At 60.1% G+C, this 57,671-nt stretch carries 52 protein-coding genes (2 of these 52 cut by a window edge); 37 read left to right on the top strand and 15 right to left on the bottom strand.

The window, feature by feature from the left end:
• Nucleotides 1–205, bottom strand: the 5' portion of a protein-coding gene (locus JOE29_RS12115; RefSeq protein WP_010433972.1) for a LysR substrate-binding domain-containing protein. Its footprint begins 701 nt before the window's first position; 205 of the gene's 906 nt are visible here — the first part of the coding sequence; it begins with the start codon at nt 203–205; its stop codon lies off the left edge, out of view.
• A 150-nt stretch (nt 206–355) separates the two neighbouring features.
• Here JOE29_RS12115 and JOE29_RS12110 point away from each other — a divergent pair, with 150 nt between their 5' ends.
• Complete coding sequence (locus tag JOE29_RS12110) at nt 356–3,403, top strand: FAD-binding and (Fe-S)-binding domain-containing protein (RefSeq protein WP_210079549.1); 3,048 nt, start codon at nt 356–358, stop codon at nt 3,401–3,403.
• Between the two features lie 128 nt (nt 3,404–3,531).
• Here the strand turns inward: JOE29_RS12110 and yghX are convergent, their stop codons facing one another.
• The gene (yghX, locus tag JOE29_RS12105; RefSeq protein ID WP_210079548.1) at nt 3,532–4,419 is read right to left on the bottom strand and encodes a YghX family hydrolase; all 888 of its coding nucleotides are present in this window, start codon (nt 4,417–4,419) and stop codon (nt 3,532–3,534) included.
• Nucleotides 4,420–4,822: 403 nt separating this feature from the next.
• Here yghX and JOE29_RS12100 point away from each other — a divergent pair, with 403 nt between their 5' ends.
• From JOE29_RS12100 to JOE29_RS12050, 11 genes are all read left to right on the top strand, one after another.
• A complete protein-coding gene (locus JOE29_RS12100) occupies nt 4,823–5,878 on the top strand; it encodes a GGDEF domain-containing protein (protein ID WP_170963798.1) in 1,056 nt (351 codons plus the stop codon).
• Between the two features lie 107 nt (nt 5,879–5,985).
• Nucleotides 5,986–6,936 (top strand): LysR family transcriptional regulator, encoded by a 951-nt coding sequence (locus JOE29_RS12095; protein ID WP_096125316.1) that lies wholly within the window; start codon nt 5,986–5,988, stop codon nt 6,934–6,936.
• 318 nt (nt 6,937–7,254) lie between these two features.
• On the top strand, nt 7,255–8,715 hold the full coding sequence (locus JOE29_RS12090; protein WP_024648395.1) for an NAD(P)/FAD-dependent oxidoreductase: 1,461 nt from the start codon (nt 7,255–7,257) through the stop codon (nt 8,713–8,715).
• Nucleotides 8,712–9,686 carry an ABC transporter permease gene (locus JOE29_RS12085; protein WP_210079547.1) on the top strand — a complete coding sequence of 325 codons (975 nt, stop codon included), beginning with the start codon at nt 8,712–8,714 and terminating at the stop codon, nt 9,684–9,686. Before JOE29_RS12090 ends, JOE29_RS12085 begins: the two co-directional genes overlap by 4 nt.
• Nucleotides 9,683–10,603, top strand: coding sequence for an ABC transporter permease (locus tag JOE29_RS12080; protein ID WP_003395516.1), 921 nt, complete (start codon nt 9,683–9,685; stop codon nt 10,601–10,603). The genes JOE29_RS12085 and JOE29_RS12080 overlap by 4 nt, the downstream gene beginning before the upstream one ends.
• Nucleotides 10,600–11,613, top strand: a complete 1,014-nt coding sequence (locus JOE29_RS12075) for an ABC transporter ATP-binding protein (RefSeq protein ID WP_044312836.1) — start codon at nt 10,600–10,602, stop codon at nt 11,611–11,613. The genes JOE29_RS12080 and JOE29_RS12075 overlap by 4 nt, the downstream gene beginning before the upstream one ends.
• The gene (locus tag JOE29_RS12070) at nt 11,603–12,616 is read left to right on the top strand and encodes an ABC transporter ATP-binding protein (RefSeq protein ID WP_122255242.1); all 1,014 of its coding nucleotides are present in this window, start codon (nt 11,603–11,605) and stop codon (nt 12,614–12,616) included. Before JOE29_RS12075 ends, JOE29_RS12070 begins: the two co-directional genes overlap by 11 nt.
• Nucleotides 12,617–12,667: 51 nt before the next feature.
• Nucleotides 12,668–14,233, top strand: coding sequence for an ABC transporter substrate-binding protein (locus JOE29_RS12065; RefSeq protein ID WP_103362376.1), 1,566 nt, complete (start codon nt 12,668–12,670; stop codon nt 14,231–14,233).
• Between the two features lie 70 nt (nt 14,234–14,303).
• On the top strand, nt 14,304–14,831 hold the full coding sequence (locus JOE29_RS12060; RefSeq protein ID WP_103362375.1) for a CMD domain protein: 528 nt from the start codon (nt 14,304–14,306) through the stop codon (nt 14,829–14,831).
• Nucleotides 14,831–15,418, top strand: coding sequence for a peroxidase-related enzyme (locus JOE29_RS12055; RefSeq protein WP_103362374.1), 588 nt, complete (start codon nt 14,831–14,833; stop codon nt 15,416–15,418). Before JOE29_RS12060 ends, JOE29_RS12055 begins: the two co-directional genes overlap by 1 nt.
• A 104-nt stretch (nt 15,419–15,522) precedes the next feature.
• The gene (locus JOE29_RS12050) at nt 15,523–16,320 is read left to right on the top strand and encodes a phosphodiesterase (protein ID WP_058446137.1); all 798 of its coding nucleotides are present in this window, start codon (nt 15,523–15,525) and stop codon (nt 16,318–16,320) included.
• Nucleotides 16,321–16,348: 28 nt separating this feature from the next.
• Here JOE29_RS12050 and JOE29_RS12045 read toward each other — a convergent pair whose 3' ends face one another.
• Both JOE29_RS12045 and JOE29_RS12040 read right to left on the bottom strand, forming a co-directional pair.
• On the bottom strand, nt 16,349–16,684 hold the full coding sequence (locus JOE29_RS12045; RefSeq protein WP_016568118.1) for a multidrug efflux SMR transporter: 336 nt from the start codon (nt 16,682–16,684) through the stop codon (nt 16,349–16,351).
• 24 nt (nt 16,685–16,708) lie between these two features.
• Nucleotides 16,709–17,824 carry a type III PLP-dependent enzyme gene (locus tag JOE29_RS12040; protein ID WP_058446139.1) on the bottom strand — a complete coding sequence of 372 codons (1,116 nt, stop codon included), beginning with the start codon at nt 17,822–17,824 and terminating at the stop codon, nt 16,709–16,711.
• Nucleotides 17,825–18,375: 551 nt separating this feature from the next.
• Between JOE29_RS12040 and JOE29_RS12035 the strand changes: the two genes are divergently transcribed.
• Genes JOE29_RS12035 through JOE29_RS11960 form a run of 16 tightly spaced genes read left to right on the top strand, consistent with a single transcriptional unit; the run spans nt 18,376 to nt 34,128 of the window.
• A complete protein-coding gene (locus JOE29_RS12035; protein ID WP_016568120.1) occupies nt 18,376–19,446 on the top strand; it encodes a DUF6001 family protein in 1,071 nt (356 codons plus the stop codon).
• Complete coding sequence (locus JOE29_RS12030) at nt 19,443–19,994, top strand: DUF6031 family protein (RefSeq protein ID WP_057406191.1); 552 nt, start codon at nt 19,443–19,445, stop codon at nt 19,992–19,994. Before JOE29_RS12035 ends, JOE29_RS12030 begins: the two co-directional genes overlap by 4 nt.
• A complete protein-coding gene (locus JOE29_RS12025; protein WP_057406190.1) occupies nt 19,991–21,247 on the top strand; it encodes an aminotransferase class III-fold pyridoxal phosphate-dependent enzyme in 1,257 nt (418 codons plus the stop codon). Before JOE29_RS12030 ends, JOE29_RS12025 begins: the two co-directional genes overlap by 4 nt.
• A gap of 12 nt (nt 21,248–21,259) precedes the next feature.
• Complete coding sequence (locus JOE29_RS12020) at nt 21,260–21,727, top strand: SRPBCC family protein (RefSeq protein WP_003410412.1); 468 nt, start codon at nt 21,260–21,262, stop codon at nt 21,725–21,727.
• A gap of 1 nt (nt 21,728) precedes the next feature.
• Nucleotides 21,729–22,838 (top strand): SDR family oxidoreductase, encoded by a 1,110-nt coding sequence (locus tag JOE29_RS12015; protein WP_074954320.1) that lies wholly within the window; start codon nt 21,729–21,731, stop codon nt 22,836–22,838.
• 34 nt (nt 22,839–22,872) lie between these two features.
• Complete coding sequence (locus tag JOE29_RS12010) at nt 22,873–23,889, top strand: fatty acid desaturase family protein (RefSeq protein ID WP_137983523.1); 1,017 nt, start codon at nt 22,873–22,875, stop codon at nt 23,887–23,889.
• A 4-nt stretch (nt 23,890–23,893) separates the two neighbouring features.
• Nucleotides 23,894–24,406: a deoxycytidine triphosphate deaminase gene (locus tag JOE29_RS12005; protein WP_003410416.1), complete on the top strand. Its 513-nt coding sequence runs from the start codon at nt 23,894–23,896 to the stop codon at nt 24,404–24,406.
• A 2-nt stretch (nt 24,407–24,408) separates the two neighbouring features.
• The gene (gene dcd / locus JOE29_RS12000; protein WP_046270106.1) at nt 24,409–25,083 is read left to right on the top strand and encodes a dCTP deaminase; all 675 of its coding nucleotides are present in this window, start codon (nt 24,409–24,411) and stop codon (nt 25,081–25,083) included.
• The gene (locus tag JOE29_RS11995; RefSeq protein ID WP_210079546.1) at nt 25,073–26,968 is read left to right on the top strand and encodes a PEP/pyruvate-binding domain-containing protein; all 1,896 of its coding nucleotides are present in this window, start codon (nt 25,073–25,075) and stop codon (nt 26,966–26,968) included. The genes dcd and JOE29_RS11995 overlap by 11 nt, the downstream gene beginning before the upstream one ends.
• Nucleotides 26,965–28,143 (top strand): hypothetical protein, encoded by a 1,179-nt coding sequence (locus tag JOE29_RS11990; RefSeq protein WP_057406187.1) that lies wholly within the window; start codon nt 26,965–26,967, stop codon nt 28,141–28,143. The genes JOE29_RS11995 and JOE29_RS11990 overlap by 4 nt, the downstream gene beginning before the upstream one ends.
• Before the next feature lie 23 nt (nt 28,144–28,166).
• Nucleotides 28,167–29,303 (top strand): hypothetical protein, encoded by a 1,137-nt coding sequence (locus JOE29_RS11985; RefSeq protein ID WP_103364735.1) that lies wholly within the window; start codon nt 28,167–28,169, stop codon nt 29,301–29,303.
• A complete protein-coding gene (locus JOE29_RS11980; protein ID WP_044312822.1) occupies nt 29,300–30,346 on the top strand; it encodes a hypothetical protein in 1,047 nt (348 codons plus the stop codon). The genes JOE29_RS11985 and JOE29_RS11980 overlap by 4 nt, the downstream gene beginning before the upstream one ends.
• A 12-nt stretch (nt 30,347–30,358) precedes the next feature.
• A complete protein-coding gene (locus JOE29_RS11975) occupies nt 30,359–30,946 on the top strand; it encodes a dephospho-CoA kinase (RefSeq protein ID WP_016568130.1) in 588 nt (195 codons plus the stop codon).
• A complete protein-coding gene (locus tag JOE29_RS11970) occupies nt 30,943–32,526 on the top strand; it encodes an alkaline phosphatase family protein (protein ID WP_137983525.1) in 1,584 nt (527 codons plus the stop codon). The genes JOE29_RS11975 and JOE29_RS11970 overlap by 4 nt, the downstream gene beginning before the upstream one ends.
• Before the next feature lie 38 nt (nt 32,527–32,564).
• Nucleotides 32,565–33,362: a TIGR01458 family HAD-type hydrolase gene (locus JOE29_RS11965; RefSeq protein ID WP_137983526.1), complete on the top strand. Its 798-nt coding sequence runs from the start codon at nt 32,565–32,567 to the stop codon at nt 33,360–33,362.
• Nucleotides 33,363–33,390: 28 nt separating this feature from the next.
• Complete coding sequence (locus JOE29_RS11960; protein WP_016568133.1) at nt 33,391–34,128, top strand: GntR family transcriptional regulator; 738 nt, start codon at nt 33,391–33,393, stop codon at nt 34,126–34,128.
• 139 nt (nt 34,129–34,267) lie between these two features.
• Here JOE29_RS11960 and JOE29_RS11955 read toward each other — a convergent pair whose 3' ends face one another.
• A complete protein-coding gene (locus JOE29_RS11955; RefSeq protein WP_044312818.1) occupies nt 34,268–35,716 on the bottom strand; it encodes a fatty acid desaturase in 1,449 nt (482 codons plus the stop codon).
• A 232-nt stretch (nt 35,717–35,948) separates the two neighbouring features.
• On the opposite strand from JOE29_RS11955, the gene JOE29_RS11950 reads away from it, so the two are divergent.
• Complete coding sequence (locus JOE29_RS11950; RefSeq protein WP_170963846.1) at nt 35,949–36,614, top strand: hypothetical protein; 666 nt, start codon at nt 35,949–35,951, stop codon at nt 36,612–36,614.
• Entirely contained in the window at nt 36,608–37,723 is a 1,116-nt protein-coding gene (locus JOE29_RS11945) for a hypothetical protein (protein ID WP_137983529.1), read from the top strand. Before JOE29_RS11950 ends, JOE29_RS11945 begins: the two co-directional genes overlap by 7 nt.
• Here the strand turns inward: JOE29_RS11945 and JOE29_RS11940 are convergent.
• Nucleotides 37,671–38,618, bottom strand: a complete 948-nt coding sequence (locus JOE29_RS11940; RefSeq protein ID WP_003317683.1) for a hypothetical protein — start codon at nt 38,616–38,618, stop codon at nt 37,671–37,673. The two genes, JOE29_RS11945 and JOE29_RS11940, sit on opposite strands and share 53 nt — an antisense overlap.
• Before the next feature lie 24 nt (nt 38,619–38,642).
• Nucleotides 38,643–39,509, bottom strand: coding sequence for a metal-dependent hydrolase (locus JOE29_RS11935; RefSeq protein WP_170963847.1), 867 nt, complete (start codon nt 39,507–39,509; stop codon nt 38,643–38,645).
• 137 nt (nt 39,510–39,646) lie between these two features.
• Here JOE29_RS11935 and JOE29_RS11930 point away from each other — a divergent pair, with 137 nt between their 5' ends.
• Genes JOE29_RS11930 through JOE29_RS11920 form a run of 3 tightly spaced genes read left to right on the top strand, consistent with a single transcriptional unit; the run spans nt 39,647 to nt 43,250 of the window.
• Nucleotides 39,647–40,564: a fatty acid desaturase gene (locus tag JOE29_RS11930; protein ID WP_137983530.1), complete on the top strand. Its 918-nt coding sequence runs from the start codon at nt 39,647–39,649 to the stop codon at nt 40,562–40,564.
• Entirely contained in the window at nt 40,564–42,180 is a 1,617-nt protein-coding gene (locus tag JOE29_RS11925; protein ID WP_170963848.1) for a GH3 auxin-responsive promoter family protein, read from the top strand. The genes JOE29_RS11930 and JOE29_RS11925 overlap by 1 nt, the downstream gene beginning before the upstream one ends.
• Nucleotides 42,165–43,250, top strand: a complete 1,086-nt coding sequence (locus JOE29_RS11920; RefSeq protein ID WP_003395486.1) for an aromatic ring-hydroxylating dioxygenase subunit alpha — start codon at nt 42,165–42,167, stop codon at nt 43,248–43,250. The genes JOE29_RS11925 and JOE29_RS11920 overlap by 16 nt, the downstream gene beginning before the upstream one ends.
• Nucleotides 43,251–43,262: 12 nt before the next feature.
• On the opposite strand, the gene dhaL is transcribed toward JOE29_RS11920, so the two are convergent.
• The 7 genes from dhaL to JOE29_RS11885 all read right to left on the bottom strand — a co-directional run bounded on the left by dhaL (nt 43,263) and on the right by JOE29_RS11885 (nt 50,527).
• Nucleotides 43,263–43,913, bottom strand: coding sequence for a dihydroxyacetone kinase subunit DhaL (gene dhaL, locus JOE29_RS11915; RefSeq protein WP_046270114.1), 651 nt, complete (start codon nt 43,911–43,913; stop codon nt 43,263–43,265).
• A gap of 4 nt (nt 43,914–43,917) precedes the next feature.
• Nucleotides 43,918–44,919: a dihydroxyacetone kinase subunit DhaK gene (locus JOE29_RS11910; RefSeq protein WP_210079545.1), complete on the bottom strand. Its 1,002-nt coding sequence runs from the start codon at nt 44,917–44,919 to the stop codon at nt 43,918–43,920.
• A 55-nt stretch (nt 44,920–44,974) separates the two neighbouring features.
• The gene (locus JOE29_RS11905) at nt 44,975–46,090 is read right to left on the bottom strand and encodes an erythritol/L-threitol dehydrogenase (RefSeq protein WP_004417774.1); all 1,116 of its coding nucleotides are present in this window, start codon (nt 46,088–46,090) and stop codon (nt 44,975–44,977) included.
• A gap of 29 nt (nt 46,091–46,119) precedes the next feature.
• Entirely contained in the window at nt 46,120–46,875 is a 756-nt protein-coding gene (locus JOE29_RS11900) for an SDR family oxidoreductase (protein WP_057406174.1), read from the bottom strand.
• 136 nt (nt 46,876–47,011) lie between these two features.
• Nucleotides 47,012–48,022 (bottom strand): substrate-binding domain-containing protein, encoded by a 1,011-nt coding sequence (locus JOE29_RS11895; RefSeq protein ID WP_003395474.1) that lies wholly within the window; start codon nt 48,020–48,022, stop codon nt 47,012–47,014.
• A gap of 43 nt (nt 48,023–48,065) precedes the next feature.
• The gene (locus JOE29_RS11890; RefSeq protein ID WP_003410438.1) at nt 48,066–49,043 is read right to left on the bottom strand and encodes an ABC transporter permease; all 978 of its coding nucleotides are present in this window, start codon (nt 49,041–49,043) and stop codon (nt 48,066–48,068) included.
• A complete protein-coding gene (locus tag JOE29_RS11885; protein ID WP_058446174.1) occupies nt 49,040–50,527 on the bottom strand; it encodes a sugar ABC transporter ATP-binding protein in 1,488 nt (495 codons plus the stop codon). Before JOE29_RS11885 ends, JOE29_RS11890 begins: the two co-directional genes overlap by 4 nt.
• A 278-nt stretch (nt 50,528–50,805) precedes the next feature.
• On the opposite strand from JOE29_RS11885, the gene rpiB reads away from it, so the two are divergent.
• The 3 genes from rpiB (at nt 50,806) to JOE29_RS11870 (ending at nt 54,760) form a co-directional block, all read left to right on the top strand.
• Nucleotides 50,806–51,267 carry a ribose 5-phosphate isomerase B gene (gene rpiB, locus JOE29_RS11880; RefSeq protein ID WP_003395470.1) on the top strand — a complete coding sequence of 154 codons (462 nt, stop codon included), beginning with the start codon at nt 50,806–50,808 and terminating at the stop codon, nt 51,265–51,267.
• Between the two features lie 67 nt (nt 51,268–51,334).
• Entirely contained in the window at nt 51,335–52,315 is a 981-nt protein-coding gene (locus tag JOE29_RS11875; RefSeq protein WP_003346768.1) for a sugar-binding transcriptional regulator, read from the top strand.
• Nucleotides 52,316–52,384: 69 nt separating this feature from the next.
• Nucleotides 52,385–54,760, top strand: coding sequence for a glucose/quinate/shikimate family membrane-bound PQQ-dependent dehydrogenase (locus tag JOE29_RS11870; RefSeq protein WP_137983926.1), 2,376 nt, complete (start codon nt 52,385–52,387; stop codon nt 54,758–54,760).
• Nucleotides 54,761–54,847: 87 nt separating this feature from the next.
• Here the strand turns inward: JOE29_RS11870 and JOE29_RS11865 are convergent, their stop codons facing one another.
• Nucleotides 54,848–55,621 carry a LuxR C-terminal-related transcriptional regulator gene (locus JOE29_RS11865; protein ID WP_017279728.1) on the bottom strand — a complete coding sequence of 258 codons (774 nt, stop codon included), beginning with the start codon at nt 55,619–55,621 and terminating at the stop codon, nt 54,848–54,850.
• A 290-nt stretch (nt 55,622–55,911) separates the two neighbouring features.
• Here JOE29_RS11865 and JOE29_RS11860 point away from each other — a divergent pair, with 290 nt between their 5' ends.
• Nucleotides 55,912–57,671: the start of a non-ribosomal peptide synthetase gene (locus JOE29_RS11860; RefSeq protein WP_210079544.1), read on the top strand. 7,738 nt of this gene lie beyond the right edge of the window; only the first 1,760 of its 9,498 coding nucleotides appear in the window; the start codon lies at nt 55,912–55,914; its stop codon lies off the right edge, out of view.

Below are 57,671 nucleotides of genomic sequence, written 5' to 3'. Positions count from 1 at the left end.
CGCCTGCGGTGGTCAGCTCGATGCGTCTGCCATCACGCTTGAACAGTTCGACTTCCAGTTGCGCCTCCAGCGCCTGCACCTGCCGGCTGACGGCGCTCTGGGTCAGGGCCAGTTCGTCTGCGGCCTTGGTGAAGCTGCCATGCCGCGCAGCCGCCTCGAAGGCGAGCAGCAGCGACATGGAGGGCGTCAGTCTTCGGGTGTTCATTCATAAAACTCATGGAAAAACGGCAGGTTTTACGTTTGCACTGAAGCATGACACGCCGGAGAATCACGCTAACCGTTGATAACACCATGCATTCGAGCGTTTCAAAGCATACGTGCTTTGCATATAAAACGCCTAGCGAGGAAGACCACCATGATTGCGCTGTTGAAACCGACCTCCGAGCAGATCGGTCACTATGACCGTTTCCTCAATGCCCTGGCGGAGGCCGGCTTTCGTGGCGAAATAGCCCGTGACCTCGGTTCGCGCACAGTGCTGGCCACTGACAACTCCATCTACCAGCGCCTGCCACAGGCTGCCGTGTTCCCGATGGACAGCCATGACGTCGCAATCGTCGCCCGTCTGGCGGCGCGGCCCGAGCACCAACAGGTGGTGTTGACCCCGCGTGGCGGCGGCACCGGGACCAACGGACAGTCGCTGACCGACGGTGTGGTGGTCGACCTGTCGCGGCACATGAACGCTATTCTCGAGATCAACGTCGAGGAACGTTGGGTGCGCGTGCAGACCGGTGTGGTCAAGGACCAGCTCAATGCCGCGCTCAAGCCGCACGGGCTGTTTTTCGCACCGGAACTGTCGACCTCCAACCGCGCCACGATTGGCGGCATGATCAACACCGATGCCAGCGGGCAGGGCAGTTGCACCTACGGCAAGACCCGTGACCACGTCCTTGAACTGTCCACGGTGTTGCTGGGCGGTTCGTACGTCAACAGCCATGCATTGGCTGCCGAGCAACTGGCCAGCGAACAGGCACGTATCGACCGCGCAGGTGACGTTTATCGCTGCGCGCAGCAGATTGCCGATACGCAGGCCCAATTGATCAAGGATGTCTTTCCACCGCTTAACCGCTGCCTGACTGGCTACGATCTGGCGCACCTGCGCGAGGAAGACGGGCGTTTCAACCTCAACAGCGTACTCTGCGGTTCTGAAGGCTCGCTGGGTTTTATCGTCGAGGCCCGACTCAACGTCCTGCCGATCCCCAAACATTCGATTCTGGTCAACGTTCGCTATGCCGGTTTCATGGACGCCCTGCGGGACGCCAAGGCCTTGATGGCGCACAAGCCGCTGTCCATCGAGACCGTGGACTCCAAGGTGCTGATGCTGGCCATGCAGGATATCGTCTGGCATGGCGTCGCCGAGTATTTCCCCCAGGACCCTGCAACGCCGACGCTGGGCATCAACCTGATCGAGTTCAGCGGCGATGAGTTGAGTGAGGTGGAACAGCGCGTTCATGCGTTCGTTGCGCACTTGCAGACCGACACGTCGGTGGTGCGCCTGGGCCATACGCTGGCGGCTGGCAGCGCAGCGGTGAACCGCGTCTACACCATGCGCAAGCGCTCGGTGGGGCTGCTTGGCAACGTCAAGGGTGAAGCCAGGCCGCAGCCGTTTGTCGAAGACACTGCCGTGCCTCCGGAAAATCTCGCCGACTACATTCAGGAGTTCCGTGCGCTGCTGGACAGCTACGGGCTGCAATACGGCATGTTTGGTCATGTGGATGCCGGCGTGCTGCACGTGCGACCGATTCTGGACATGAAGGACCCCGCGCAGGCGGCGCTGATTCGGCCAATCTCCGACGCCGTCGCCGCGCTGACAAAGCGCTACGGCGGGCTGCTGTGGGGCGAGCATGGCAAGGGCTTGCGTTCGCAATACGTGCCTGAATATTTCGGCGAGTTGTATCCCGCATTGCAGGCCCTCAAGGCCGCCTGCGACCCGTTCAACCAGCTGAACCCCGGCAAGATCGCCACGCCTGCGACGGTGCCGGAATCACGCTTGACGCTGGTGGATGAAGTGACGTTGCGTGGCGATCTGGATCGCACGATCGATGAACGCGTCTGGCAAAGCTACGACAGCGCGCTGCACTGCAATGGCAACGGCGCCTGTTACAACTATGACACCGACGACGCCATGTGCCCGTCGTGGAAAGCCACCCGTGACCGCATTCACTCACCCAAGGGCCGCGCTTCGCTGGTCAGGGAATGGCTGCGCCTGCAAGGCGAGCAGGACGTCAACGTGCTCACCGCCAGCGCCAGGGCGCGCAGTGCCAATGTGCTGAAAAGCCTTGCCGAGCGAACCGTCAACAGCGTCGCCAGGGTGGCGGGGCAGAAGGACTTCTCCCATGAGGTCTACGACGCCATGGCCGGTTGCCTGGCCTGCAAGTCGTGCGCGGGACAGTGCCCGGTGAAGGTCAACGTGCCCGAATTCCGTTCGCGCTTTCTCGAGCTGTACCACAGCCGCTACCTGCGCCCGATCAAGGATTACCTGATTGGCTCGCTGGAGTTCAGCATCCCGCATCTAGCGCGCTTTCCGAAGCTGTATAACGCGATCATGGGCGCAAGGCCAGTTCGTTACCTGCTTGAACATGTGGCGGGCATGGTCGACAGCCCGTTATTGAGCCTGACCGACTTCCGTGCGGCCTGCGCTCGCTGGAATGTGGGCATCGCCACGCCGCAGCGTCTGGCCGCATTGAGCGAGCAGGAGCGCAAGCGCACGGTGGTGCTGGTTCAGGATGCATTCACCCGATACTTCGAAACCCCGCTGGCGGCAGACTGGCTGGAGCTGATTTCGCGCCTCGGTTATCAGGTCTACCTCGCACCGTTTGCGCCCAATGGCAAGCCGCTGCAGGTGCAGGGTTTTCTGCAGGCGTTCGAGAAGGCGGCGGGTTTCAACAGTCAGTCGCTGGGCAAGCTGGCCGGGTACAGCATTCCGCTGATCGGTCTGGACCCGGCCATGACCCTGGTTTACCGCCAGGAGTACAGCAAGACGCTGGGCAGCGAGAACGTGCCCGAAGTCATGTTGCCGCAGGAATGGCTGGCGTCTACGGTCGAGGAAGGTCGTGGCGCTGCATCGGAAGATACGTACTACTTCCTGCCGCATTGCACTGAGAAGACCAACGAGCCCGCCAGTGTCGGCCTCTGGCAGAAAGCCTTCGCCCGCGCCGGGCTCAAGCTGGAGGTGCTGGCCAGCGGTTGCTGCGGCATGTCCGGCACCTATGGGCATGAAACCCGAAACGCGAAAACCAGCTATACCATCTACCGTCAGTCCTGGCAGCCGCTGGTGGCCAGGCATGGCGCTGAAGGTCGACTGGTCGCCGATGGCTACTCATGCCGCAGCCAGGTCAAACGCCAGGATGGCAAAGTGGTGAAGCATCCCTTGCAAGTACTGCTGGAGCGGGTGAGGGCGCTATAGAGAGGACGCGGAGCGTCCAGAACGGCATGACGACGCGGAGCGTCGCACGATAGTGGTATTTTCCAGCGTGGGAATGCCTTGCGTGACGCTGCGCGTCACAGATCTGTGCCGCGCCGCTCAATCAGAACTTAAACCAGGTACTTGTTGAACCACCCCAATGTACGGTCCCAGGCCAGTTTGGCCGCTGCTTCGTCGTAACGTGGCGTGGAGTCGTTGTGGAAACCGTGATTGGCGCCCGGATAAATGTACGTTTCGTACGTCTTGCCCGCCGCTTTCAAGGCTTTTTCATAGGCTGGCCAGCCTTCGTTGATACGAGTATCCAGTTCGCCGTAGTGAATCATCACCGGCGCCTTGATCTTCACCACGTCTTCGGCATTGGGTTGACGCCCGTAGAAGGACACCGCAGCGCCCAGCTCCGGATACGCGACCGCCGCGGCATTGGCCACACCGCCCCCATAGCAGAAACCGGTGATGCCGACCTTGCCGGTGGTTGCGTCATGCTTCATCAGCCACTCGATGGCGGCAAAGAAGTCGTTCATGAGCTTTTCCGGATTGACCGTCTGCTGCAGTTCACGACCCTTGTCATCGTTGCCCGGATAGCCGCCGACCGAGGACAGCCCGTCAGGCGCCAGCGCAATGAAACCGGCTTTGGCAACGCGGCGCGCCACGTCTTCGATGTACGGGTTCAAGCCGCGATTCTCATGTGCGACAACCACTGCCGGTACTTTCCCGGCTGCTTTGGCCGGACGTACCAGATAGCCGCGAACCTGACCATGCCCCTTGGGCGAAGGGTAGGAAACATACTCGGCAATAATGTCCGGGTCGGTAAATTCCACCTGTTCGTCCAGCGCGTAGTTGGGGCTCAACGAGGCAAGCAGCGCGCTGGCGGTGAGGCCGCCAAAGGTGAACAGCGCTGCACGATCGAGAAACTCGCGCCGGTTGATCCTGCCGTGTGCGTAGTAGTCATAAAGCTCAAGCAGTTCAGGCGCAAAGTCTTTTGCAGTAAGACGTTCCATCGGTATGCTTCCTTCCGAATCATTCAGGGCGGCCTGCATCTTGGCGGGCTGACGAGCAATACATGATCAATACAATATCCGCTCCCGATAGTATTTCCGGTGAATCAGGATCGCTACTGTAAAACGACGAAAAACCGCCATCCGTTGCCAGTGGCTGCAAACGCACAACAGGTTGTCGGTCGCTGCCTGCGGTCAGCGGTATGCGAAAAAGTCAGGCTTCGGATTGCACTACCGGTGCTCGATGAGGTCCATGCTCACTCCTGCAGCATGTCACGGGGTTCGGGCGCTGCAGACCAACATATTATCCAGTCGCTGTATAACGCGGCGTCGGTTCAGCCCCACAATACATCATGATCTCACCTACGCTGATGGTCATATTCCACCTGCATTTCGAGATGACGTGATGATGAGCCTTCCGGCGGAAGACCGCACCCAGCTGTTCAAGGACACGGCTACCCAGTTCTGGAAACACATCACCCCGATCGTTTATGTCGCTCTGGGCATTCACTGTGTGTTGCTGACGGTGTTCCTGGGGCTGGGCATGAAGATCATGTGGATCGCGAACATCGTCAGCACGCTGGTTTACGTCAGCTGCATCTACCTGATCCGCAGGGGGCGGCATCGCCAAGCCGGACAACTGATGTCCCTGGAGATCATTGGCCATGCCGTGCTCGCGACGTGGCAACTGGGCTGGGAAAGCAACTTCAGCTTTTACATATTCTGCGTGATTCCCGTCATTGCCTTCACCTTTCAACTGAGCGTCGTCAGACGAATTGTCTACAGCGTTGCGATCTTGATGTCGCTAGTGGGCTGCTTCGCCTTTCGTCGATACACGGGGCAGGGGACCGGTCTGAGCCAGAACGTGCTCGATGCGTTCGGTATCGTCAACGTACTCACAGCGACCACTCTGTCGATTTACGCCACTGCATTGTCGGTGCGTTTCACCTCGTCGATGCAACTGAGCCTGTTTCATATCGCCAACCGCGACAGCCTGACCAATCTCTACACGCGCAGACGAGTACTGCATCGGATACGCGAACTGGAAGCCAGGCGGCAGGGGCTGTCGGCTTCGTTGATCCTGCTGGACATCGATCATTTCAAACAGATCAATGATATCCACGGGCATGAAACCGGCGATGTGGTTCTGCAACGGGTCGCCGAGATCATCGGTTCAAGCGTGCGCAGCAGCGATATGGCGGCGCGCTGGGGCGGCGAGGAGTTTCTGGTGCTCATGCCGGACACCACGCCCGAAGATGCGCTGCGCGCGGCCGAACGTATCTGGCGGCGCATCGCCGAAGAGGCCGGGCGGATCAATGAGCGCATCATTGCCGTCAGCGCCACGGTTGCTGTGGCGACCATCGGCACAGGCGAGGCGTTCCAGCTGGCCCTCAATCGCGCCGACACGTCGCTGTACATGGGCAAACAGCAGGGCCGGAACCGGGTAATGATCGCCGGATGAGGTGCTTGCTCACGCCAGACGCTACCAGCGTGTAGACTTTCGCGCTTTGAACCGGGGAGCACAGCGTCGTGCTTCCTCATCGGCGATGTATCGATCAAGGCATGCTTATGGATTTGCGTCAGCTCGAAGCCTTCGCGGCGGTCATGTCGGCAGGCAGTGTCACGGCGGCAGGGAAAATGCTCGGCCGGTCTCAGCCCTCGGTCACCCGGGCCATCCAGGAACTCGAGCAGGAACTGGGCTTTGCGTTGTTCGAACGTAGCGGGCCGAAGGTCACGCCTACCCACAAGGCGTTCATGATGTATGGCGAAGTGGAAAGCGCGCTGCTGGGGGTGCGCAACATCCGCCAGCGTGCGCAGCACATTGCCCAGGAGGAGAACCACCAGATCAAGCTGGTGGCGATCTCGGCCCTGGCAGCCGGTCTGCTGCCTGCGGCCTTGTCGCGCCTGCCCGAGCATCTGCGTCCGCAACAGATTCAGCTGCAGAGCATGTCTCCGGAGAACGTGGTTCAGGCTGTCCTGTCGAAAACCATGGACCTGGGAGCGGTCAGCCTGCCCCTGGAGCATCGCGGTCTGGAAATCCACTGGATCGGCGAGGCGCCTTGTGTGGCGGTATTGCCCGCCGATTCGGCGCTGGCCGCTCATGAGGTGCTGTCGATGGAGCTGCTGCGTCAGCAAACGCTGATCACCATGGCCAACCCGTATCGCTTTCGTCGGCGCATCGACAAGGCGTTTCAGGAGGCGGGTGGTCAGCCGCCGCGCATGCTGGACACCAATACGTCGCTGATTGCCATGCAGATGGCCAGGGTCGGGCTGGGCATTGCGCTGGTCGATCCGTTCACAGCAATGGGCGTGCCGGTGCAAGGCGTGGTCGTCAGACCGATCGCCTGCAACATTCCGTTTTTCTTCGGACTGATTTCCGCCTTCGCCAGCCCGTTGTCGGATGTGGCGCGCGCGCTGATCGATGAGATTGCCGACAGCGCAAAAATTCTCTTGCCGGAAATGATCATGCACGAAGCCAGCGCGCACGATGCCCTGTTACAGAGCATTTATGCCGAGTGAGTGGGCCATCCAGACAGCCTTCAGGCCCGAGTGCTGGTAGCGCTTTTCATCGTGCGCAAGACTGAAGATCGGACTCAGCGCATCCATGAATACCTTGGGTAACGCTTTGTTTTACAGCGCGCAAAGCCCACTAATATTCTATTCGGGAATATAAATATGCTTTTTTGCGCGTTGCGAGAATAAAAATCGGCTTCTACTATTCGAATTAAGCATTCAAAGCCTTCAAGAATTCATTTATCACACTATTGGAATGATTCTTGAAGTGCTTTGAATCAAGGCTCGGGCTTGTGGCCCGATCATTTTTTCGAGTACCGATCAATGTCCGATGTGAATGCACCCGCTGGCCTGGCTGCTCTGGAAGCTCGTTTGCAGCAGGATCTGGCCTGGCTGGATCTGCCCGCCAAACCCTGGGTCAAGCCAAGGATCAGCGCAGGGCAGGCCGTGCTCGACGTGGCGATCATCGGCGGAGGCATGGCCGGTCTTGCCCTGTCCGCAGAGCTGCGCAATCTCGGCGTAGCGGCGGTCATTTTCGATCAGTCACCAGCGGGTTTCGAAGGCCCTTGGGCCACTACGGCGCGTATGCAAACCCTGCGCTCGCCAAAGCAGTTGACCGGGCCGGCGCTGGGCTTGCCGGCGCTGACGTTTCGCGCTTGGTACGAAGCGCAATTTGGTGTCGATGGCTGGGCGTTGCTGGACAAGATTCCACGTTTGCAATGGGCCGAGTACCTGCGCTGGTATCGCAAGGTGCTGGCACTGGACGTACGCAATGAGCACCGCATTAGCCGGGTAGCGCCCAGAGCGGACGGTCTGATTGAACTGGACGTCGTCACGCCGGTACAGACGCGATTTCTGCTGGCCCGCCATGTGGTGCTCGCTACGGGGCGTGACGGTCTGGGCGGTCCTTGGGTGCCGGATTTTGCCCGACAGTTGCCGGAGCACTTGTGGACGCATTCGGCGGCGGGTTTGCAGGACAGCTGGTTCGCCGGCAAACGCGTTGCGGTCATTGGCGGTGGCGCATCGGCGATGGATAGCGCCGCCACGGCGCTGGAGGCTGGTGCAACGCGGGTCGATCTGCTGATCCGGCGCGCCGAGCTGCCGCGTATCAACAAAGGCAAGGGCGTCGGTAATCCCGGCATGGTGCATGGCTACTGGCGCCTGCCGGACATCTGGAAATGGCGCATTCGCCATTACCTCAATACCCAGCAAGTGCCACCACCGCGCGGCAGTACGCTGAGAGTGTCCGCTTCCGGCAAGGCGCGGTTCATGCTCGACAGCCCGGTGCTTTCCGTCGAAGAGAGCGCTGCCGGAGGCGTCTGGCTGCATACGCCGAAGGCACGTATCGAGGCAGATTTCGTGGTATTTGCCACCGGGTTTCGCACCGACTTCCGGCAGCGCCCGGAGTTTGCACCATTCTCTGCGCAGATCCGTGTCTGGCAGGATCGCTTCGAAGCACCAAGCGGCGAAACCGATGCTGAGCTGGCTGTGCTGCCGGATCTGGGCAACTGCTTTGAATTTCAGGAAAAGACCCCAGGCGCCTGCCCGGGGCTGAACCACATTCACTGCTTCAGTTATCCGGCCGCGTTGAGCTATGGCGCGGTGTCCGGGGACATTCCTGCCATCAGCGAGGGTTCCAAACGTCTGGCGCATGCCCTGGTCGGGCAGTTGTTCAACGAGGACATCGACCTGCATTTCGACACCATGCTCGATTACGCGGAGCCGGAGCTGCTGGGCGATGAGTGGGTGGTCAGCCAGCCAAGCGCTGCAGAGCTGCGCCAATGATCGGCTGGGCGCTGCGTCGGCTGACTCAATCGTTGCTGGTCGTTCTGTTGATGACGCTGGTGGTGTTCGTTGGCCTCAATGCCATCGGCAACCCGATGGACATTCTGGTCGGTGAAGACCTCAATCAGGCCGAGCGTCTGCAGGCCATCGCGCATTTGGGACTGGACCAGCCGCTGTGGCAGCAGTACCTGATTTTTCTCAAGGGCGCGGTTCACGGCAATCTGGGGCAAAGCTTCGTGTATCACGAGGATGCCATGCGCCTGATTCTGCAGCGCTTGCCCGCAACCTTCGAGCTGGCGTTCAGTGCTCTGTTTCTGGCGGTGGTCATCGGTGTGCCGCTGGGCATGTTTGCCGGTATGTACCCCGAGCATCCGCTGTCCCGGCTGATGATGGCCGCCAGCATTGTCGGCTTCTCGCTGCCAGCCTTCTGGGTGGCCTTGATGATGATCATGCTGTTCTCCATCACTCTCGGCTGGCTGCCGGCCAGCGGCCGCGGCGAAACCCGTGAGTGGCTGGGTGTGCAATGGTCATGGCTGACGCTGGACGGTTTGCAGCACCTGTTATTACCAGCGCTGAACCTGGCGTTGTTCAAGATTTCCCTGGTGCTGCGCCTGACCCGTGCAGGCGTGCGCGAAGTGCTGCCCCAGGAATTCGTCAAATTCGCCCGGGCCAAGGGGCTGTCACCGATGCGTGTGATGTGCATGCACGTCATGCGCAACACCATGATTCCGGTGGTGACGGTGCTGGCCATGGAACTGGGGTCGACCATCGCCTATGCCGTCGTGACTGAAAGCATTTTCGCCTGGCCGGGTGCTGGGAAGCTGATTCTCGACAGCATCAACATACTTGATCGCCCGGTGGTGGTCGCTTACCTGATGGTGGTCGTAGTGATTTTCGTGGTGCTCAACCTGATCGTCGACGGCTTGTATTACTTGCTGGACCCACGCGTGCGCATCGAGGCATCCCGATGAATGTCATTGAAAAAGCCCCGATCGGCAGCACGCTGCTGCAGGCCCAGTCGCCCTGGCGACGAGTGCTGACCGAGTTCTTCAGCTCGCCCACGGCGGTGACGGGCCTGGTGGTCCTGCTGCTCATTGTGCTGGTTGCAGCTCTGGCGCCATGGATTGTGGTGCAGAACCCCTACGACCTGATGCAGCTCAACGTCATGGACGCGCGCATGCCGCCTGGCAGCCTCAATGGCGACAGCGGTTACACCTATTGGCTGGGCACTGACGGGCAGGGCCGCGATCTGGTCTCGGCGATTATCTATGGCCTGCGCATCAGCCTGTGGGTCGGCATTGGCTCGGCGTTGATTGCGGCAGTGCTCGGTACGCTGCTCGGGCTGGTGTCTGCGTATGTAGGCGGCTGGCTCGATGCCTTGCTGATGCGTCTGGTCGACCTGCTGCTGTCGTTTCCGGTGATTCTCATGGCGCTGATGATTCTTGCCTGGCTGGGCAAGGGTGTCGGCAACGTGATGCTGACTCTGATCTTGCTCGAATGGGCCTATTACGCGCGCACCGCACGCGGTCAGGCGCTGACCGAAAGCCGCCGTGAATACGTCGATGCGGCGCGCGGGCAGGGCGTGGGGCCGCTGCGTATTGTGGTGGGTCACATTCTGCCTAACTGCCTGCCACCGCTGATCGTGATCGGCGCCTTGCAGATCGCCCGCGCTATCACACTGGAAGCAACCTTGTCGTTTCTCGGCCTGGGCGTGCCGGTCACCGAGCCGTCGCTGGGGCTGCTGATTGCCAACGGCTTTCAATACATGCTCAGCAATGAATACTGGATCAGCCTGTTCCCAGGCTTGGCGCTGTTGATCACGATCGTTGCGATCAATCTGGTCGGTGACCGTTTGCGCGATGTCCTGAACCCGAGGTTACAGCGATGAGCCTGCCTGAAATGTCGTCTGTGCCTGACGCAGTCCAACAGCCGACCCTGGATGTGCGCAACCTGTGCACTTCGTTTCATACCCGCGCCGGGGTGCTGCCGGCGGTGCGCGATGTGTCACTGCGCGTAGAGCCGGGACGCATTCTGGGTCTGGTCGGTGAGTCCGGTTCGGGCAAGTCGGTCACCGGCTTTTCGATCCTCGGCCTTGTCGATGAGCCTGGGCGCATCAGCGGTGGCCAGGTGCTGTTCAAGGGCAGCGATCTGACCAGACTGTCCGCCTCGCAACTGCGTAGCATTCAGGGCAACCGGGTAGCGATGATCTTTCAGGACCCGATGATGACCCTCAACCCGGTGCTGCGGGTCGATACGCAAATGATCGAGGCCGTACGAGCCCACAGCCCGCTGCGCAAGCGCGAGGCCCGCGAACATGCCAGCCGCACGTTGGCGCTGATGGGCATCGCCAGCCCGGAAGAACGTTTGCGCGCCTATCCGCATCAGTTGTCCGGCGGCATGCGCCAGCGGGTGGCAATTGCCATTGCACTGCTGCATGCACCGGACCTGATCATCGCTGATGAGCCGACCACCGCGCTGGACGTGACCATTCAGGCGCAGATTCTCAGTGAAGTGCAGAAGCTGGTGCGCGAGCAGGGCACTTCACTGATCTGGATCACCCATGATCTTTCCGTGATCGCAGGGCTGGCTGACGATGTGGCGGTGATGTACGCCGGACGCATCGTCGAGCAGGGGCCGGTCGCCGATGTCCTGGATCGTCCGCAGCATCCCTATACACAGGGGCTGATCGACAGCCTGCCAAGTCGCAATCAGCGCGGCCAGCGCCTGCGGCAGATCCCGGGCATGGCACCCGACCTGCTGTCGATGCCGGTCGGTTGTGCTTTCGCGGCGCGCTGCCCCAGAGCCTCGCAGATTTGTGCACAGGAGCCTCAACCCCACGAGGCGCGACCGGGCCAGACGGTTCGCTGTTTTCATCCAGGAGCGGCCGATGCCCAGTGATCAGATTCCCCTCATCGAGCTGCATCAGGTCAGCAAGACCTTCGGCAAGCCCGTGGATGAGCGCTCCGCTCAGGGGCTCCTGCAACGGCTGCACCTTACCCGTGCAAAACCGGTGACCCATGCCGTGGATCGTGTCGATCTGCGCATTGCGCGCGGTGAAGTGGTCGGGCTGGTGGGCGAGTCAGGCTGTGGCAAATCGACCCTGGGGCGCATGGTTGCCGGTCTGCTGCCGGTCTCTTCAGGCACTACACTGGTGGACGGCAAACCGCTGGAGAGCCTGACCCCGCAGGAGCGCAAGGCGCTGCGCCTGAAAGTGCAGATGATTTTTCAGGACCCATCATCGAGTTTGAATCCGCGCCTGCGGGTCGACCGGATCGTCGGCGAAGGTGCACTGTTGCACGGCCTGACCGACCGCAAGGGCGCAGATGATTACGTCAGTGCGCAATTGCAGCGTGCCGGGCTCAGCCCGCAATTGCGCCAGCGCTATCCGCATCAGTTCAGCGGTGGCCAGCGCCAGCGCATCGGGATTGCCCGTGCGCTGGCGGTGCAACCGGAACTGCTGGTGTGCGACGAGTCGGTGGCGGCGCTGGACGTGTCGATTCAGGCGCAGATCCTCAACCTGTTCATGGACCTGCGCGACGAGCTGGGCCTGACCTATCTGTTTATCAGCCATGACCTGGGCGTCGTCGAGCACCTCTGCGACCGGGTCATCGTGATGTACCTGGGCCGTGTGGTCGAGACCGCTTCGGTCGATGACCTGTTCGCGCGGGCCAATCACCCGTACACCCAGGCTTTGCTGGCGCAGATCCCGCGCTTCGATATTCGCAGTACCCGTTATGACGCGATCCAAGGGGAAATCCCCAGCCCGCTTGACCCGCCTGCAGGGTGTCATTTCCACCCTCGCTGCCCGCACGCCATGGCGCGCTGTCGCGAGGAAGCTCCAGCGCTGCGGGAGGTTTCGCCGAATCACCAGAGCGCCTGTCACCTGAATGACCAACGCTGAACGGGCAGCTCAAGCCCGTCACCCTCTGCCATTGCGTACAAGGAATTACCCATGAAACCACTCGTTCGTTCGTTGCTGGCGTCGGCCCTCTTGCTGGCCGCCGGCAGTGTCACTGCACAGGACTTGCGCATCGGTTACGCCGACCCGGTCTCGTCCCTCGATCCACAGCTCAATAACTATGCCGGAGACCGCTCGGTAGCCTTGCATGCCTTCGAGTCGCTGGTCAGCCGCCGTGATGACAAGACCTTGCCAGGTCTGGCCAAGAGCTGGAAGGTCGTGGACGACACCACCTGGGAGTTCGCCCTGCGTGATGACGTCAAATGGCAGGATGGCACGCCGCTGACGGCTGATGACATGGTCTTCTCCTTCGAGCGCGCGCGCAGCGTACCTGGCAGCGTGGCTTCTTACGCAGGTGCCATGCGTACCGTTGAATCGATCAAGTCCAAGGACGATCACACGCTGATCATCAAGACCCGTTCGCCCAATGCCAATCTGCTGCCGGACATCGACTCGATCTATATCGTCAGTCGCCACGCCGGTGCGGCAGCCAGCAGCGCCGATTACAACTCGGGCAAGGCGATGATCGGCACCGGGCCTTACCGGTTTGTCTCGTTCGTGCCGGGCGATCGCACGATATTCGCTCGCAATGAAAATTACTGGGGTGGCAGATCGACCTGGGACAAGGTTGATTTTCGTTTTATCGCCAACGCCGCCAACCGTACCGCGGCTTTGCTGGCGGGCGATGTCGATGTGATCGACAAGGTATCGCCTACCGATGTGGCGCGCCTGCGCAAAACGCCGAACGTCAATGTCTTCGCTTATCAGGGATTGCGTGCGCTGATCATTCAGCCGAGTTTCCGTGCTGGCCCGAACGAGTTCATTCGCGACAATGCGGGCAAGCCGCTGGCCGAAAACCCGCTGCTGGATGTACGTGTGCGCAAGGCGCTGTCCCTGGCGATCAATCGTCCGGCCATCAACGAACGCATCATGCAAGGCACCGTCACCGAAGCCAATCAATGGATGCCGGCCAACACGTTCGGTTACAACCCGCAGATCAAGAATATCCCCTATGACGTCAAGCAGGCCAAGGATCTGCTGGCGCAGGCAGGCTTTCCTGAAGGCTTCCAACTGACTGTGCATGTGCCGGGCGACCGTTATCCGCAGGCACCGGAGGTCATGCAGGCGGTGGCGCAGTTCTGGACACGGATCGGCGTCAAGGTTCAGTTGGAGGTATTGCCGTGGGCGGTGTACGCGGGCAAGGCCAACAAGAATGAACTGGCGATCAGCGTGATTGCCTGGGGCAATGGCACCGGCGAAGCGGCGTATGCCCTGACCAATATTTTGACCACGGTCGATAACAGCAAAGGGCAGGGCGCTTCCAACTGGGGCCATTACAGCAATCCGCTGGTGGACAAAGCCCTGGCTGACTCAACCGCCGAATTCGACGAGGCCAAGCGGCGCAAGATTCTCCAGGACTCGGTGCAGATTGTCAGCGACGACGTCGGCATCATCCCGCTGTTCCATTACCAGAACATCTGGGCAGCGCGCAAAGGCCTCAAGGTCGAACCACTGGTCAGCGATCGCACTGCAGCGATCATGGTCACCGAGCAGCCTTGATTATCTTCCATTGACGCGCCGCTTTTGCGAGCGGTTGCGCGAATGCAACCACAGCATCGCAGGACCTTTCATGACATCGACCACTGAACATTCAACGATACCGGACGTGCTCGACAGCCTGCTGGGCATCGCACCGGGCAGCCCGCTGCACGCGGTTCGCCATGCGCGAGACAAGGTGGCCCTGGCAACCCAGGGCAGTCAGGACTTGTTTTTCGACCCGGCGCTGGCGCACAACCTGTCGCTGAACGAGCGCCTCTGGGTGGCTTATTACGCAACGCTGCTGAGCGCGCAGCCGACCCTGAGCGGGTATTACCTGTCGCAATTGCAGGCGGCAGGCGCCGAGGCTAACGTGCTGGCCAATGTGGACACCAGCCAAATCGATCTGCTGGAGGATCAACGCCTGGCGGCGATCCTGCGCTTTACCAGGACCTTGATCGAGTCTCCGGTACACGGCGATCAAAGCGCATTGCAGGCGCTACAACATCAGGGGCTGAGCACCGCTGAAATTGTGGTACTGGCACAACTGATCGCTTTTCTGTCCTACCAGGTGCGTCTGGCCGCAGGGCTGGGTGCTTTAAAGTCTGCCGGAGCAGCCTGATGAGCGAACTCATAGAAATTGAAGGTTTCACCAATCAGGTGCTGGGCTGGAAAGCCTGGTTGCCCACCGTGGACCTCGACAGCGCGAGCGCCGAGCAGGTCGCTGTGCTTGAAGAAAGCCACCCGCAAGCCAAGACCTCGGATTACTACCTGACACTGGCCCATCATCCGGACATTCTTCGCCAGCGCTCTCAGGCGTTCAACGCAATCATGTACGCACCCGGCGGCCTGTCGCGCGCCGAGCGAGAGCTGGCGAGCACGGTGGTGTCGCGCATTAACCGCTGCGTGTATTGCGCGTCGGTGCATGCGCAGCGCTTTGAACAACTGGCCAAACGCAATGACGTCATCGCCCAGGTGTTTGCCGACCCCGCAACGGCGGGCACGACGGCACGTGAAAAAGCGATCGTGCAGTTCGCCATCGACCTGACGCTTGAACCGGCTTCGCTCAACGCCGGGCATATCCAGGCGCTACACGAACAGGGGCTGGACGAGACACAGGTGCTGGACCTGATTCACGCCATCTCGATATTCGCCTGGGCCAACCGGCTCATGCTCAACCTGGGGGAGCCGGTGTTTCCCGAGGCGTGAGGGTGGCAGCGGCCAGGCCCAGTGCTTGAGGTGCAGTCTGGCCCGGTCGTTGCAGGTTCACTGCACAAGTGAACACGCGACCCGGACACGATTGAGGTAATGGAATGCTGATAGCACACATTTCGGACACACATGTACGGCCCAGAGGGCAACTCTATCAAGGCGTGGTGGACTCCAACGCCATGCTGGCCGCCGCCGTCGACACCATAAACGCCCTCGACCCAACACCCGATCTGATTGTATTCAGCGGTGATCTGGTGGACGAGGGGCGGCCCGAAGAGTACGCGATGGCCCGGGAGTTGCTGCAACCGCTACGGCAAAAACTGCTGATGATACCGGGTAACCATGATCATCGGCAGAACCTGCGCGACGCTTTTCCCGAGCACGACTACTTCATCAATGACCAGGATTGCAGTTTCGTCTACTCGGGTTCTGCGCCGGTGCGCATCATCGGTCTGGATATCAGCGTCCCGGATCAGCATCACGGCGATATGACCGACACTGCTACCCAGTGGCTGGATCGCACACTGGCGCTGGAGCCGGACAAGCCGACGCTGATCATGATGCACCAGCCTCCGTTTTCAAGCGGCATTCCCTACATCGATGCGTACCGTTGTGAAAGGGGCGAGCGGCTGGCAGAGGTGGTCGGCAGATACCCGGCCATCGAGCGCATCGTCTGCGGGCATATTCATCGCTTCATGCAACTGCGCTTCGGCGGGGCGCTGATGTGTACGGCGCCGAGCACGACGACGGCCATCGCCTTGCAACTGCACCCCGAGGCTGCCGACGCTTCCTATGTCGAACCGCCTGCATTTCTGCTGCATCACTGGAAAGCCGACACGGGCCTGATCACCCATTGGGTGCCGATAGGTCGCTTCGAAGGGCCTTTTGACTTCGCCTGAACGGGGATGACCCTGACAGCGCAGGCTGTCAGGTCGCCTGCTCCTTGGCCAAATTGACCAGGATGATGCCCGCGATGATCAGGCTGATGCCGCCAATGGCCATCAATGTGGGCACCTGCTGATAACGAAACGCTGCAATAACGGTGATCAGGGTAATGCCCAGTCCTGACCACATGGACGTGATCAGTGACATGGGCAAGTCCCGTTGTGCATACCCCAGACACACGATCCCAAGGCCATAGCCTGCTATCGAGGCAATGACCGGGACCCAGCGTGTGAAGCCGTTGCTTTCTTTGAGTGCAATGGTCGCTACTGTTTCGGCGACGATACCTGCAAGGAGGAACATATAAGCTTTTATGAGCATGACGGCAGATCGCTTTTCAGGCATTCAGGATGGGAGAGAGATGACGCGGTCGGCGTAAAACCCGTTAAACGGGGTACGCAAGGACACCGAGTAAGCGCCTGTCGATTGGAACTCCAGCCAGTCACCCTCCCTGATATCGCTGGCGAGCGTGTAGGGGAAAGCCAGGCGATCCATGCTGTCGCACGTAGGGCCGAAGATATTGAAGGTGTTTTCCGCTGCACCGGTGTAAGGGGTGGCGTCTCGCCACACGCGTGCGGGAAATTGCAGCCATTGCTGGGCTGAGAGCAAGCCGCCAAAAATACCGGCACCGCAGAAAACACTGTGCTCACGTCTTGAAAGCACCCGTGCAAACAGCGACATGCCGCCGTAGACCAGGCCACGACCCGCTTCGCAGATCAGGTTCAGATCCTTCAATGTCGGGCTGGTCTGAATGTGCTCGCAGACTCTGCCAACCAGCTCCGGCGTGTTACCCATTGAGTTCAGGTAATTGCCCGGAAACCCGCCACCGATATCCAGATGCCTGACATGCTGGGCGGTGTCACGCACGATGGCGTCGGCGTCATCGAGGGCCGCGAGCCACGGGCCATCTTCAATGGCTTGTGAGCCGACATGGAATGACAGCCCGAGTGACCAGTCAGTGCTGGAAGCCACTCGATGCACCAGTTGCGTCGCCAACGCCGGGCTTGCCCCGAATTTGCCTCTGAGATCGTAAACCGCCGTCGACTCGGAGGGCGCGTAGCGTACGAACAGGTTGATCGTGCTGTCGCGCTCGGGCAGTACGTCCCGCAACTTCAAGAGTTCCTCTTCACTGTCGAGCACAAATGAACGCACGCCATATCGATAGTAGGCCTCGTGCAGGCAGTGGCGCGATTTCACTGGATTCATCAGATACTGAACTGCGTCGGGCAGCGTGTTGTGTACCGTCTGCACCTCGGCAAGCGACGCCACGTCAAAATGATTGATACCTCCCTGGCTCAAGGCTTCAAGCACCTGCGCGAGTGGATTGGCCTTCATTGCATACAGCACGGTACCTGGAAAACAGTCACTGAATTGCTGCGCATTTCGGGTGATCCATTGTGGGTCAACGGTATAGAAGGTGTCGTTAGTCTCATCGGCTAATTGTGCAAAAAGTGTGTCCACGTTGAACGCCCCTGATTGAGAAGTGCGAGTAAGTTTCGAGCAAGCTTCGTGCCATCACTTTATCAGGTGGTTGAACAACTTAACGAGAACGGTTTAATAAACATGTATACAAGACGCCCCACCAAAACAGGGCGATTTTGAAGTGTTCGAATCGCTATGGTGCAGGTAATTGTCGGCATATAAATAATAAACATAGATAGCACTTTGCTATTTCTAAAAGTGGCTTATAAATAATTTGATACACATATTAAAGTTGTCATATTCACTGCCTGATCGCAAAAAAATCATTGAATTTAAAGGCTTGGCAATCGGCCGCTAACGCTTCGGGTCCGCGTTGGCGATTATCTGACGCCTTGCCAATACACGATCATCAATAGCGGTGGCACGCCACTTGCTGGGTACCCATCGTGAAGTAATGGGGCTTGTTCCATTGCATCAGCGCTCGTGTTAACGACGACGAAGTAATTCATGGTCATGGATCAGGCAGGTGGCTGCTCGGCAAGCCGAATAGCAGCCCCAATGAAGTCACCGTTATCGAGTGGAAGGTATACATGGACTTTCGTGCTTTTTATTCAGGCAATGCTCAGCAGTTTTTGGCCACGCGCCAACTTGCTTTTTCCGAACTGGAAGAGGTTGTAAAACGCCAGTATGCCGATGCGCAACTGGCTCTGATCAGCAGTTCTCCAGTGCATGGCATCGCTAACGCGGCCAGTGATATAGATTTGATATGTGTGACCGATGATCGGCAGTCCGATCAATCGATGGCCTCGCAGATTTACCACAATGAACACCATATGGAAGTGGTGGCGTTTGCCCGCGAAGAAGTTCACAACGCGTTTTCCCAACTGGCGACGGACGCACACAAAAGCACCGCCCAGAAACTCGTTGCGTTCAAGCAGTGGGACAAGCAGCAGGCGGTGTCGCGAAAGTACCTGGAGCGTCTGGTCTGTGCAGTGTCGACCGATCAATCACTGCCTTATCTGGACAGCCAGAAGGACTTGAGCTCGATCTGGTCTGCTGCGGCGTTCGATGACTTTCGCCAAAGTGCCTGCTTCTCGGTGCTGGCCTGGCGCAGTGGCGAATACCGCGCGGCCGCCGCCTATACCTGCAACGCCGCACTGTTTCTGATGAACGCGACGCTGGCCAGCCACGGCTGGGTCAACTCCAATCGCAAGTGGACGCTGTTGCGCTGGGACCACGCGCTCAACAGGCACGGCATGCTGACTGACGACGGCCTTGCACATGCCATCGGGCAACTGTGGCAACGCGCCTATCCGGCCTGTGGCAGTGGATTGCAGGGCGCGGACCTCATGCAGCTTTGTGAATTGACTCAACTCGCCGAGCAGACGTTCGCCTGCGAGGCCGCTTACGCCGAGCTGAAGCCGGGTATCGAGCGCTCCGCCGCCAGCAGGTTTTTGCCGGGGGTCGACTTCGTGCTCACCGGCAATCAGCAGGCGACCCTGTTGACGCATGTGGATGTACCGGAATTGCACAGCACCCGCCCGATCGATCTGGCCGAGCAATCCCGGGAAGTGGCTGCGTGTTTTCTGCGCGCCGCACGGGCGGGGCTGGTCAGTTTCTCACTCAAGGACCAACACCCTATGCAGGGAGCACACGCATGATTGCCAGCACACAAGCCGTTCGCCAGTGGTTTCCCCGGCTCGGTGGCGGCTATGTATACCCGGCGGGCCCCTACACGCAAAAGCTGATATCGGTGGCCTGGTTGCTCATGACCGAGCTTGAGGCGTACCTGGAAGACCTCGAAGGCGCGGCAGACGAGCCGCTGGTGGTGGATGCGCTGAGAATCAAGCTGGCCGAACTGATGGTCGACATCGACTGCCGACTCGCCGGTGCCGATACCCCGAACGAGCTGCACCAGTTCGCGCTGTTCAGCGAGTACGGTCTGACCGACGTCATTGCCCACACAGGCCCCGTCGCCGTCGAATGGCTCGGTGTTCCCGCTGACAGTGCTGTAGGTCAAGACCTTGAAGCAGAGCGGTTGATCGAACTGTTCAAGGAACTGCTGGAAGCCTTTCCCGGGAAATTGTTCAACCCCTTGCTGCCTGGCACTCAGGGTCAGGTTTTGCGAACCCTGCGCGACTGGGACCGCTCCTGCCGCCTGGCAGGTGGGGATGCTGCCTTTCTGGCACCTTTGATGAGGTCTCTATGAACAGTCATGTCATGACCGCGCCGGCGAGCGTACCTGCGCGCAAATCCTCATTCGTCGAACGCTACGGTGCGGTGTTTGGCCGTGAACAAGGCCTTATGTTGCGCATGGCCGGTCTTACCGCAGCCGAGCACTCGGCCGAAGGTTCGTGGATAACCGATGACACCGGCCGCCGCTGGCTGGACTTCGGTTCCTTCGGGTTGCACCTGCTGGGCCATCGGCACCCTCAAGTCGTGGCTGCGCTGACGCGACAGGTCGCATCACTGGGGCTTTCCAGCCGGATACTGGCCAACGAATCCAGTCTGAGCGCCGCCGAGCGGCTCGTGAGGTGTGTCGGCCGTCCGGGCAACGGTGTGCTTTACGGCAACAGCGGTTCTGAGGTCATCGAAGCAGCCCTCAAGCTGGTGCGCATGCAGACCGGCCGGCGGCGAGTCATCGCATTGACCCACGCCTACCATGGCCGGACCAGTGGCGCGCTTGCGGTCAGTTATGGCTATCGCGGGCACGCTGCGCTGATGCATGCCGAAGATGTCGTGTTCATTGCTGCCGGTGATCTTGCTGCTGCACGCCATGCGCTGGCAGAGGGCGATATTGCCGCAGTAATCGCCGAGCCGGTTCAGGGAGAGGGCGGAATCAGGCCGGTCGACCTGGATTTTCTGGGCGAACTTGCCGGTCTGTGTCGCGAACATGGCGCGTTCATGATCCACGACGAGATTCAGTCCGGTCTGGGGCGCAGCGGATCGCTGATCTGCGGCGCGCCCGCCGACATCGTCGTATTTGGCAAAACCCTGGGCGGCGGTGTGTTTCCAGTGGCTGCCGCGATTTACGACAGCAGCCGTTTCGGTGCACCCGCGCGTGATCCGGTCGTACATGCCTCGTCCTACGCTGGCAGCGCGCTGGCGGGAGCCGTGGTCAACGCTGTGCTTGACGTGGTCAGCGATCCCTCATTCTGTCAGCGCGTCAACGAGCTGGGGCAGGTGGCCATGAGCATCCTGCGTGAGCGTTTACAGGACTGTCCTGCCGTGGCTGAAGTGCGTGGCAGCGGCCTGATGATCGGGGTGGAATTCACCTCCAGCAACTACGTGGCGCAGACCCTGATCGAGGCCGCGCAGCGCAATGTGCTGCTGGCTTTCTGCCTGAGCGCAACCTCCGTGCTGCGGGTCTATCCCGACGCGACCATCTCCCGAGACCACCTCGAACAAGGCATCAACAGTTTCTGTGATGCCGTCGATGCGGCTTATCGCTCCATTCAATGACGGAGATTTCCTATGCCTGATGTATCAACCAGTGTTCTTCTCGGCGACTTCGAGCCTGGCGAGGTCTGGCCGATTCTCTCGGACTTCGCTCGCTATCCCGACTTCATGAGCGATGTGCTCGAGGTTATCGTTCACCCCCGGCAAAGTGAATACGTTTCCAGTACGTGGCGCGTATTGATCAATGGCAGCGAGCTGACCTGGACCGAGCAGGACTGGCTGGTAACGGACGAACGCATTGAGTTCAAGCAGACCGATGGCGACCTTGAGGTCTGGTACGGCGAGTGGCTGCTGATCCAGCGCGAAGACGGCTTGCACGTTGACCTGAACGTCACCTTCGACCTCGGCATCCCGTCGCTGGCCGAAGTCCTGCACCCGATCGGTGAACGGGCGATTCGCGCCAACAACGTTCAGATGCTGGACGGGATACGCAATCAACTGCTCGCTCGCCGTCATCAGCGGGTTGCGGCAGGGGGCTGCTGATATGCGCTCGACATTGATCATCACCGGGGCCAGCGGTGCGCTGGGCTCCTGGTTCGTGCGTGACTGGCTCAGTCAGCATCCGGCGTCGCATGTGATCGCCTTGTGCCGTTCCACGCAGGCGGCCAGTCGCTGCCTGCAGGATTTGCCTGAGCACAGCCGCTCGCGGCTCGACTGCCAAATCGCCGACCTTACAGACGCCGAGTCCCTGAATGCGCTCGCCGCCACGCTGCCCGCTATCGAGTGCGCCACAGCAGTCCATCTGGCTGCCGATGTGGCCTGGGACAAGACCTTCGACGAGATGCACGAGTTGAATGTCGAAGGTGCGCAGCTGTTCTGCGGCTTTGTCCAGAGGCTGGTGCGCAAGCCTCATTTCATTTATGTGTCCACAGCGTTCACCCGTTGTGAAGGCTGGACCTATCGCAACGGTTACGAGGAAAGCAAGGCAGCCGCAGAGCGTGGTTTGCGTGAGACCTTCGGCACGCAGATGCCGATTTCCGTGTTCAGTTGCAGCCTGGTCATTGGCGCTACCAGCGATGGTGCAATCAGTCGTTTTCACGGCCTGTACCCGCTGATTCGCTTTATCAATTCCTTTGCGCCGCCTTTTCTGGTCGGCAATCGCCAGGGGTTGTTCGATCTGGTGCCTATCGATTGGGTGGTGGACGAATTGATCCATCTGGTCAGTCATTGCGTGGCCGGTGGCGAAGCACGTGAGGTCGTCGCCTCGGCGGGGGATGCACGCCTGCCTTATGAGCAGGTGATCCGCATCATCGAGTCGCGCGTCGACCATGCTCGGCAGCAAGCGGGTATTGCGCCCTTGACCCCGGCACCGATCCTGCGCAGCCGCCAATGGGCATTCCTCAAGCGCTCGCTGGTCGCATGGCGGCCCGAAGGTATTTCGACCCGGGATTTCCGCTATTTCGAGCGCCTGTTGCAAATCTATGGCGTGTACGCCGAAAGCGATCTGGTCAGGCCACCGTTGAATGTCCGTAACCCGGCACCCGGCGCGGAGGTGTTTTTACCCAAAGCGGTGGATTACTGGCTGGCTCATGCGCCCGACGCGCGGCTAAGCCTGGACAAGCTTGTCGCGAAATCGGCGGCAATGCACGGTTAGCAGGCCCTTTCAACGATTGAACGGGAGATGGAACATGGCAGACACAATCGAACTCGACACGATGGACAGTGGCGCTTACGACCGACGCTCCGAGCGCGCCACATTGGCACGCGACAACCTGTCACTGACCTCGGATCTCAAGCAACTCAGCCACTGGCGGCAGGCATTGCAGATAGGCGTGCAGTGGGCTGTGATCGTCGTCGCAGTCACGCTGGCTGAAGTCAGTGACTCGACGCTGGTGTGTCTGATCGCAGTAGTCGTCATTGCGACGCGACAGCACGCGTTGCTGGTACTCATGCACGATGCGGCGCATTTGCTGATCAGCCGTGACAAGCGGCGCAACGATCTGATCTCCAACGTATGCCTGACGTTTCCCCTGACGTTGAGCACGTCACGCTACCGGGCTCACCACATTGCCCACCACAAGCACCTCAACACGCTGGACGATCCGGACTACGCCGATGCCTTCGCACCCGCCAGTTCCGGGTTGTTCTGGCAGGCTCTGCTGCGCGACATCAGTGGGCTGTCGACCCTGCAATCGCTACGCACGATGGACAGCTTCAGCGTGATCGGACTGTTCACTCACCGCGTGCCGTCGACCCGCATCGAGCGCTATCAGGCAATGGCCTTTTATGCCTGCGCCGCACTGCTTATCACGGCGTTGCAGGCCTGGCCGGGCGTGCTGTTGTACTGGCTGGCGCCCCTGGTGTTCTTTCTGCCGCCGATTCTGCGCATTCGCAGCCTGTCGGAGCACGCAGGGCTTTCGACCCAGAGTGTGAAGCGCGACGCACGCAGTGTCAGCCCCGGCTGGCTGGAACGAGGACTGTTTGCGCCGTGCAATATCAATCGGCACTGGGAGCACCACCTTTTTCAACAGATACCCAGCTATCACCTGGGCACCTTGTCCCGACGCCTGGCGCAACGCCTGCCTGGCTCGGCTGCCGCCTGCAGCACTCAGGGCTATCTCTTGGGGGAACGCAGCATGCGCGCCGAATTGTATGGTGCCAACGGCCGAGCGCGTGCCGTGGCCTCTCTGGATCAGGAGGCTTGAACCCATGATGCTGACCGGTTCTGAAATAGTGAAGATGCGCGAGGTCGGCAGTGTCGTCATCGAGCCCTTCGACCCCGCCCATGTCGAGGTCAACTCGTACGGCTGTCACCTGGCGGATCTGCTTCTGGAGTACCGCAGCGACCGCATCGATCCTCACGGTGAGCTGGAGGTGGTCGAGCACCATATTCCGCCCGAAGGCTTCGTGCTGTACCCCAACCGTTTTTACCTGGGCGCCACCGCCGAGCAGATCGGCGGTATCGATTTTGCCAGCGAGCTTTACGCCAATGTGTCCACGGCGTCCTGTGGCGTTTTCATCCAGACCAGTGCGCCGCTTGGTCATACCGGTGCGGCCATCAGCTGGACGCTGGAAATCGTCGTGACTCAACCGGTGCGGGTCTATGCCGGCACCAAAGTGGCCAAGGTCTGCTTCTGGGCGAACTTCGGCATGACCACCTGCTACGCGGGACGCTACTTGGGCTCCAAGAGCACCGTGCCCTCGAAAATCATTCTGGATTGACCATGATATTGACCGGTAGTGAAATCGAAAATCGCGTGCGTTCGGGTGAAATCGTCATCAGTCCGTTTTCCCATGAGAACGTCAATCCCAACAGCTACAACTTCCGCTTGCATGACCAGATGAAGGTCTACGAAGACGATGTGATCGATGTGCGCGCCGAGGCGTCGACGCGAACCATCGAAATCGGTCCGGAAGGCTTTGAATTGCAGCCCATGAAGCTGTATCTGGCCTCGACCATAGAAACCATGGGCAGCACCCATTTCGTACCTACCTATGCGGCTCGCTCTTCGATCGCCAGGCTGGGCATGTTCATCAATCTGTCGGCGCCGCTGGGCGACATCGGCTTCGTCGGGCGCTGGACCTTGCAGCTGTATGCGCTCAACCGCATACGGGTTTACCCCGGCATGAACATCGGTCAAATGATGTTCTGGAACGTCAAGGGCGATATCGAGCTGTATTCCGGAAAGTACCAGGGCGCGACCGAGGCCTTCGCGTCACGGATTTTCATGGATTTCGAGAAGACGCCGCGCCCGCAGCCGCTGGTGCCCAACCTTGCGCCATTCCCCGCTGCTGCAGCCCAGGAAGAGCTCGATGCCGCGCCCGATGCGCTGGCGGCCAGGCCCGGTCGAATGGCCACCGATATTCCACTGATAGCAGGAGGCCGTCGTGTCCAGTAAATACTCGACCTTGAAACACCTTGCCGGTGATCTGCCGGTGCCCGCCCTGAGCGCTCTGCAAGATGCCGATTACCGCGTGTTATGGCAGGACTTTGCCAGCCGCAAACAGGCCATTGAGGACACGCTGAAAACCGTGCGCATCACCGCTGGTGCCTTCCTTGACGAGCACATGGACAGAATCGCCCGGCTGGCCGAGTTCGAATGGAGTGAAGCCGCCGACAGCCATCTTCAGACATTGCTCGGGCAGGCAGGCTTTGATGCCGACAGCGAACTTGCCGTGCGCTCTTCGGCGAATATCGAGGATGGCAACCAGCACAGTTTTGCCGGAATCTTCAGCACGCATCTGTCGGTCAAAGGGTTGCCGGCGCTCAAGGCGGCGATTCTGGATGTCTGGCGCTCCGGGGTTTCCCGTCAGGCCATCCTGGAACGCTTGCGGGCGTCGATGCTGGAAACACCGGTCGAGATGACAGTGATCATGCAGCGCATGGTCAAGGCTCGCTTCGCAGGCGTCGCGTTCAGCCACGATCCGCTGACCGGTGAGGCCGTGACGCTGATTGAAACGGTCGCCTCGCTGGGTGAAGCGATGGTGTCCGGGGTGCAGAAGGGCATGTCGGCGCGGATCGGTGACCAGCAATTGCTGGACTGTGACCCTGCGCTGGAACCGCACACGGCATTGCTGCTGGAGGTGGCGGCGCTGGCCTCCAGGGCATCTGCGGCGTTGGGCATGCCTGCCGACATCGAATGGGCGGTGGATGAAGGGCAACTCTGGCTGCTTCAGGCAAGACCCGTCACCAGCCTGCGCGAGGCGCGCAGCCTGGAACCGGTGCTGGAGTGGGCTGAACTCTACCTTGCCAGTGACGACGCACTGACGGATTTCCGTCCATTGCCTGCCTTTGCGCAGTATTTTCGAAGCAAGCGCCGTCCGCTGGCCTTGTTCGCACAAACCCACGGCGTCTCGGCAGGCCAGGCATTGCTGATAAAGGCCAATCGTCAAGGGCTGCTCGAACCGGCCATGAGCCAGGCATTGCTGGACAGGCTCAAGACCGATCAAGTGGTACTGGATTTCTCCGATCAGGTGCGCCAGCAGATCCTCGAACGTGGCGCACTACGTGAACGGCTGCTTGAGCTCAGCGATGAGCGGGTGGTGTGTTTCGTGCTGCGCGAGTTTCTGAAAGGAGAAACCGGGCTCATCACCCAAGCGTGCGATGACGGCTCGACGACCTGCGAGTGGTCATCGGAAGGTTTGTTGGCGATCAATCGCGGCATTGCCGGCACTCAACGCGCGCGCTTGGCGACGAACGACCCGAGTGGCCCCGCCGATGCGCAGCAACTGCACAGCATCACCCATGCAGCTGGCGCGCTGCTGGGTTCGGTGCAACTGGAATGGGTAAGGGCAGAGCAGCAGTTGCACCTGATCGATTTCTCGCCGTTGTCGACGTTCGTGCAGGTGCAGGACGCAACGGAAATCCGCCTGATTTCTCCAGGTTATGCCGACGGACCGGTGGTGCTGGTCACGGCGGGGCGACAGTTGGAAGAACTGAGTATCTCGGCCACCGTGTCGATCAATTCGATCCCTTCGTCCAGCTCGCTGGGTGCCGAGCTCGAAGAACTCGAGCGACAACTGCGTGTTCACGACGGGCAGGCAATTGTGGTCTCGCCGCGCCCTTATGCGGCCCTGGCGGCATTGCTGCCTTTCGCGCGGGGGTTTGTCTTCGAGCAGGCGTCCATGCTTTGCCATCTTTCGATTTTGTTGCGTGAACACGGCATTCCCGCCGTGGAGTCCGAAGCGCTTTATCAGCAGGGACTTGCCGGACAACGGATCACTTTCAGCCAGAGCCCCAAGGCGCTGCCTCACGCGGTCAACGAAGTACGGGAGCTACAATGACTACGGATATTTCACTGTTGTTTTTCGATCCACACACCCTCAACGGCAGCCTCGATTCTGCGCTGGTTGCCATTGTCGACACAGATGCAGCGCAAGCCCGTCACTCGGACAACGGCCTGTTCATACCCAGCGGTACGTTGCATGCGCAGTGGCTTTCCAATGCCCATCACACCCATGTGCCGATGCCCATGAAAGACTTCGACTTTCAGGTGTTCAATGCCGGACAGCGCAAGCGCACTCAGGACAGCCGTTCGCGCATGCATATGCTGGATCCGACGCTCAATCGTCGACCGCCCGATCAAGCACTGATGGCCACCCTGGCGGTGATGCATCACGCCGATAAATGCAGCGTTTATCACTACGTTCACGAGGGCGAAGCAGGGGCCTTGTTCCTGCACTTGATGGATGTCGAACCGGTCGAGCGTGCTGCCTGGAGGGCCTGGCAACGTTTGGCCCGATCTGCTGCTGCGTGTGTGGCCGTTTCGCAACCGATGCTGAGCGATGACTGCTGGTACGTGCGCTGGCGTCCGGAAATGGAGCTGGAACGTAAATTCACCTCGTTTCAGATACCTGACATGTGGCAGTTGTCCACCGCGATGCACAAGGCATTCGGAGAGGGCGCTTTCAAGGACCTGGTGCTGGAAATCGACCGTGACTTTCAAACCTACGACTATGAATCGCATATCTTCGAAGTGACGGGCGACCCCCTTGAAACCGGTTACATCTCGTTCATTCCCCAGGCCGACGGGCTGATGGCGGTCAAGCGCAAATGGTTTCTCGAGAATGCGGAATTGCGCCGCGAGGACTTCAACACCGATCAGCCGGTGGCGTTTGCCGATATCGAAACTCACGCCCGCTCGATGACCTCGGCAAGCCTGCGTCGGCTCAAGCCGTTCAGGCGCACCCGGATCGACATCAATTTCGAATCGCTGAGGACCGGTAATGGTTTCGGGGCGTACTTCGATGTCTGCCGCATGGTCGACGGGAGTGCGGAGTTCGCCCAGGTCGAAGTCGAATATTGCCGCAGCAGGACCCTGCACACGCTGCGCGAGGTGGAGGAAGACTTTGAAACCGTCTCCAACGTGATGCGCGACTTTCTGGCGGAGCGGCACCCGCTGTTTCAGCAGGATCTCTATTCGAAACTCGACTTTGCCCGTGAGGCGAGTCGGCTCTGAATTCACTTGCCGGGGAGATGATCATGTCGCAATCCACGACCACGCAGATGGCTATTGTGTTCGGTAGCTGGAAAATCCGTCATCAGGAGCCGTTCGGCAGCGATGACCACAGGTTGTATGCCATTGCCGCAGACACGGCGTTGCTGGGTGAGCTGACTGCCGTCGCTGACCTGCGAGGCCGCCACCGGATACTGGCACGCTGGGATGCAGACGGGGCGATGCTCCTTGAGGATTCGCACGGCGCGCTGGGCGACGAAAGCTGCCACAACCTGTCCGGGGCCGCCATCCCGCTGGCGATCATCCGCTTGCAGGCAGACCAGGTGCACATCAGCCACTTGCTCAATCGAATTGATGTGCATCGTTCGCTGTTTGTACAGCCGCCGCTTGCAATCGAGCAGCCTGCCGTCCCGCAAAACCTGTTGATCGCGCTGCGTAATGCGTTCGAGCGCAACCATCTGGCGATCAACAATTGGGAATGTCGCTACGCCACCAGCGAACAGACCTATGTCGAATCCTTCGAGCTTGCACCTGATTGCCATGCGCGAATGCTCGGCGAGGCCTGGTTCGACGCCAGTTTCAGCCCGGCAATGGCGCCGTTCACCAGCCAGTGCGGTGACGAATTTCAGATCTGGGACCATCAGGTAACCGCCGCCAGGGCGGAAGACGGTGGTTATGTATGGGTCGAGCACTGCAGCCGCAAACGCAAGCTGGCGGTCAATGAACCCATCGTGCAGCTGTTTCGCAGCGCGCCGGGCAACCTGTCCGGCACCGTAAGGCACCTGTCGCTGGGTTCTCCGACGCTGGAGGCGATGGCCATGAACATTGACAGCACGTTGCAGGCACTTGGTGAGTATCGACGTTATGCGTTCAGTGCCCCGTGCGAATCCGTGGACAGCGGCAACCTCTTCGCGATTACCTTCGAGACCTGCATGCCGCTCGATTCGCAGGCGGGGAGTACGACGCGCGGTGAGGTGCGTTTTCTCAAGTGCCGGGGCGCACTGGACCCTCAGTCGATCGATGCCGATCTACGCAGGCTGATGGAACACCTGCAGGCATTTCTGAGCGAACGTCGCCAGGAGTGCTGGCCCCTGACTGATCGTTTTGCCTTTTTGCATTCACCATCGCCTTTCATCGCCAGCCCGGAGAGCCTGCACTCATGAGCCGTTACCTTTGCAATGGACGCTATCGATTTGAACTGGACGATCAGACCTCCGGTTCGGCACTGGCCCAGCGGCTGCGGGTGTTTCTCGCGCCTTACTTTGCCGAAGTAGACGACGACGGCCAGACTACCGTCGACCTGAGGGTTCGGTTGCACGACAGCGCGGCATTCAACCCGGAGTGGATGGGCCTCTGCGTGACGCCCGACATCATCCGTGAAACCTACGCCCCCGGCTTTACCCTGAGGGTGTTGCGTGGCCATGACCCGGAGACGGGGCTGGACTATGCCTGGGATGCCGAGACCCAGGTCGGATACCGGATCGACCGGGCGCGTCACACGGTTGATTTCCATGGCGACGAAAATGCCTTCATTCACTTGATCGAACTGGTGCGCTATTACGGGCTGCTGGTCGAGCAGGCCAAAGGCAGTGTGATCATGCATGCCTCGGCGGTGGTCGGGCCGGACGGCGGGATCGTTGCCATCGGCGGTGCAAAAGGGGCAGGCAAGACCACCACCATGCTCGACCTGGTGCTGTCCGATGAGTACCTGTACTTCTCCGGGGACAAGCTGTTGCTGGACAGCGTCGACGGTCGGATTCGCGCCCGCGGCTGGCCGGATTATCCGCATGTCGGTGTCGGCACATTACGTACACATCCAGAACTGGCAAAGCGACTTGATCTGGCTGCAGTGGCTGATGATCTGTCGATCGCGCATACCGAAAAACGCCTGTGCAAACCCGAAGCCATGCGCGCCGCACTCAAGGCCAGCCCGGAAGGCTGTGGCTGGCTGGAGACCGTCATCCTGCCCAACGTGGCGGCGCGGGGCAAATTGCGGGTCCATGCAATGGGTCGCGATGCGATTCTGGAACAGATTCACTCACCCACACTCTTCGAGTGGCCGCATCGTTTCGTTACCTCGACCTGGCACGGCTTGCTGGATGCCGGTTCGCTGACCGACAGCGTACCGCCGCAGATCGTCCGTGGGCTGCTCGGTGTACAGTGGCAAAGCCGTGTGGGCGTGGCGCGCGAGCTGATCAGCGCCTGATAAGGAGATCCTATGAACCACGCTAACCAATTGCGTCTGGCACTGGTGGCCCCCAGCGGTTCCGGGAAGAGTACAACCGCTGAATTGCTGCGTGAGTATTTCGAAACGGCAGGGCTGTCGGTCGAGGTCATCAAGCTCGCCCAGCCCTTGTACGAGTTACAAGGCATGTTCTATGCGCAGGCCGGGGTGCAAGTGGCGAGCGGCAGCCAGAATCAGCGTTTGCTGGAGTGCATCGCACGCGAGCTGAGGGATCTGGACAGTCAGTCGCTGGTTACGAACTTCGCCCGACGGTTGGCCCGCTCCTGCGCGCAGGTGGTCATCAATGATGACCTGCGCGACGACACCGTCGACTGGCCGTACCTTCAAGCGCAAGGCTTTCAGGTGATCAAGGTGCTTGCCGATTCATCCGTGAGACAAACGCGTCTGGGGCAGCGAGGCGACATCAGCGTGGTGGAAAACAGCGCACTGGATCTGCAGATGCGCCGGATCGAAGCGGATTATGTACTGCCCAACAGCGGTTCTCTCGAACAGTTGAAGCAGCGTGTTGCTGTGGTGGCCCGCTGGGCGTTGGACGACTCTCAACGCCGGATCGCTTCATGAGGGGCGCTGATCCGTTGGTATGGCTGTTGATCGACGGGTTGTCGTGGGAGCTGGTCAAGCGTTACCGGGCACGACAGCCTGGACGGCCCTCGGCGCAGTGGCCGTGTTACCCCTTGCTGCCACTGTCACCCAATTGCCAGACTCCGCCCTCGCTGTTGTCGATCTTCAGCGGCGCACCGGTCAGCGAGCACGGTTTGACGGGCTATCTCGTCCCCGCGCCAGCGCCGCAGGCCTGCCTGGCGGTGGCGGATGCCTTTCAGGTCTGGCCGCGCCACATCGACATGGTCTGGGATGAATGGGCGCGCCAGGGCATCACTTTCCGCCTGTGTGCCGTGCCCTTTGTCCAGCCCGACAGGCTGGGTGACGCATTGCTTGGGCAAAGCTGCGTCTATCAGGGTTTTTCGCTGCGTCCCGAGGTCATTGAAAACGGTGGCTGCCTGCGTATCGAGGCTCTGGATGTGGCTGCCAGGGTCAGTCTTCAACAGGACGGTGCAGTGCTCGAATGGCCAGAGGACCATGGCCGTGCTGCGTGCCAATTACCGCTGGGCAGCACGGTGCACGTGCCATTGTCGGGGCAGGCCCCGGGCAATGTATGCAAGGCGATTGCACTGCGCGCGGTGCACATCGAAAAACGCATCTGTGTGATCAGCTTCGGTTACCGCGAGGTCCAGGCACTTGATCTGCAGGGCGACTCCAGCAAGGCTTACGTGGCCAATGACCTGACGGTGCTGTACCGCACCGGACAGCTGGGCAAGCGGCTGGATGAGGGCGGGCAGGGCGCTGCGGAATGGCTGCTGCTGGAACTGATGCGCGAGATGCATGAAAGCTTTTGCGACGACATTGTCGGCGCAGTCAGGGCCGGTGATGCACAGCGTGTCATCGGTTACTACCCGGTGGTGGATCTGCTGTCACATCATTTGCTCAAGTACCTCGCGCCAGACTGGGCCAGCGAATTGATGCAAGCGGTTGGGCAACGCCTGTTCGACGAGATATCGGGGTGGGTCGATGAGCTGATCCTGCGCTGCGTCGATGCGGCGGGTCGGGAGGTACGCTGCGTGGCTCACTCGGATCACGGTATGGCACCGGTCCATCACGATCTTTACCCCAACAGTTTTTTCGAGCAGCAGGGCTGGCTGGTCTATGACGCGTCAGGCGTGCCGGATATGCACAAAAGCGCGGCGGTCTTTCATCCGGCCGACAACGGTCTGGTGTTGTTCAACACCAGGCGACTGGCGCTGTCCGGACACGACCCTGGCTCCGTGACCGACGCCTGGCGCAAAAGCCTCGCAGAGCCGTTTCGAGATGAGTGGACGATGTTCGAGTGCGCCGACGGGCAGGTCTTTGCCGAAGGCTGGACGGGCGGCTGCTACTGGCAGGCTCCGCGAGGCACGCGACTGCTGGCCGCTCGTTCAGAACACGCCGTTCGCCTCAGCCGAAAAGGTGGCGATCACACGGTATGCGCCAATGACCCGTGGTTGCGTGGCGTGTTGCTGGACGCCAGCAGTACGCCGTTGCCACGGCCTGCCGACGCTGAAATGACACTGCCTGCGATTCGCCAGTGGCTCACAGCCACATTCTGACACCTGACTCGATACTTTCAGCCACAGGGAGCTTATCCATGCGCTTCGACAGTCTGCTTTTCGATATTGACGGCACACTCATGCTCAAGGGACAGCCTCTGCCGGGCGCAGCCGATGCATTGAGCTTCGCGCGTTCGCAGGGTTTAAGGCTGCAATTGCTGACCAACACCACGGCGAAGATGCCGGAGGAGCTGGCAGAGGAGCTTTGCCACGTTGGCATCGAGGTCGTCCCCGACGAAATCCAGACCGCCACCACGGCCTGTCTGGGCTATTTGCAGCAACATCCGCACCTCAAGTGCCATCTGCTGGTCCCCGATTCGATACGGCCGGCGTTCAGCGACATCGTTACAGACGATACGAACCCGGACGTAGTGGTCATCAGCGATATCGGCGAAGCCTTCGACTACGCCACACTGAATCGCTGTTTCCGTATGTTGCGAGGCGGTGCTCGCCTCATCGCATTGCAAAAAAACCTGTTCTGGTTCGATCGTGACGGGGAACGCCTCGATTGCGGCGCCTTCATCGTCGGGCTCGAGGCCGCAGCACAGATACAGGCCCTGGTCATGGGCAAGCCGTCGCCGATGTTTTTCGAGGCTGCCTTGCGCAAACTTGATACCAGCGCCAGCCGCACTCTGGTAGTGGGCGACGACGTTCTGACTGACTGCGCAGGGGCGAAAGCCGTCGGTGCCAGCAGCCTGCTGGTGCGTACCGGAAAATATGACCCGAGGCTGTTCGAGGCCCATCGGCAAAACGTGGATGCGGTGATTGAAGGGATTGCAGATTTCCCACGCTGGTGGATGTCCGGCAATACCGCAGGTCATCTGCGTCAAGGTTAAGTAACTGGATTACAAGGACGAATCATCAATGCAGACAGCATGCGCCAAAACGTTCAAAGAGCGCCCGGAAACTATGTCCGAGCGTATTTACGCCCTGCTCAAAGAAGACATTTCCGAGTTTCGTCTATTACCCGGCGAGCGATTTACTGAAGGTGAAGTGGCCGAGCGTGTTCAAGCCAGTCGAACACCGGTCAGGCAGGCATTGTTCCGGCTGGAGCAGGAAGGGTACGTGGAGGTTTATTACCGAAGCGGCTGGCAGGTGCGGCCCTTTGACCCTCGTCACTTCGAGGAACTGTATGACGTGCGGGTGGTGCTCGAGCTGGCGGCGCTCGCCAGGCTGGGTTCGATGGACCTGAGCGTCGAGCCGTTGATCGATGAACTCATACGCACTTGGCTGGTGCCGAAAAACGAGCGATTGAGAGACACCGATATCCTCGCCGGGCTGGGTGAACGGTTTCATTGTGCGTTGGTCGAGGCCGTGGGTAACCGGGAAATGGCCAGGCTGCATCACGAGATCACCGAGAAGACCCGAACCATCCGGCGTCTCGAATTCAGCGCCTCCAGAGTCGATGCAACGTACGAAGAACATGGCAGCATTCTGAAGGCCCTTCTGCAATGTCGGCCGCAACAGGCCCAGCAATTGCTGGAAGCACATGTCGAACTCAACAAGGAGGAGGCGCGCAGAGCCACCCAGCATGTTTTGCGCCGCGCGCGTCACTACGCCGAGAAGAACGAGCCCGCCAGGTTACGTGCGCAAGCGCAGTGAGCGGTTGCTGGATAGCTGCGCGTTTCGGTCGTTTGATCCATCACCGGTAACGCAATGCTTCCAGCAACAGGGCAAAGTTCCTTGATCACCGCGCGGCCAATAATGGCGAATGACTATTCTGAGGCAGAGTGTGTAGGTATCAGTAGTTCTGCTTGAGCCTCGACCACATCAGCGAGGCAAGCGAGCGTGATGCCATGAGCTGCTCCTCGGCTCGAACTGCAGAGGGCAGGGCATGCCACGGTATGCTGGCGGTTCGGTGATGCTGTAAGTGCAGGTTGATATGGTAAGGCCAGATGAAAAATCGTCCCAGCCAGCCGACGCGCCAGGCGTAGGTCCACTCTTCCCAGCCAGGCGTGACGCCGGGGCCGCCGCTGTGCTCGGCCATGCTGCGAATTTTCTGCAGCAGGGTGCCGACCGTAATCAGGGGCAGGAACCACAGCATCGCCACCAACCCGAACGTTTGCGCCGAGCATTGCCAGATAAGCGCGGCGACAATCATCAGCCATACCAGCGCTGCCGAAATCAGCGGGCGGGTGAGCGCTGGCGGCGCGCCTCCTGCGGCCTTGTAGGCGGCAATGTTGCGCAGCGTGTTGATCAGCAGCAAGTCTCCCAGCAGTTGCCTGGCCAGCAACTTCGCGGTTAACGGTCGGAACTGCCAGGGCTGGCGGTAATAGAGGAAGCGTCGTTCCGGGTCCTGTTCGGTACCTGCGTGCTGGTGATGGTCCAGGTGCAGGGGGCGGTAGAATTCGATCGGCACCAGGCCCGGAACACCGATCGCCAGGTTGATCAGGAAGTCGTTAGTACTGCGCTGTCGAGTCAGGTGGTAATGGGTTGCATCGTGATACAGCACGAACAACGCGTGCTGCCTTGCTGCCACGATGAGCACGGCCAGCAGATAAAAGCGCCAGTCTGCGAGGTAAATCGCGACACGAATCGTGACCAGTATGCACAGCCATTCGAGTAGCAGAGCCGATAAGGTGCGCATGTCTACCGCACAGCGCCTGAGTACCAAGGTCGTCAGGCCGCAGGCCAGGCCGATGAACACGCCACAGGCCATGTCGGTGAAGACATGCTGCCCGGTGGTCATCACCGTCAGCATTAGCACTGCGCTCCAGAGGGCAAATACCCAGGCCGATCTCAGACGCAAACCGCCCATGACGACGCTGATTGCAACGGGTAACGCCACATGCCCGCTGGGTGATGCCGCCAGTGGCGCATCGAGCTGGTATAGCCAGTCGAGCCACGCGGAACCGCTTTCAGGACGCAGGATCATAGTCGGCCAGAACAGGTGGCTGACCAGGCACAGCCCGGCGGCCAGGGCGCCGGCGAAAAATACCGGCAGCAGCCAAGAGGACTGACGCCCCATGTAAACGAGCACCGGCATCACCAGCGTATAGCTGAGATACAGCGGCAGCGTGAACGGCAGCAAGGGCATATGAGCGTCGACGATACCTGGCTCGACGAGCCTTGCTGGGCCCATTGGAACGTGTGTCACCAGAAAGTACAGCAGGCCGGTGACCAGCAGGTAGGCCAACAGCCACGTGACGGGACGATCAGTACTGGACGTGGCGCATTGATGAGGATGCATGGGTGCGAAGCCTGGTTCATTCGTTACGTGCACAAGCGAACGCCCGGACGGGCCAGACTGTGCGCAGCGATGATTGCAGAAGAATCGGGACATTGTGCCGAGAGACTGATTGCCCTCTGCGGCCCGGCAATTCAGAATCCGGTCATTGTGTTTCCATACATCGAAGGCCTCCATGAGTTTGTGCGCGACCGCCGTTGGGCGCCCCGATTTACGATCAGTCGATATCGATCGGATGTTCGAGATTTATTCTGCCTGCTATCAGGATACCTGTCGGGCTCGATTCGAGCAGGACCTTGACGACAAGACGCATTGTGTCGTTCTGCACGACACCCATAACACGATCATGGGCTTCACAACGCTGAAACTGTTTGAAATGAGCTGGGATAATCAGCCCTGCAAATTCATTTTTTCCGGTGACACTATCATCACCCCTGAACACTGGGGCAGCCAGCAACTCGCCTTCGCCTGGTCTCGACTGGTGGGCGACCTGTGGCGTCAGGCTCCCGATGTTCCCCTTTACTGGTTTCTGATCTGCAAGGGGCATCGAACCTATCGCTATCTGCGGGCAATGGTACTGGATTACGCACCGCGTGCGGGTCATTCGACAGCGCCTCGTGTCCAGGCCTTGATGGATCACCTTGCCTATACGCGTTTTGGCGATGCCTACGACCCGGCCACCGGCGTGCTGTCATTCAAGACGCCGCAGGGCCGCCTCAGCGCGGAGCTTGCACTGATCTCGGAAAATCACGCAAAGCTGCCGGAAGTCGAGTACTTTCTGCAAAAGAACCCGCGTTACGCCGAGGGTGACGAACTGGTTTGCCTGTGTCGTCTTGCGCCCGAAAACCTGCGACCGCTGGCTCGAAGGCTGTTTATGACCGAGCAGTACTCGGCGTGCTGATTCGTCAGGCCGGTACGGCGGACAATTCGCGTCTTCTCGACTTTCAACGGCGACGCACGATGCGCGGGAGCATGCCGCTACGTTTTGATCGTAGCCCGGACTACTTCGCCCTGCACCGCTGCCATGCCGACGATCAGCGCACCTGGATCGCCGAAGGCCCAGAGGGCGAGCTGCGCGGCTCGGCCAGTCTGGTGGTGCGTGATGGCTACCTGCACGGTAGTGTCGAGCCGGTCGCGTATCTGGGCGATCTGCGACTGACGCCCGATCGCAGGCTGTCCCGGTCATGGATGGCCGAGGTACAGACGCGGCTCGCGGATCTGTCCCGCGAAACAGGCGCACAGCATGCCTATTGCTGCATCATCCGCAATAACGCTCTGGCGACCCAGTCGCTGCTGGGGCGACGACGAGCAAACCCGCTGAAACTCGCACACTGGCGTGGCTACAGTAATGTCTCGGTCTACGGTCAGCGTGGTTTGATTAGCGTTCCCCGCACTAGCGGCGAGGTGAAGGTCGTCCGCGCAGCCCCTCGTTATCTGGATGCGCTGAGGGCGTTTCTCGACAGCGAGTCATCCCGGCAACCGTTTGGCTGTGTGTTCAGCGAGGCGGAATTTGAGCGCAGGCTCAGCCAGTGGCCGGATTTCGGTATTGACTCGTTTCTGCTGGCTGTCGATGACCGCGACAACCTGCTGGGCTGCGTCGCGCCTTGGGACGCCGGGAAGATAAAACGCATCGTCGTCGAACAGATGCCCCTGACGCAGCAGTTACTGCGCCTTGGCTACAATGCGCTCGCACCTCTGGCAGGCCGACCAGGTATCGCAGCACCTGGCCAGGCACTGCGGGATATCTACCTGACCCACCTGCAGGTTCGCCATCGTGACCCTGAGGTGTTTTGCGCGCTGCTGGATGTTGCCTGGAAGCAGGTGCGCAAAGACTATTCGCTGATGCAGTTATGCCTTTACGACCAGGACCCGCTGTGGAAGGCAATGCATCGTTATCACGCCTTTTCCTTGCCGATGGACCTTTACACGGCACCCTGCGGCAGCCACGCAGCCGAGTTTACCGAGTCTTGTGCGGCGAGTATCCCAGGCTTCGAAATCTATCTGGTGTAGAGCGTTCTGGCGTACGTGTCTGGTGTAGCACGTCGAGCAATGTCCGCCAGAATCTCGTCGGGTCGAAGCCGGCGCCGCCCAGTATCGGCTGACCGTGATCCAGATCCGGCAGACAGATCTGCGGGACGCCTGGCAATGCCAGGTGTTCCATGTAGAACTGACCGTCATGCGCATGCCCGGGACGCAACGCATTCAGGCGCTGATGGTGAGTATCGAAGTGTGAGCGCCGCGCGGCCGACCAACTGACGACATGCAGACAGTGCAGGGTGGCGGGCAGGGCGGAGAGCATTTCAGCAACCTGTGGGTCGCGGTTGCTGCTGATGTCCCGGGTGCCCGCAGCCAGTGGTGCGCTGTTGATCATCGCCTGACGAAACCTGTCCATTCGATAACTTCGGCCAGCGCTAGCGGCGCCGTGGCCCAGCAGCTCATCGATGATCGGCGAGGGTCCAGCGGGCGGCTGCACCAGAGCGATGCCGTCACACGCGTCGAGCAGGTCCTTGTTCTGTGACAACGCTGCCAGCGTATCCAGACCACCCTTGCTATGAGCCAGCACCACAAAGCGCTGCCCTGGCTTGAGTCGGCTGCCGAGCAGGGTCGCGATGTGCCTGCCTTGCGCGATCACACCGCGTGAGGAGCGCACCGGCATGCGCAGGACATCGTGGCCCGCAGAGGTGAGGGACCGGGCACAGGCGCGATTGCAGTAGAGGATGAATTCCGAGTAAAGACCTGCAACCAGCACGACCAGGGTGTCCTTTGGCAGGCCGGGCAAGGGCACTTGCCAGCGCTGCAGGAACAGATCGGTCCAGTCCAGCTCCGCAGGGTGACGTACGAAAGCGGTAGCCGGGAAATGCCTTTGCCACTCCTCGAAGCCATCGGGTGTCCAGATGGTCTTCATGCGAGCCAGCCCCGAAAGCTGCGTTCAGCGCTGTTCATCAAGTGCCTGGCGAGCGTTGTCGAGCAGCTCGCGTGTGTCGATTCGGTCAGGATGGAAGCCCGGAGCGAACCAGAACAGCCCGGCAGGCACGATGCGCGACAGCAGGCCGGGATTGACGAACAACCACCATTGCAGGCGCAGCCATTCGCGCCAGTTGCGGTGTTGCCGGTCCCCGCGCACGAGGTGATAGGTGAAGTAAGTAAGGTCGAAAGTGAAATACACCGAAAGGCTCGTCATCGCCACCCAACGAAGCAGGTAACGCCTTAGCGGGTTACGTTCTACTTTGCACAGCACGTCATAGGCCACAGCCTTGTGCTCGATTTCCTCCATTGCGTGCCAGCGCCACAGGCGGGCCATCGTGGGGTCGGCGCCCGCCATGAAGGCCGGGTTTCGCAGAATCTGCTCGGACAGTATTGCGGTTATGTGTTCAAGGCTGGCCGTCAGTGCCAGACGAAAGCTGGCCGGTAATCGCTCGCTTTCCTTTCTGCGCCGCAACAGCATGCGTTCCAGTTTTTCGACCGGCGCGCCTTGTGCGCCCAGAAGCAGGTTATAGGCACGGTGCTCGCGGATGTGCGACGCCTCCTGATAGACGAAATCGTCGACGGCCTTGTCCAGAGCGCTGCCTCTGTCGAGCAGGTGGCGAAAGTGCACCACACTCTCGATGAAGATTTTTTCCCCTTGGGGAAACATGAACGACAGACAATCGAAAAAGCGCGTGGTGTGCGTGCGGCCGCCATGCCAGTAGCGCGGGATACTGTCATCGAAGGTGAAGCGTATTGATCGGTGCGGGATCGCCTGCGGGGAGAGCATGGCCGCCGAGCGCCTGGACAGGATGCGTTTGAAGAGCGACATGGTGCTCGGCTTACCGTGATATCAAGGTGCACAGTGTGCCAGACTCCGGCAGGCTTGAAACTGCCGAATAACCATACTGGCGCTCGGGCAGGTATACTTCCGGGCTTTCGAATGTGGTCATTCAGGCGCAGTTATATATGGATATTCACCCGGCACGCCGTTTCGACAAGGCCAACCTGGCTGTGCTGGTGCTTCAGACGCTGTTCTGGGGCGCTACGCTTACCTGGCTGTCCCACACTGGCGCAGGTCCATGGAAATGGCTGATCCTGATTCCGTTCTGTCTGGTCATGCAGGGTGTGTTCTCGATGATGCACGAGGCATTTCACAGCCTTGCGCACAGCGACAAAACCGTCAATTACCTGATGATGTGCTGGGCCTCGACCCTGTTTGGGGCGTCCGCGACGCTGATCCACATCAATCACCTCGGGCACCACTCACGGAACCGCACACGTGCCGAACTGGCCGATTTTGCGATGCCGGATGAATCCCTGCTGCGTAAACGGCTGGAATACTATTTTGCGGTGCTCGGCGGTATCTGGCTGGCGGCGTTCGTCGGCAGCCTGCTGCTGCCTTTGCTGCCGCCACGTCTAGCTGATCGATGGTCGCAGAGCGGTGAGGTCAATACTTACGCTGCGGCATTCAAGGATTTCTCGATCAGCGACTTTCGGCGCATCCGCAAGGAAGTCATCACCGGCATTATCGTCTGGCTGACGTGTGCTTACCTGCTTGGCTGGTCTTGGGAAGTGGTTCTGATGGCCTATATCGCATTCGGTTTTTCCTGGTCATCGCTGCAATGGGTCTATCACATGCGCACCCCGATAGATGTCGTCGAAGGTGCCTACAACATGCGGGCGCCACGCGTGGTCCGCTGGGCATTCCTCAACTTCAATTACAACCTGACTCACCATCGCCATTCACAGATGCATTGGCAGCACATTTACGCGGCATCCAATCCAAAGGAAACCCGACCTCTGTGGTTCGGCTGGCTACAGGTGTTCATGCCTCCGCAGCGACTGCCCGATGACCTGACCCAGCTCGACAAGACCTACTTTTGATGCTGGCGGGTGATGATGTGAAAAGAGCCTTGTGGCGCTCGTTCATGGACAGTGCTTACGTCACGCTCGATCACTGGCAGCGTCTGTTCGAGCAACCCGAAGAATCTCAGCAGCGCTTACTGCTGCGGATGCTGTCGGCCAGCCGTGACTGCGCCTTCGGCCAAGCTCATGATTTTGCCGGAATCCGCGATTCCGAAGAGTTTCGCAAGCGGGTACCGATACATACCTATGCCCAATTGCAGCCCTGGATCGAGCGTGCGCAGCATGAACAAGGGCCGATACTGACCGCCAGTCCGCCGTTGTTCTTCGAGCGCAGCAGCGGCAATAGTGCAGTGCAGAAACACATCCCCTATACGCAGGAATTCCTTGGCCAATTGCAGGGTTCCCTGACGGTGTGGCTGGCGGATATGTACCGCCAGGTCCCGGAAATCAGCCATGGCAGCGGGTATTGGTCCATGTCGCCGCCCTTGCAGCAGCCGGCAATGACGGCCAATGACATACCGATCGGCAGTGCCAGCGATCTGCAATATCTGCAAGGCAGCGCAATCGCCGGGCTGGCCGGCACATTGCTGATTCCTGAACTGGCCAGCGACGTGGCGCACTGGCGCAGACAAACGCTGCTCGCCCTGATTGCAGATGCCGGACTGAGCTTTATCAGCGTGTGGAGCCCGACGTTTCTGACCAGCCTGCTACAGCCACTGCTCGACACTGAATCGCCTGAAAGTCGGCAGATAGTTGCCTGGCTCGAAGAAAGGTTGCCGGCAACTCGCCAAAAAGCCTTACGCCACGCCCTTGCTCATGGGGTATTCACCGAGTTGTGGCCTCGTCTTGCGGCGGTAAGTTGCTGGATGGACGGACCGAGTCGTGTATACGCCCAGCAACTGGCTGCGCGTTTCCCTCAGGCAAGCTGGTTGCCCAAAGGATTATTCGCGACTGAAGGCGTGGTCAGCCTCCCGTTTGGCGAAGGGGCTGGCTGCCCGTTGGCGATAGGCAGTCATTATCTGGAATTCATCGGGGATGACGGGCTGCCAAAAGAAGCTCACGCCCTGCGTATGGGTGAAACCGCGCAAGTGCTGCTGACTACCGGTGCAGGTCTTTACCGGTATGCACTGGGTGATCGGGTGCGCGTAGTCGGTAAGCTCGCCGGGACTCCGCGTGTGGAGTTTGTCGGGCGTTGCGCAATTACCTGTGACCTGGTGGGCGAGAAGCTCGATGAGCAACTGGTCGAGCGAGCCCTTGCGCAATGCATGGACGCAGCCGACAGCGCATGCCTGATACCCGACTCCAGCAGCGCACTGCCGCATTATGTGGTGCTGCTGTGTACCTCAACGACGACACTGGCAAGCATTTGCCGCAATGCGTTGGCCAACGATATTGAAATGGCCCTGCAGCGCTCCTTTCACTATGCACATGCGCGCACGCTGGGTCAGTTGGGCCCGGTACGTATGCGTTTCGTCTGTGGAGGAGCGCAAAAACTCGCAGAATTGCTGCAGCGCGCTGCAGAGTCGACGGGTATTCGTGCAGGCGACGTCAAGCCGCGTGCATTGATCAGCCGTCTGGACACGGCTGACGCGCTCCTTGCAATCACGGAAGAACCTGAATGCCCTCAACTTTGATCAGTGAAACCGATACCCGTGACGACGGCACGCTTGAGCAGTGGTATGTAGCGTGCACGCAGAAGCAGCTGCGCAAAGGCAAGCCGCATCGGGCCAGGATACTCGGCCTCAATATCGTTCTGTTTCGCCAGCGCGACGGGCAGCCCGCTGCGTTGCTGGACCAGTGTGTGCACCGTGGCACAAGGCTTTCAGCCGGCAAAATCACCGATGATTGTCTGGTGTGCCCGTATCATGGCTGGCGCTATGACGCGAACGGCCAGGTGGTGCATATTCCCAGCGTAGACGCCAGGCAGGGCGCAGCGAAGTCGCCTGACTATCGCTACCGGCAGCGCCATTTTGCCGTCTGCGAACAGGATGGCCTGGTCTGGGTGTACACCGGCACGCGCGATGCTCGCGAAACACCGATATTCCGGCTGCCTGCCTATGGCGAACGCCCGTGGCAATCCTATTTCATGGTCAACACCTTCGATGCCGATGTCGGCAGTCTGGTGCAGAACTTTCTGGACGTGCCGCACACCGTGTTCGTTCACGAGGGTATTTTTCGCTCAAGCAGCGGTCGAGCCATGGAAGCGACGCTCTCCTGCAAGGCGCAGAGCATCGAGGTTGTCTATCACGACGAAGTCGACGAGATCGGGATGATGCAATGGCTGACCAACCCGGACGCCGAGCCACTTGTGCATACGGATCGTTTTCTGGCGCCTAATGTGACGTTTTGTGATTACCTCTGGGGGGCACGCTCAGGCTTCCTGATCGTGAGCCAGATCACGCCTGTCGATGATCGCCAGTCGCGGGTCTACACCTACATTGCCTATCGTTTTCCAGTGCCGCGCTGGGTATTGAGAATTTTGCGTCCTTTCATCCATCTGTACACGCACATCGTGATTCAACAGGACGTCAGAATCATTCAGGCGCATCGCGAAGGGCTCGACAATGCGGCTGGTTTCAAACCGTGCAATGTGCCTGCCGATGCAATCCATGTGGGCGTCGAGCAACTGCTTGCTGCGGTCCGACGCGGCGAGGCGCTGCCGGAGGCACAGCGCCGCGAGCGGCGGATTCGATTCGAGCTTTGATCGCGCTGTGCTTTAACGGTCTTTCAGCCTCGGCTGCACTGAATCCGCCAGTTGCGTCAGTATCAGGCAGCACGACACCGCGCCTGCATCCAGCACGCCGAGCGACCGTTCGCCGAGGCGACTCGCTCGGCCTATCTTCGCTACCAGATCACGGGTGGAATCGCGCCCTTGTGATGCAGCGCTTTTCATCGCATCGAGTGCCGCGCTGAATGATTCACCTCGGGCATGGGCCTGCTCGAAGGCTTCGACGGCCGGAATCAGGGTATCCATCAGGCATTTGTCGCCGACCCCGGCTTCGGTGATGTCCTGCAGTGAGGTGAGACCGCCGCGTAGCAGACTGGCGAAGGCAGCCGCGTCGATCTGCTCGCAGCCGCGCACCTGGTCGGCCATGCCGATAAACAGGCTGCCGTACAGCGGGCCCATGGAGCCGCCGATGCCTTCCATCAGGCTCAGGGTCAGCTCATCCAGCGCCTCGGCGAGGCTCAGTTGGCGGCCTTCGATGGTACGACCGCAGTGGGCGAAGCCCTTGGCCATGTTGATGCCATGGTCGCCGTCACCGATCGCGCCATCCACTTCGCTGAGGTATTCGCGGTTGGCGACGATCACGCTCACCAGGTCGGCAACGATGGCAGTGCCATGCTGGGTAGAGAATTGTTCGCTCATTGGTTCACTCCGCCTGGGTCATGCCGATGGAACGGCAAGGGTGGTCGATCAGCTTTTTCAGCTCGGCGTCCAGGCCCAGCAGCGTCAGGGTTACCCCCATCATCTCCAGCGACGTAAAGTAATTGCCCACGTAGCAGCGATGGATTTTCAAGCCCCGGGCCTTGAGCAGGCTCTCCACTTCGGCGTAGAACACGTAGAGCTCCATCACCGGCGTTGCTCCAAGGCCTGAAACCAGCACGACTACGCTGTCGTCCACGCTGAAATCCCGATCGGCCAGAATCGGCGCCAGCATGCGTTCTGCCATGGCCGCCGCAGACTCGATGTCGATGACTTCGATACCCGGTTCGCCATGGTGGCCGATGCCCAGCTCCATTTTGCCGTCGGGGATCTGAAAGTTGGGCTTGCCGACCGCCGCGATGGTGCAGGGTGTCAGGCCGATACCGATGGATCGACAGTGATCAACGGCTTTCTGCGCGACGCGGATCACGCCGTCCAGATCGTAGCCGTGTGCGGCCGCAGCACCGCCGACCTTCCACATGAAAATTTCCCCGGCCACTCCGCGTCGCTTGGCGATATCGGATTTCGGTGCCGAGGCCACATCGTCGTTGGCCACCACCGTGCGCACTTGCAGGTCTTTGCTGGCGGCCATTTTCATCGCCAGCTTCACGTTCATGTTGTCGCCCGCGTAGTTGCCGTACAGGCAGGCGATGCCTGCACCGTGATCGGCCGCGCGGAAGGCGTCGAAAAAGCTCTTGGCCGTGGGCGAGGAAAAAATCTCGCCGACCGCTACTGCATCCACCAGCCCGGGACCGACATAACCAAGAAAGGCCGGTTCATGACCGGAACCGCCGCCGGTGACAATCCCTACGTGCCCTTGTTCTGAAGGGCGGGTTTTGCTGATGACCCGCGGGTTACCTTCACTTTGCGACAGTTCGGGGTGCGCTACCAGAATGCCGCGCAGCATGTCCTCGACCACCTGGTCCGGATCGTTTATCACTCGGTTCATAACGCGATTTCCTGTGTTCTTTTTATAAGGATCGGGCTTATAAGCATCGGGCGGATCAGGGTTCCAGAACCACCTTCAATGATTTATCACCTCGCTCCATGACGGCAAACGCCTCCTTGAACTCCGCCAGGGGGAATTTGTGCGTGACGACGTCGCGCATGTCGATCTTGCGGTTGCCGATAAAGTCGATGGCGCGCGGGTACATGTAGGGACCAAGGTGAGAACCGAGCACGTCCAGCTCCTTGCGGTCACCGATGATCGACCAGTCCACTGTGGCCTCATCGTTGAATACGCTGAACTCCACAAAGCGTCCGAGTTTGCGCAGCATCGCCAGGCCCTGATTGACCGCCTTATGGTGTCCGGTGGCTTCTATATAGATGTCGCAACCGTAGCCGTCGGTTATCTCACGGATCTTCGCCAGCACATCGACCTCGGCCGGGTTCCACACCTCGTCGGCACCCATGCGCAGGGCGAGGGCGGCGCGCTCGGGCTTCATGTCGAGAACGATGAGTTTTTTCGGGTTACGCATGCGCACCGCGCCAATGATCCCGAGGCCGAGTGTGCCGGCCCCGGCGACGACCACAATGTCGTCGAAATCGACATCGGCCCGTTCGGCTGCGTGCAACGAGCAGGCCAGCGGTTCAATGAGAATGGCTTCGTCCGGGGCAATCGAGTCGGGCACCTTGTGAATGATGCCTTCCTTGGTAAAAATCATGTACTGGGCCATGGCGCCCTGCACGTTGTTCTGAAAGCCGTAAAGGTCGTGCTTCTGGCACATCCAGTACTGTCCGTGGTTGCAGAAGCGGCAGCCCCAGCACGGCACGATCTGCTCGGAGATCACCCGGTCGCCGATCTGCACGCCACGCTTTTCGGCACCAGGGCCGAGCGCCACCACGCGACAGACGAATTCATGGCCTGGAATCATCGGTGGTTTGACGTAGCGAGGTTGCTCGGCATCGCCCCAGAACGAGGGCGCGCCGCGATAGGTCTTGATGTCGCCCATGCAGATGCCACACAGCTCGACCTTTGTGAGGATTTCGTCGGGGCCGGGAGTCGGCACATCCACGGTTTCCAGCCGGTAGTCTTCCGGACCGTGGCAGACCACGGCCTGCATGGTTTTCGGTATGACCGGTGAAAGTTGTTCGGCAGTGCGTTCGGTGACGGTGGACATGACGATGAACCTCACGACAGAAAAATGAATTACTGGATGCTGTAGCCGCCGTCGATCACTACGTTTTCGCCGGTGATCATGCTGGCTGCGTCGCTGAGCAGGTACAGGGCCAGCCCGGCTATTTCCTCCGGCTGAGCGAAGCGGCCTGCCGGGATCTGTGTTTTGGCCCGTTCTCCGACTTCGCCCGCCCAGGCCTTTTTGCCCAGCGCAGTCTCGACGATGGTGGGCGATATGGCGTTGACGTTGATGTGCGGTGCCCACTCCATGGCTAGCACTTTGGTCATGCCGACCACTGCGGCCTTGCTCGCGCAGTACGCGACGTGCCTGTCCAGGCCAATGACTGCGGCCTGCGAGGCAAGGTTGACGATGCGTCCGCTGCCTTGGCCGAGCATGTGTCGCGCGCAGGCCTGGGCGACGAAGAAACTGGCCTTGAGGTTGATCTCCAGCGTCGTGTCCCAGGCCTCTTCGCTGACGTCGACAGCCTTGTCCAGCACGGCAACCCCGGCACTGTTGATCAGGTAATCAATACGCTTGAAATGCTCGAAGACGCTGTCGATGGTGCTGTTGACCTGATCGACGCTGCGCAGGTCGACCGCAATACCGAGGTGCCCGCTGCCCAGGCCGGCGGCAACCTCGGCCACTGCCGGGTCACGGTCCAGCAGTGCGACCCGCGCGCCGCGCGCGACCAGCAGGCTGGCACAGGCAAGGCCAATCCCGGCTGCTCCGCCGGTGATGACCGCACAACGGCCATTGAGATCGAACGCCTTGTTCCAGAATTCAGACATGAAGATGACTCCTGTAGCGCTGTTTTTTTGAAGATTCAAACACGTTAGCTTTTGATTCTGGCCGAAGGCCGTGGGAGCGAAGCGTCGCCCGGTTCGCTCCCACGCCCTTCGGGCAGAAGCGGGAATCTCAGACCGGTTACTTGCCGCCGCTGACCTGCTTGTACAGCGCATCGGCGTTGGCATCGGTGACCGGCACCCAGGGCAGGATGTAGTTCTTGTCGGTGCCGTCGCCCCATTTGACGTCCTTGGCGTAGCGTTCCCAGATCACCGACTGCGGCTTGTAGTCCTTGCCGGCCAGGGTGCGAAGGGCGACATCGAGGGCGCCCTGCGATTGGGCCTGGGCGTCCTGCAGGAAGGTCGTGATTTCATTTTTCTTCGCCGCCTGGATGGCGTCAGGCATGCCGTCGATGGAGGTGATCGGCACATCGGCAGGCTTCAGGTTGCGCGACATCACCGCTTGCAGGGCACCGAGAGCCATGTCGTCGTTCTGCGAAATGATCCCGGAGATGCCACCGTTCTGATGCGCGTTGAGCCAGTCTTCAGTGAGGGTCTGGGCTTCGGCCCGGGACCAGTTGGCGGTCTTCTTCTCGATGATCTTGATGTCCGGGTGTTTGCTCAGGACTTCCAGTTCACCTTTTTCCCGATCAATTTGTGCTGACTGGCCAATCGGCCCCTGGATGATCACCACATTGCCTTTGCCCTTGAGTTTGTCGACCATGGCCTGTGCCTGCAGGCGACCGCCCTCGACATCGTCGTTGCCGACGTAAGGCACCTTGTTGCCGGCAACCCGGGTGTTCGATGCGATCACCGGAATGTCGTTTTCCATCGCCCTGGCCACCGTGCCGACGCCGGCCTTGGTGTCGATGGGCACGAAAATGATCGCATCGTAGTGCTGGGTGATCATGGTCTCTATCTGATTGTTCTGGGTCAGCGCATCGTAGTTACCGTCGAACACGGTGATTTTCACGGTGCCGTCCTTGACCGCCGGATGCTCCTTGAGCTCACGCACCCAGTTCTGCATGAACTGACCCTTGAGGCCATACACCGCCGCGCCGATCTTGTAAGTCTTGCCATCGGCGGCCATGGAGATACTGCTGGCGAGCAGGGAGAACGCCGCGACAGCGGCCAGGGATGTACCGAATTTCATGATAAGAACCTCGTTATTGTTGTAGTCAGTCGTTCATGCCGGTTTAGCGTTTTTTCTTGCGCCACACATCAATCAACACTGCGAACACGATGATCAGGCCCTTGGCGACCTGCTGGTAATAGGAGGACACGCCGAGCAGGTTCAGGCCGTTGTTGATCACGCCGATCAGCAGTGCGCCAAACAGGGTGCCTACAATGCTGCCGGTGCCTCCGGACAGACTGGTCCCGCCGATGACCACTGCTGCGATGGCGTCCAGTTCGTAGGACATGCCGGCCTGGGGCAGGGCGGAGGTGGTTCTGGCGGACAGCACTACGCCTGCCAGGCCGGCGAGCAGCCCGGAAACCACGTACACCGAAAACATCACCTTGCGTACGCCGATACCGGAGGTGCGTGCGCTCTTTTCGTTACCGCCGACGGCGTACACGTAACGGCCGTAGGTGGTGTAGCGCAGGACCATCCAGAAAATCAGTGCGACCACCGCGAAGATAATGATCGGCACACCAATCGGGCCGAGCCGGCCGATACCCAACGCCAGGTATTCTTCTGGCAGGTCGGTCACCGGACTGCCGTCGTTGAGGATGAAGGTCATGCCGCGGGCGATGCTGAGCATGCCCAGGGTGGCGACGAACGGTGGAATCGAAAGATTGGCGACCATGAAGCCATTGACCACGCCGAGCATGGCGCCGGCAAACATGCCTGCGCTGACCGCTGCCAAGAGGCCATAGCCCTGGGTCGCCACCAGTGCGCTGCACAATCCGGCGAACGCCAGAATCGATCCGACGGAAAGGTCGATGCCCTTGGTCAGGATCACGTAGGTCATGCCGACCGCGAGAATGCCGTTGATCGAGGTCTGACGCAGGATGTCCATCCAGTTGCGCCAGGTCATGAAATATTCGCTGGCAAACGCCAGTACCAGGCACAACAGAATGAACACCAGCGGCAGGCCGAAACGGTCGAGAGACAGGCGCAGGCGGCTGCGTGGAGACGTGGAGGCTGGTGCGATAATGGTTTTGGCATTCATGAGGCAAGACTCAACAGGACTTCCTGGGAAAGATCGGCATCACTGCTGATGGTCACCAGCTTGCCACCTTTGAACACGGCGATTCGGTCACTGAGGCGCAGCAGCTCCGGCGCCTCCGAAGAGACCACGATGGCGGCCCCGCCAGCGCGTACGAACTGATCCAGCAGGTGATAGATTTCCTGCTTGGCCCCCTCGTCGATGCCCCGGGTCGGCTCGTCGCAGAGCAGGCACACCGGTTCGGTGGAGAGGCATTTGGCGAGGACGACCTTCTGTTGGTTGCCGCCGCTCATCGACGCGACGGGCAGATCCAGCGACGTCGTCTTGATCTGCAGGCGCTTGACCATGTCTTCGGCCAGCCTGTGCTCCTTGCGGGCATCGATCAGCGACCAGTTCGACAGCCGGCGGTAAGCCGACAGCGCGATGTTGGACAGGATGCTGCCACTGAGCACCAGACCGCTGTCCTTGCGGTCTTCGGTGACCAGCGAAACGCCCGCGCGAATGGTCGCCTTGGGCAGACCGACCGGCAGTGGCTTGCCTTGCAGGGTGACGCTGCCGGCGTCCGGTGTGGTCAGGCCGTACAGGCAGTTGAGGAACTCGCTACGACCCGAGCCCATCAGCCCATAAATGCCGAGAATTTCGCCGTGATGCACGTGCAGGCTGATGTCTTCGAACTCGCCGTTGCGGCTCAGGCCCTCGACCTTCAGGCAGCATTCGACCGTGCATTCGCGGCCGACCTTGTGATCGACACGCTGCAACTCCTGGCCGACGATGCCGCGCACCAGGTGTGCCCGGTCGATATCGGCCATGCGTCCGCTCTCGACAAAGGCGCCGTCGCGAAAGATGCTGTAATCGTCGGCAATCTGTGCCAGCTCGCTGAGGCGGTGGGAAACATAGATGATGCCTGCGCCCCGGGCGGCAAGCCGGCGGATGGCCTTGAACAGGATTTGCGCTTCACGCTCGCCGATGGCTGAGGTGGGCTCGTCCATGATCATCACCGAGCAGTCATGGCTGAAGGCCTTGGCAATTTCCACCAGTTGTATCTGCGCCACACTCAGCAAATGCATGGGGCTGGTGGCGTCGACGTCGAATTCCAGCTCGTCCAGTAGTGCGCGGGTGCGTCGGTTCAGTTCCTTGCTGTCGACAATGCACCCGGCCCGACGTGGCTCGCGGCCCAGCCAGATGTTCTCGGCGACGGACATGAAGGGGATGGGTTCCAGCTCTTGGGTGATCATCGCAATCCCGGCTGCCAGAGCATCGCCGGGACGATTGAACTGCACCGGCTCGCCGTTGAGCAGGATGGTCCCGGCATCACGTTGGGTGATGCCCATCAGAATGCTCAGAAAAGTGGACTTGCCCGCGCCATTGCCGCCGCACAGGGCGTGCACGCTTCCGGCTCGCAATGAGAGACGCCCGTCACGCAGGGCGGGGATGCCAGCGTAAGCCTTGGTGACGTGTTCAGCCTGGAGCAGTAATGGCTTGGCCATTGGCGTGTCCTCGTGCTGTGAATTCTTATTAGGTGCTGATGCGTTGCTCAGTGAGCATATGTGTACCAAATGAAATTCTGATCAGTCAATCTGTTTCCTGTAAAAGTTTTCAAGTGTCCGCTTAAAGGCAGTCCTGCGGCAGTTCTGAGCTTTTGTTCAGGATTCGTTGGAAAACTTGCTTGACAGAACCGGGTTAATGTTTCAGAAATGACTGATCGGAATTTCACCGATTGAACATTTGGTCAGATAATAAGACCCCGGCAGTGGAGCCTGATGCCATGAACACACCTTTCCCGGTGGCTATCGGATGTGATGAAGCGGGTTATGAACTCAAGGAATTGTTGAAGCGCCATATCGAGTCGCTGGGTTATCCGGTAACCGATTTCGGTACTCATTCCACGGCGCCGGTGCTTTACCCGGACATTGCTCTGGCCGTAGCCACAGCGATCAATGCCGGGCAGCAGCGGCTTGGCGTGCTGGTCTGCGGGACCGGAATAGGCATGGCCATCTCCGCCAACAAGGTCTTCGGCATTCGTGCGGCCCAGGCTCACGACACCTATTCGGCCGAGCGGGCTCGCAAGAGTAACGATGCGCAAATTCTTTCCATCGGTGCACGGGTGATCGGCACTGAACTGGCGAAAAGCATCGTCAAATCGTTTCTGGAGTCGGAGTTCGAAGCCGCGCGCTCCGGCGCCAAGGTCGAACGCATCAATGCGATAGAGCGTGACGGGCATCAATAGTCAGTGGACGGGACAGGGCGGGAGTAGGGAGAATGTGCCTTTGACGCCGAAACGGAAGCCCGTTCACATGAGTGACAGTACCCAGCGCATGGCCAGCGACATCGACCTAATGACTGAAGTCGCGATGCTCTATTACCTTGAGAACGTCACTCAGGAGGCCATCGCCAAACGCTTTGACCTGTCGCGCGCAAAAGTCAGCCGACTGCTCAAACGCGCACGTGATGAAGGGATTGTCGAAGTACGGGTGCTGCAGCACCCGGCGATGAACAACGAGCTGGAACTGGCGCTGGTCGAGCGCTTTCAACTGGACAGGGCGTTGATTGCAGTCGACCACAGCGACCCGGACACCCAGCGCTCGGCGGTCGCCAGCCTGGTTGCCAATTACCTGAACAAGACCCTCGGCGACGGCATGATCGTCGCGGTAGGCATGGGCCGCAATGTGGGTGCGGTTGCGGACAACGTCTTCCTGCCGGTGACGCGCAATTGCACATTTGTCTGTGCCATCGGCGGTTCGCTCAAGGCGGGCGAGTACATGAACCCCGACCACATCTGCCGCCGTCTGGCGCTGCGCTTCGGTGGCGAAAGCGAGAGCCTGTACGCCCCGGCGCTGGTCGCCAACCCCGAACTGCGCAGTGTTCTGATCAGCAACGACACCGTGCGCTCGACGCTTGACCGTGCGCGGCGTGCCGACATGGCGCTGATCGGTATCGGTGACATGAGCGAGAACAGTAATATGGTGCGCATGGGCTGGTTCTCCCCGCAGGAAATCGCCCAGGCCAGGCTGTCCGGCACGGTGGGCGACATGATGGGCTATGACTTCATCGACATTCACGGTCAGCCTGCGGTCAATGCCATACAGGGCAGGGTGATCGGCCTTACCGTGCAGGAACTGTTTCGTATCCCGGATGTAGTGGCCATCGCCAGTGAAAACACCAAGGCGGCCGCCACGCTGGGTGCCTTGCGCTCAGGCGTGATCAACACCCTGGCAACCACCGTCACCAACGCCCATACCATCCTTGCCCTGGATGACGCGACACGCAAAAACTGACACTACGGGCGAAATCCGTGGTCGAAAGCGTCGCTGCGCAAGATCGGATAACAATAAAGGGCAAGGAAGATGATTCTCAAAGTGACCGGTATCGTCATCGCGATACTCAGCCTCATTCTGCTGTTCATGGGCGCGCAACTGGTGGCTGCCGGCGGTTCACCGGCCTACTCGGTGATTGCCCTGGGTTTGCTGGCCACAGCAACCCTGGTATTCCTGAAAAGGAAATCGGCACTTACCCTGTATGCCTTGATGATGTGGGGGATTCTGCTCTGGATCATCTACGAAGCCGGCCTCGACAGATGGCAGTGGATCCCTCGCGGCGATCTGTTTGCACTGATCGGCCTGTGGCTGGCCATGCCTTGGGTAGTGCGGCCGCTTTATCAGGCGCGCTCGAGCACCGATAAGCGTCGTTTTCATCCGTTGCTTGGCGGTACGCTTGGCGCAATGCTGCTGATCGTGATTGCGCTGATGTTTCACGATCCGTACCCGCAGCAGGGGCGGATCGACAACGTGGCGACCTCCCGCAGCGCCGAGTCGGCAGGCAGTGACTGGGCTGCATATGGCGGTAGCAACGCGGGCCAGCGCTTCTCCAGCCTCGATCAGATCAACCCGGACAACGTCGGCAAGCTGTCAGTCGCATGGGAATACCACACCGGCGACCTGCGTGATGAGGACAAGGACGCTGGCGAGTACACCTTTGAAGCGACGCCCCTCAAGATCAACGACCGGGTGTACGTGTGCACGCCTCATAACGAAGTGCATGCACTGAACCCGCAGACCGGGCAACTGGCCTGGAAATACACCCCCGAAAAAAAACGCTCGTACCTGCAACAGCATCAGACCTGCCGTGGCGTCAGCTATTATTCCGCGGCCTCCAGCTCGACGGGTCAGCCACAACAGCCGGCTCAATGTGGCAAACGCATCATCACCGCGACTGCAGATGCCAGACTGGTAGCGCTTGATGCCGACAGCGGCAACCTGTGCAGCGACTTCGGCAGCGGCGGGGTGATCGAGTTGAGCGTCAACATGGGCACGATCCGCCCGCACGCGCTGATGCAGACCTCCGCGCCACTGATTGCGGGCGATCTGATCGTGATCGGCAGCTCGATCATGGATAACGGTTATAACGACGGCAACCCGTCCGGGGTGATTCGCGCCTACGACGTCATCACCGGCCGGCTGGTATGGAATTTCGATCCGCAAAACCCGGACAACACGCAACCCATAGCGGCTGACCAGAACTATCCGCAAGATACGCCGGTCGCTTGGGCAACCCTGAGCGCCGATGTTAAAAACGGTCTGGTGTACGTCCCGTTTGGCAACGCTTCGCCCGACGAAACCGGCACCCGGCGTAACCCCGACAGCAACACCGAGCAGTTTCGCGATGCGCTGGTGGCACTCGACCTGAAGACCGGCGCGCTACGCTGGAAATTCCAGACCTCCAACAATGACCTCTGGGATCGCGACAACCCCTCGCAGCCCTCACTGCTGGATCTGGAAAAGGACGGCAACCACCAGCCTGCCGTGGTATTGCCGACCAAGGTCGGCAACATTTTCGTGCTTGACCGACTGACAGGGCAGCCGATCGTGCCTGTCGATCAGGTCAGTGTGCGCACCGATGGCGGTGTCGAAGGCGAGCGCTTTGCACCCACCCAGCCGGTCTCGCGACTTAACTTCATCCCGCCGGTGTTGACCGAGAAGTCCATGTGGGGCGTTACGCCCTTTGACCAGATGGCTTGCCGGATCGCTTACAACACACTTCGTTATGACGGTAACCCCTGGACACCGGCCACCGAGTCAGGCTCGCTGATCTATCCCGGCAATATAGGCGTGTTCAACTGGGGTTCGGTGGCCGTGGACCCTGACCGCCAGTTGCTGATCGCCGCACCGGTACGTCTGGCGTATGTCTACAACCTGATCAAACGCCCCGCGCAGGCCCAGGAAAAACGCCTGTTCACCCAGGAGGGCAAGCCCTACTGGAACGAGAACTTCGACGGTGACTATGCCATCCGTATTTCCAGATTCGCCTCGAGCCTTGGCATCCCGTGCACAGCGCCACCGTGGGGGACCATGGTCGGGGTCGACCTGACGACCGGCAAGACCCAATGGATGCGTCGGGTCGGTACGACCAAAAACCTCAAGACCAGCTTCATGCAGGGACGTTTTCCGGTTGGCTTTCCCATGGGCATGGTCGCCCATGGCGGTCCGATGGTGACGGCAGGCGGATTGGCTTTTCACGGCGCGACGGCGGATAACTTTTTCCGCGCCTACGACGTCAATAGCGGCAAAGTGCTCTGGGAACACGAGTTACCCGCGGGTGGCCAATCGATTCCTTCGACGTATACCGGCAACGACGGCAAACAGTACGTGGTCATCGCTGCTGGCGGTCACGGATCGCTCGGTACGACGCTGGGCGACAGCGTGATTGCCTTCCGGGTTGATTGAAACAGAAGCGTCTGTGCGAAAGGGCCTTTAGTGGCCCTTTTTTACGGGCGCGTATCGCTGCAGTTCATTCACCAGGGCATACGCGCTTCAATCGCCTGCCATCCAGCGCGCCAGGCCATGTCGTCCGCTGACGCCCAGTTTGGCGGTAGCGCGCTTGAGGTAGGTCTCCACCGAACTGTTCTTGACCTTGAGGCGCTGCGCCATTTCAGCCACGGTGCCACCGGTCAGCAAGCCCAGGCAGACTTCCTGCTCGCGTGCTGAAAGTGTGACCGAGTCCTGTGCAAGCCTGCCAGTGAATGCCTGATCCAGCGAGCCAGGCTCAGGTTCGACGCGGGTGGCGTTGTTGCTGGACTGAGCGAGGCTCTGCGCGTGGTGCTCGACCAGCGGCAACAGCGTATCGGAGAGGCTTTTGAGCAAGGACAGTTCTGTCAGCGAAAACGCCCGCAACGCAGTCAGCCGATAAAAGCAGATGATCAGCCGACGTTCGCCGTGGCTGGACACCAGATTGCACTGGTGGGTGTTGTGCTGAGGATGTTGCGCGCTCAGCGGGGTCTTGAGCTGAATCAGCAACGGGTCCTGCATGTGCAGAATGCTGGGTAGCAGAGGATGGCCGGTGGCCTCGCTGCCGGGAGGGTCATGCTTCAGGCCCGCACTGCCCAGCGGATTGATACGACTGATGCTGCTCTCGCGCAGGTCCAGCGTCCATTCACTGAGGCCAAGCCCGTGAATGGGCACCAGCGAATCCACCAACTGCAGCATGTGCCCGGCAAAGGTGTCGTCGCCCGTACTGGACACCAGTTTGGCCAGTTGCAGATAAAAGCGTGGGTCGTCGTGGTACTCGAAATGTTGCGCCGTGTTCATCTTGAGCTTTCCTGATTCCGACCGCGCAAAAACGGACCATGTCGAACTGCTGCGCGGCAACTACTGATTGCACTTACTGATAAGCCTGATGATGGCACTTGGTCTCCGGGTATTCAGCCTAACCTTTCATCCTGCGTCTGTAACAAAAAACAGGGACAGGATTGCAATCCGCTGAAAGTGGATCTGCGGTGGCATTTGGCCGTACGGCACTGTCCGGGTTAAAGGGGCCATACACATGTGGGACGGCAGTGCTTAATCCGCTGCCTACCCGCCAAGAAGGATCTTGAGCCATGCTCGCCTCCAGCGCCGCAACCTACCCATTGACCGCTGCTCAGCGCGACGTCTGGCTTGATCAGATCAGTCGCGGTGAGTCCCCGCTTTATAACATCGGCGGCTACCTGCAACTGTCTGGAGCGGTCGACCCGACGACCCTGCACAAGGCGCTGGAGCAACTGGTTTGCGCACATGAAGTGCTGCGCACGGTCCTGATGCCCGGTGCCGGAGCGGACGGCATGCCGCTTCAGTCGTACGCGCCTTGCCTGCCGGTGTCCTTGCCGTTGCACGACGTCAGCGGTCATCCCGAGCCGGAACAGGCAGCGCGAGCACTGATCAATGACAACATGCGCCGCCCGTACGTGCTGGATGGCAGCCCATTGCTCGACTTCTGTCTCATCCGTCTGGCTGATGATCAGCACTGGCTGGCAGGTCAGGCCCACCATCTGATTATCGATGGCTGGGGGTTTGCGCAGCTGTTCAAGTCCCTCGGCGAGCTTTACAGCGCATTGATCGCAGGTAAAGACCCCGAACTGCTAGCACCGGGGTACAGCGCATTCATTGCCGACGACGCAAGGTATCAGGCGTCGCAACGCTATTCGCTGGACAGGGCCTATTGGCTGGAAAAATACCGTGATTTGCCAGAGCCGTTGCTGGTGTCGCGCTATCACAACCGTCGTGCGACTGACCCGGCGCCATCCCACGCCTGGGTGCAGCCGCTTCCCGGTACCTTGCATGCGCGTATGAAACAATTTGCCGAGCGCCACAATGCGTCGGCATTTCATGTATTGCTGGCGGTTCTGCATGTCTATTTCACACGCACTGCGCAACGCGACGAGTGGATCGTAGGGCTGCCGCTGCTCAATCGCAGTGGTGCGCGCTTCAAGGCGACATTGGGTCACTTTGCTCAGGTCAGTGCCGTGCGCATGGCCTTTGCCGAAGAGCTGGACTTCGGTGCCTTGGTGGTCGAGGTGCGCGACGCACTGAAACGTGACTTCCGTCACCAGCGCTTCCCCTTGAGCGAACTCAATCGCACCCTCGAATTGTCACGTGAGGGAAGGGCGCAACTGTTTGAAGTGTCGGTGTCCTACGAGCTGGAAGACCATGGTTACTGCTACACCGATGCGCAGGCACAGACGGTAAAAGTGTCCAATGGCTACGAAGCGACGCCGCTGGCCGTGCACTTGCGCAGCAACAGTTGCAACGACGATGCCTCGCTGCACTTGGTTCATCACCGTGCCTGGATCGAAGATGACGAGGCTTCGGCGATTGCCGGGCGTTTGCTGCACATTCTGGAGCAAGGGCTGGAAAACCCGGCGCTTAAAATTCAGGACTTCCAGCTGTCTGCACCTGCCGAGCAATTGCAACTGCAGGTCTGGAATCAGACTGAAAGCGTTGCGGGCGACGAGCAACTGATTCATCGACGCATCGAACAGCAGGCCCGTACTCGCCCCTATGCCGTGGCGGCGATTTTTCAGGGGCAACACCTGACCTACGCGCAACTCAACCGTCAGGCCAATGCTCTGGCTCAGCGTCTGATCTACCAAGGCGTATGTCCTGACGATCGCGTGGCAATCGTTTCGCGCCGTGGCCTGGAAACCCTGGTAGGGCTGCTGGCCGTTCTCAAGGCGGGGGCGGCTTATGTGCCCATCGACCCGTCGCACCCGCGCGAACGCCTGCACTATCTGCTCAGTGACAGTGCGCCGGTGGTGGTGCTGACCCTGTCTTCGCTGATCGAGCGTCTGCCGCCGCTGGCAGTGCCGCTGATCGAACTGGA

The sequence above is a fragment of the Pseudomonas sp. PvP009 genome (assembly GCF_017832995.1).
GTDB classification, from domain to species: domain Bacteria; phylum Pseudomonadota; class Gammaproteobacteria; order Pseudomonadales; family Pseudomonadaceae; genus Aquipseudomonas; species Aquipseudomonas syringae.
Note: the sequence above shows the minus strand (reverse complement) of the source record. Positions and strands in the feature narration are given on the sequence as shown.

Coding starts and splice junctions, on each gene's coding strand:
- JOE29_RS12110 (WP_210079549.1), top strand. CDS start 356: ATGATTGCGCTGTTGAAACCGACCTCCGAGCAGATCGGTCACTATGAC.
- yghX (WP_210079548.1), bottom strand. CDS start 4,419: ATGGAACGTCTTACTGCAAAAGACTTTGCGCCTGAACTGCTTGAGCTT.
- JOE29_RS12100 (WP_170963798.1), top strand. CDS start 4,823: ATGATGAGCCTTCCGGCGGAAGACCGCACCCAGCTGTTCAAGGACACG.
- JOE29_RS12095 (WP_096125316.1), top strand. CDS start 5,986: ATGGATTTGCGTCAGCTCGAAGCCTTCGCGGCGGTCATGTCGGCAGGC.
- JOE29_RS12090 (WP_024648395.1), top strand. CDS start 7,255: ATGTCCGATGTGAATGCACCCGCTGGCCTGGCTGCTCTGGAAGCTCGT.
- JOE29_RS12085 (WP_210079547.1), top strand. CDS start 8,712: ATGATCGGCTGGGCGCTGCGTCGGCTGACTCAATCGTTGCTGGTCGTT.
- JOE29_RS12080 (WP_003395516.1), top strand. CDS start 9,683: ATGAATGTCATTGAAAAAGCCCCGATCGGCAGCACGCTGCTGCAGGCC.
- JOE29_RS12075 (WP_044312836.1), top strand. CDS start 10,600: ATGAGCCTGCCTGAAATGTCGTCTGTGCCTGACGCAGTCCAACAGCCG.
- JOE29_RS12070 (WP_122255242.1), top strand. CDS start 11,603: ATGCCCAGTGATCAGATTCCCCTCATCGAGCTGCATCAGGTCAGCAAG.
- JOE29_RS12065 (WP_103362376.1), top strand. CDS start 12,668: ATGAAACCACTCGTTCGTTCGTTGCTGGCGTCGGCCCTCTTGCTGGCC.
- JOE29_RS12060 (WP_103362375.1), top strand. CDS start 14,304: ATGACATCGACCACTGAACATTCAACGATACCGGACGTGCTCGACAGC.
- JOE29_RS12055 (WP_103362374.1), top strand. CDS start 14,831: ATGAGCGAACTCATAGAAATTGAAGGTTTCACCAATCAGGTGCTGGGC.
- JOE29_RS12050 (WP_058446137.1), top strand. CDS start 15,523: ATGCTGATAGCACACATTTCGGACACACATGTACGGCCCAGAGGGCAA.
- JOE29_RS12045 (WP_016568118.1), bottom strand. CDS start 16,684: ATGCTCATAAAAGCTTATATGTTCCTCCTTGCAGGTATCGTCGCCGAA.
- JOE29_RS12035 (WP_016568120.1), top strand. CDS start 18,376: ATGGACTTTCGTGCTTTTTATTCAGGCAATGCTCAGCAGTTTTTGGCC.
- JOE29_RS12030 (WP_057406191.1), top strand. CDS start 19,443: ATGATTGCCAGCACACAAGCCGTTCGCCAGTGGTTTCCCCGGCTCGGT.
- JOE29_RS12025 (WP_057406190.1), top strand. CDS start 19,991: ATGAACAGTCATGTCATGACCGCGCCGGCGAGCGTACCTGCGCGCAAA.
- JOE29_RS12020 (WP_003410412.1), top strand. CDS start 21,260: ATGCCTGATGTATCAACCAGTGTTCTTCTCGGCGACTTCGAGCCTGGC.
- JOE29_RS12015 (WP_074954320.1), top strand. CDS start 21,729: ATGCGCTCGACATTGATCATCACCGGGGCCAGCGGTGCGCTGGGCTCC.
- JOE29_RS12010 (WP_137983523.1), top strand. CDS start 22,873: ATGGCAGACACAATCGAACTCGACACGATGGACAGTGGCGCTTACGAC.
- JOE29_RS12005 (WP_003410416.1), top strand. CDS start 23,894: ATGATGCTGACCGGTTCTGAAATAGTGAAGATGCGCGAGGTCGGCAGT.
- dcd (WP_046270106.1), top strand. CDS start 24,409: ATGATATTGACCGGTAGTGAAATCGAAAATCGCGTGCGTTCGGGTGAA.
- JOE29_RS11990 (WP_057406187.1), top strand. CDS start 26,965: ATGACTACGGATATTTCACTGTTGTTTTTCGATCCACACACCCTCAAC.
- JOE29_RS11985 (WP_103364735.1), top strand. CDS start 28,167: ATGTCGCAATCCACGACCACGCAGATGGCTATTGTGTTCGGTAGCTGG.
- JOE29_RS11980 (WP_044312822.1), top strand. CDS start 29,300: ATGAGCCGTTACCTTTGCAATGGACGCTATCGATTTGAACTGGACGAT.
- JOE29_RS11975 (WP_016568130.1), top strand. CDS start 30,359: ATGAACCACGCTAACCAATTGCGTCTGGCACTGGTGGCCCCCAGCGGT.
- JOE29_RS11970 (WP_137983525.1), top strand. CDS start 30,943: ATGAGGGGCGCTGATCCGTTGGTATGGCTGTTGATCGACGGGTTGTCG.
- JOE29_RS11965 (WP_137983526.1), top strand. CDS start 32,565: ATGCGCTTCGACAGTCTGCTTTTCGATATTGACGGCACACTCATGCTC.
- JOE29_RS11960 (WP_016568133.1), top strand. CDS start 33,391: ATGCAGACAGCATGCGCCAAAACGTTCAAAGAGCGCCCGGAAACTATG.
- JOE29_RS11955 (WP_044312818.1), bottom strand. CDS start 35,716: ATGCATCCTCATCAATGCGCCACGTCCAGTACTGATCGTCCCGTCACG.
- JOE29_RS11950 (WP_170963846.1), top strand. CDS start 35,949: ATGTTCGAGATTTATTCTGCCTGCTATCAGGATACCTGTCGGGCTCGA.
- JOE29_RS11940 (WP_003317683.1), bottom strand. CDS start 38,618: ATGAAGACCATCTGGACACCCGATGGCTTCGAGGAGTGGCAAAGGCAT.
- JOE29_RS11935 (WP_170963847.1), bottom strand. CDS start 39,509: ATGTCGCTCTTCAAACGCATCCTGTCCAGGCGCTCGGCGGCCATGCTC.
- JOE29_RS11930 (WP_137983530.1), top strand. CDS start 39,647: ATGGATATTCACCCGGCACGCCGTTTCGACAAGGCCAACCTGGCTGTG.
- JOE29_RS11925 (WP_170963848.1), top strand. CDS start 40,564: ATGCTGGCGGGTGATGATGTGAAAAGAGCCTTGTGGCGCTCGTTCATG.
- JOE29_RS11920 (WP_003395486.1), top strand. CDS start 42,165: ATGCCCTCAACTTTGATCAGTGAAACCGATACCCGTGACGACGGCACG.
- dhaL (WP_046270114.1), bottom strand. CDS start 43,913: ATGAGCGAACAATTCTCTACCCAGCATGGCACTGCCATCGTTGCCGAC.
- JOE29_RS11910 (WP_210079545.1), bottom strand. CDS start 44,919: ATGAACCGAGTGATAAACGATCCGGACCAGGTGGTCGAGGACATGCTG.
- JOE29_RS11905 (WP_004417774.1), bottom strand. CDS start 46,090: ATGTCCACCGTCACCGAACGCACTGCCGAACAACTTTCACCGGTCATA.
- JOE29_RS11900 (WP_057406174.1), bottom strand. CDS start 46,875: ATGTCTGAATTCTGGAACAAGGCGTTCGATCTCAATGGCCGTTGTGCG.
- JOE29_RS11895 (WP_003395474.1), bottom strand. CDS start 48,022: ATGAAATTCGGTACATCCCTGGCCGCTGTCGCGGCGTTCTCCCTGCTC.
- JOE29_RS11890 (WP_003410438.1), bottom strand. CDS start 49,043: ATGAATGCCAAAACCATTATCGCACCAGCCTCCACGTCTCCACGCAGC.
- JOE29_RS11885 (WP_058446174.1), bottom strand. CDS start 50,527: ATGGCCAAGCCATTACTGCTCCAGGCTGAACACGTCACCAAGGCTTAC.
- rpiB (WP_003395470.1), top strand. CDS start 50,806: ATGAACACACCTTTCCCGGTGGCTATCGGATGTGATGAAGCGGGTTAT.
- JOE29_RS11875 (WP_003346768.1), top strand. CDS start 51,335: ATGAGTGACAGTACCCAGCGCATGGCCAGCGACATCGACCTAATGACT.
- JOE29_RS11870 (WP_137983926.1), top strand. CDS start 52,385: ATGATTCTCAAAGTGACCGGTATCGTCATCGCGATACTCAGCCTCATT.
- JOE29_RS11865 (WP_017279728.1), bottom strand. CDS start 55,621: ATGAACACGGCGCAACATTTCGAGTACCACGACGACCCACGCTTTTAT.